General features: G+C 68.6%; 61 protein-coding genes (2 of these 61 running past the window's edge). 24 read left to right on the top strand and 37 right to left on the bottom strand.

Translation table 11 applies throughout. The features are described from left to right. On the top strand, nt 1-88 hold the 3' end of the coding sequence (locus QO010_RS08090) for a surface-adhesin E family protein (protein WP_307348058.1). The gene continues 437 nt to the left of window position 1, outside the view; the window shows 88 of its 525 coding nt (coding positions 438-525); its start codon lies beyond the left edge, outside the window; the stop codon is at nt 86-88. A gap of 11 nt (nt 89-99) precedes the next feature. On the opposite strand, the gene QO010_RS08085 is transcribed toward QO010_RS08090, so the two are convergent. After that, complete coding sequence (locus QO010_RS08085; protein ID WP_307348056.1) at nt 100-810, bottom strand: division plane positioning ATPase MipZ; 711 nt, start codon at nt 808-810, stop codon at nt 100-102. A gap of 52 nt (nt 811-862) precedes the next feature. Beyond that, nucleotides 863-1,432 (bottom strand): TetR/AcrR family transcriptional regulator, encoded by a 570-nt coding sequence (locus QO010_RS08080; protein ID WP_307348054.1) that lies wholly within the window; start codon nt 1,430-1,432, stop codon nt 863-865. 56 nt (nt 1,433-1,488) lie between these two features. On the opposite strand from QO010_RS08080, the gene QO010_RS08075 reads away from it, so the two are divergent. Further along, nucleotides 1,489-1,890, top strand: a complete 402-nt coding sequence (locus QO010_RS08075; protein WP_307348052.1) for a PaaI family thioesterase — start codon at nt 1,489-1,491, stop codon at nt 1,888-1,890. 9 nt (nt 1,891-1,899) lie between these two features. Here QO010_RS08075 and QO010_RS08070 read toward each other — a convergent pair whose 3' ends face one another. Continuing rightward, nucleotides 1,900-3,477, bottom strand: a complete 1,578-nt coding sequence (locus QO010_RS08070) for an ABC-F family ATP-binding cassette domain-containing protein (protein ID WP_307348051.1) — start codon at nt 3,475-3,477, stop codon at nt 1,900-1,902. 118 nt (nt 3,478-3,595) lie between these two features. Continuing rightward, on the bottom strand, nt 3,596-4,132 hold the full coding sequence (locus tag QO010_RS08065; protein ID WP_307348050.1) for a hypothetical protein: 537 nt from the start codon (nt 4,130-4,132) through the stop codon (nt 3,596-3,598). A gap of 110 nt (nt 4,133-4,242) precedes the next feature. On the opposite strand from QO010_RS08065, the gene QO010_RS08060 reads away from it, so the two are divergent. Further along, entirely contained in the window at nt 4,243-4,722 is a 480-nt protein-coding gene (locus QO010_RS08060; protein WP_307348048.1) for a DUF1203 domain-containing protein, read from the top strand. Here the strand turns inward: QO010_RS08060 and QO010_RS08055 are convergent. From QO010_RS08055 to QO010_RS08045, 3 genes are all read right to left on the bottom strand, one after another. Beyond that, nucleotides 4,719-4,889 (bottom strand): hypothetical protein, encoded by a 171-nt coding sequence (locus QO010_RS08055; protein ID WP_307348046.1) that lies wholly within the window; start codon nt 4,887-4,889, stop codon nt 4,719-4,721. The two genes, QO010_RS08060 and QO010_RS08055, sit on opposite strands and share 4 nt — an antisense overlap. A 115-nt stretch (nt 4,890-5,004) precedes the next feature. Continuing rightward, nucleotides 5,005-5,214, bottom strand: a complete 210-nt coding sequence (locus tag QO010_RS08050) for a DUF4287 domain-containing protein (RefSeq protein ID WP_307348044.1) — start codon at nt 5,212-5,214, stop codon at nt 5,005-5,007. 64 nt (nt 5,215-5,278) lie between these two features. Next, the gene (locus QO010_RS08045) at nt 5,279-5,716 is read right to left on the bottom strand and encodes a DoxX family protein (RefSeq protein WP_307348042.1); all 438 of its coding nucleotides are present in this window, start codon (nt 5,714-5,716) and stop codon (nt 5,279-5,281) included. Between the two features lie 103 nt (nt 5,717-5,819). On the opposite strand from QO010_RS08045, the gene QO010_RS08040 reads away from it, so the two are divergent. Further along, complete coding sequence (locus tag QO010_RS08040) at nt 5,820-6,347, top strand: hypothetical protein (RefSeq protein WP_307348040.1); 528 nt, start codon at nt 5,820-5,822, stop codon at nt 6,345-6,347. 123 nt (nt 6,348-6,470) lie between these two features. After that, nucleotides 6,471-9,350, top strand: a complete 2,880-nt coding sequence (uvrA, locus tag QO010_RS08035; protein ID WP_307348039.1) for an excinuclease ABC subunit UvrA — start codon at nt 6,471-6,473, stop codon at nt 9,348-9,350. Nucleotides 9,351-9,412: 62 nt separating this feature from the next. Here uvrA and QO010_RS08030 read toward each other — a convergent pair whose 3' ends face one another. The 3 genes from QO010_RS08030 to QO010_RS08020 form a co-directional block, all read right to left on the bottom strand. Beyond that, nucleotides 9,413-10,339 (bottom strand): hypothetical protein, encoded by a 927-nt coding sequence (locus QO010_RS08030; RefSeq protein WP_307348037.1) that lies wholly within the window; start codon nt 10,337-10,339, stop codon nt 9,413-9,415. A 150-nt stretch (nt 10,340-10,489) separates the two neighbouring features. Continuing rightward, the gene (locus QO010_RS08025; protein ID WP_307348035.1) at nt 10,490-11,170 is read right to left on the bottom strand and encodes a sulfotransferase family protein; all 681 of its coding nucleotides are present in this window, start codon (nt 11,168-11,170) and stop codon (nt 10,490-10,492) included. After that, a complete protein-coding gene (locus QO010_RS08020) occupies nt 11,118-12,005 on the bottom strand; it encodes a hypothetical protein (protein ID WP_307348033.1) in 888 nt (295 codons plus the stop codon). The genes QO010_RS08025 and QO010_RS08020 overlap by 53 nt, the downstream gene beginning before the upstream one ends. An 86-nt stretch (nt 12,006-12,091) precedes the next feature. On the opposite strand from QO010_RS08020, the gene QO010_RS08015 reads away from it, so the two are divergent. Continuing rightward, complete coding sequence (locus tag QO010_RS08015) at nt 12,092-12,703, top strand: glutathione S-transferase family protein (protein ID WP_307348031.1); 612 nt, start codon at nt 12,092-12,094, stop codon at nt 12,701-12,703. On the opposite strand, the gene QO010_RS08010 is transcribed toward QO010_RS08015, so the two are convergent. Together QO010_RS08010 and QO010_RS08005 are read right to left on the bottom strand one after the other, a co-directional pair. Further along, nucleotides 12,700-13,617 (bottom strand): hypothetical protein, encoded by a 918-nt coding sequence (locus tag QO010_RS08010; RefSeq protein WP_307348029.1) that lies wholly within the window; start codon nt 13,615-13,617, stop codon nt 12,700-12,702. The two genes, QO010_RS08015 and QO010_RS08010, sit on opposite strands and share 4 nt — an antisense overlap. An 85-nt stretch (nt 13,618-13,702) precedes the next feature. Next, nucleotides 13,703-14,626 carry a hypothetical protein gene (locus QO010_RS08005; RefSeq protein ID WP_307348027.1) on the bottom strand — a complete coding sequence of 308 codons (924 nt, stop codon included), beginning with the start codon at nt 14,624-14,626 and terminating at the stop codon, nt 13,703-13,705. A gap of 105 nt (nt 14,627-14,731) precedes the next feature. On the opposite strand from QO010_RS08005, the gene trmFO reads away from it, so the two are divergent. From trmFO to QO010_RS07985, 4 genes are all read left to right on the top strand, one after another. Then, entirely contained in the window at nt 14,732-16,138 is a 1,407-nt protein-coding gene (trmFO, locus tag QO010_RS08000) for a methylenetetrahydrofolate--tRNA-(uracil(54)-C(5))-methyltransferase (FADH(2)-oxidizing) TrmFO (RefSeq protein ID WP_307348025.1), read from the top strand. A gap of 10 nt (nt 16,139-16,148) precedes the next feature. Further along, the gene (locus QO010_RS07995; RefSeq protein ID WP_307348023.1) at nt 16,149-16,667 is read left to right on the top strand and encodes a methyltransferase family protein; all 519 of its coding nucleotides are present in this window, start codon (nt 16,149-16,151) and stop codon (nt 16,665-16,667) included. A gap of 75 nt (nt 16,668-16,742) precedes the next feature. After that, nucleotides 16,743-18,830, top strand: coding sequence for a S9 family peptidase (locus tag QO010_RS07990; RefSeq protein WP_307348021.1), 2,088 nt, complete (start codon nt 16,743-16,745; stop codon nt 18,828-18,830). 115 nt (nt 18,831-18,945) lie between these two features. Next, a complete protein-coding gene (locus QO010_RS07985) occupies nt 18,946-19,332 on the top strand; it encodes a hypothetical protein (protein ID WP_307348019.1) in 387 nt (128 codons plus the stop codon). Nucleotides 19,333-19,335: 3 nt separating this feature from the next. Here QO010_RS07985 and QO010_RS07980 read toward each other — a convergent pair whose 3' ends face one another. The 6 genes from QO010_RS07980 to yajC all read right to left on the bottom strand — a co-directional run bounded on the left by QO010_RS07980 (nt 19,336) and on the right by yajC (nt 24,048). Continuing rightward, nucleotides 19,336-20,052 carry a squalene/phytoene synthase family protein gene (locus tag QO010_RS07980; RefSeq protein WP_307348017.1) on the bottom strand — a complete coding sequence of 239 codons (717 nt, stop codon included), beginning with the start codon at nt 20,050-20,052 and terminating at the stop codon, nt 19,336-19,338. 58 nt (nt 20,053-20,110) lie between these two features. Continuing rightward, entirely contained in the window at nt 20,111-20,725 is a 615-nt protein-coding gene (locus QO010_RS07975; RefSeq protein ID WP_307348015.1) for a urate hydroxylase PuuD, read from the bottom strand. Between the two features lie 72 nt (nt 20,726-20,797). After that, nucleotides 20,798-21,163, bottom strand: coding sequence for an Mth938-like domain-containing protein (locus QO010_RS07970; RefSeq protein ID WP_307348013.1), 366 nt, complete (start codon nt 21,161-21,163; stop codon nt 20,798-20,800). After that, entirely contained in the window at nt 21,163-22,110 is a 948-nt protein-coding gene (gene secF / locus QO010_RS07965; protein ID WP_307348011.1) for a protein translocase subunit SecF, read from the bottom strand. The genes QO010_RS07970 and secF overlap by 1 nt, the downstream gene beginning before the upstream one ends. 10 nt (nt 22,111-22,120) lie before the next feature. After that, on the bottom strand, nt 22,121-23,719 hold the full coding sequence (gene secD / locus QO010_RS07960; protein ID WP_307348008.1) for a protein translocase subunit SecD: 1,599 nt from the start codon (nt 23,717-23,719) through the stop codon (nt 22,121-22,123). 26 nt (nt 23,720-23,745) lie between these two features. Further along, on the bottom strand, nt 23,746-24,048 hold the full coding sequence (gene yajC, locus QO010_RS07955; protein WP_307348007.1) for a preprotein translocase subunit YajC: 303 nt from the start codon (nt 24,046-24,048) through the stop codon (nt 23,746-23,748). Nucleotides 24,049-24,157: 109 nt separating this feature from the next. On the opposite strand from yajC, the gene QO010_RS07950 reads away from it, so the two are divergent. Next, nucleotides 24,158-24,994: an ATP-binding protein gene (locus QO010_RS07950; RefSeq protein ID WP_307348006.1), complete on the top strand. Its 837-nt coding sequence runs from the start codon at nt 24,158-24,160 to the stop codon at nt 24,992-24,994. Between the two features lie 3 nt (nt 24,995-24,997). Here QO010_RS07950 and QO010_RS07945 read toward each other — a convergent pair whose 3' ends face one another. From QO010_RS07945 to QO010_RS07890, 12 genes are all read right to left on the bottom strand, one after another. After that, on the bottom strand, nt 24,998-26,581 hold the full coding sequence (locus tag QO010_RS07945) for a peptidoglycan DD-metalloendopeptidase family protein (RefSeq protein ID WP_307348004.1): 1,584 nt from the start codon (nt 26,579-26,581) through the stop codon (nt 24,998-25,000). A 117-nt stretch (nt 26,582-26,698) separates the two neighbouring features. After that, complete coding sequence (locus QO010_RS07940) at nt 26,699-27,364, bottom strand: protein-L-isoaspartate(D-aspartate) O-methyltransferase (protein ID WP_307348002.1); 666 nt, start codon at nt 27,362-27,364, stop codon at nt 26,699-26,701. Between the two features lie 9 nt (nt 27,365-27,373). Continuing rightward, the gene (surE, locus tag QO010_RS07935) at nt 27,374-28,156 is read right to left on the bottom strand and encodes a 5'/3'-nucleotidase SurE (RefSeq protein WP_307348000.1); all 783 of its coding nucleotides are present in this window, start codon (nt 28,154-28,156) and stop codon (nt 27,374-27,376) included. After that, nucleotides 28,156-29,556 carry a serine--tRNA ligase gene (gene serS / locus QO010_RS07930; protein ID WP_307347997.1) on the bottom strand — a complete coding sequence of 467 codons (1,401 nt, stop codon included), beginning with the start codon at nt 29,554-29,556 and terminating at the stop codon, nt 28,156-28,158. The genes surE and serS overlap by 1 nt, the downstream gene beginning before the upstream one ends. Nucleotides 29,557-29,767: 211 nt before the next feature. Next, entirely contained in the window at nt 29,768-30,670 is a 903-nt protein-coding gene (gene tatC, locus QO010_RS07925) for a twin-arginine translocase subunit TatC (RefSeq protein ID WP_307347995.1), read from the bottom strand. Continuing rightward, the gene (tatB, locus tag QO010_RS07920) at nt 30,667-31,182 is read right to left on the bottom strand and encodes a Sec-independent protein translocase protein TatB (protein ID WP_307347994.1); all 516 of its coding nucleotides are present in this window, start codon (nt 31,180-31,182) and stop codon (nt 30,667-30,669) included. Before tatB ends, tatC begins: the two co-directional genes overlap by 4 nt. A gap of 75 nt (nt 31,183-31,257) precedes the next feature. Further along, nucleotides 31,258-31,470: a twin-arginine translocase TatA/TatE family subunit gene (gene tatA, locus QO010_RS07915; RefSeq protein WP_307347993.1), complete on the bottom strand. Its 213-nt coding sequence runs from the start codon at nt 31,468-31,470 to the stop codon at nt 31,258-31,260. A 119-nt stretch (nt 31,471-31,589) separates the two neighbouring features. Continuing rightward, the gene (gene scpB / locus QO010_RS07910) at nt 31,590-32,243 is read right to left on the bottom strand and encodes an SMC-Scp complex subunit ScpB (RefSeq protein ID WP_307347992.1); all 654 of its coding nucleotides are present in this window, start codon (nt 32,241-32,243) and stop codon (nt 31,590-31,592) included. Further along, nucleotides 32,240-33,061: a segregation and condensation protein A gene (locus QO010_RS07905; RefSeq protein ID WP_307347991.1), complete on the bottom strand. Its 822-nt coding sequence runs from the start codon at nt 33,059-33,061 to the stop codon at nt 32,240-32,242. Before QO010_RS07905 ends, scpB begins: the two co-directional genes overlap by 4 nt. Then, on the bottom strand, nt 33,058-34,083 hold the full coding sequence (gene nagZ, locus QO010_RS07900; protein WP_307347990.1) for a beta-N-acetylhexosaminidase: 1,026 nt from the start codon (nt 34,081-34,083) through the stop codon (nt 33,058-33,060). The genes QO010_RS07905 and nagZ overlap by 4 nt, the downstream gene beginning before the upstream one ends. Nucleotides 34,084-34,096: 13 nt before the next feature. Next, complete coding sequence (gene ftsN, locus QO010_RS07895; protein WP_307347989.1) at nt 34,097-34,879, bottom strand: cell division protein FtsN; 783 nt, start codon at nt 34,877-34,879, stop codon at nt 34,097-34,099. Nucleotides 34,880-34,986: 107 nt separating this feature from the next. Continuing rightward, a complete protein-coding gene (locus QO010_RS07890; RefSeq protein WP_307348636.1) occupies nt 34,987-36,171 on the bottom strand; it encodes a deoxyguanosinetriphosphate triphosphohydrolase in 1,185 nt (394 codons plus the stop codon). A gap of 81 nt (nt 36,172-36,252) precedes the next feature. Here QO010_RS07890 and erpA point away from each other — a divergent pair, with 81 nt between their 5' ends. Then, nucleotides 36,253-36,585 (top strand): iron-sulfur cluster insertion protein ErpA, encoded by a 333-nt coding sequence (gene erpA, locus QO010_RS07885; protein ID WP_307347988.1) that lies wholly within the window; start codon nt 36,253-36,255, stop codon nt 36,583-36,585. Here the strand turns inward: erpA and QO010_RS07880 are convergent. Both QO010_RS07880 and QO010_RS07875 read right to left on the bottom strand, forming a co-directional pair. Continuing rightward, entirely contained in the window at nt 36,582-38,021 is a 1,440-nt protein-coding gene (locus tag QO010_RS07880) for an FAD/NAD(P)-binding protein (RefSeq protein WP_307347987.1), read from the bottom strand. The genes erpA and QO010_RS07880 overlap by 4 nt on opposite strands. A 34-nt stretch (nt 38,022-38,055) precedes the next feature. After that, on the bottom strand, nt 38,056-38,409 hold the full coding sequence (locus QO010_RS07875) for a hypothetical protein (RefSeq protein WP_307347986.1): 354 nt from the start codon (nt 38,407-38,409) through the stop codon (nt 38,056-38,058). A 36-nt stretch (nt 38,410-38,445) separates the two neighbouring features. Here QO010_RS07875 and xth point away from each other — a divergent pair, with 36 nt between their 5' ends. From xth to QO010_RS07840, 7 genes are all read left to right on the top strand, one after another. After that, complete coding sequence (xth, locus tag QO010_RS07870) at nt 38,446-39,225, top strand: exodeoxyribonuclease III (protein ID WP_307347985.1); 780 nt, start codon at nt 38,446-38,448, stop codon at nt 39,223-39,225. Beyond that, nucleotides 39,222-39,749 carry a GNAT family N-acetyltransferase gene (locus QO010_RS07865; RefSeq protein WP_307347984.1) on the top strand — a complete coding sequence of 176 codons (528 nt, stop codon included), beginning with the start codon at nt 39,222-39,224 and terminating at the stop codon, nt 39,747-39,749. Before xth ends, QO010_RS07865 begins: the two co-directional genes overlap by 4 nt. Continuing rightward, entirely contained in the window at nt 39,746-40,111 is a 366-nt protein-coding gene (locus QO010_RS07860; RefSeq protein ID WP_307347983.1) for an EthD domain-containing protein, read from the top strand. Before QO010_RS07865 ends, QO010_RS07860 begins: the two co-directional genes overlap by 4 nt. Before the next feature lie 72 nt (nt 40,112-40,183). Continuing rightward, complete coding sequence (locus tag QO010_RS07855; protein WP_307347982.1) at nt 40,184-40,558, top strand: hypothetical protein; 375 nt, start codon at nt 40,184-40,186, stop codon at nt 40,556-40,558. Next, nucleotides 40,555-41,352: a DUF2145 domain-containing protein gene (locus tag QO010_RS07850; RefSeq protein ID WP_307347981.1), complete on the top strand. Its 798-nt coding sequence runs from the start codon at nt 40,555-40,557 to the stop codon at nt 41,350-41,352. The genes QO010_RS07855 and QO010_RS07850 overlap by 4 nt, the downstream gene beginning before the upstream one ends. A 32-nt stretch (nt 41,353-41,384) precedes the next feature. Further along, nucleotides 41,385-42,017, top strand: coding sequence for a hypothetical protein (locus tag QO010_RS07845; RefSeq protein WP_307347980.1), 633 nt, complete (start codon nt 41,385-41,387; stop codon nt 42,015-42,017). Between the two features lie 58 nt (nt 42,018-42,075). Then, on the top strand, nt 42,076-42,768 hold the full coding sequence (locus QO010_RS07840) for an NnrU family protein (protein ID WP_307347979.1): 693 nt from the start codon (nt 42,076-42,078) through the stop codon (nt 42,766-42,768). On the opposite strand, the gene ilvD is transcribed toward QO010_RS07840, so the two are convergent. From ilvD to QO010_RS07825, 3 genes are all read right to left on the bottom strand, one after another. Beyond that, nucleotides 42,765-44,501: a dihydroxy-acid dehydratase gene (gene ilvD / locus QO010_RS07835; protein WP_307347978.1), complete on the bottom strand. Its 1,737-nt coding sequence runs from the start codon at nt 44,499-44,501 to the stop codon at nt 42,765-42,767. The two genes, QO010_RS07840 and ilvD, sit on opposite strands and share 4 nt — an antisense overlap. A 108-nt stretch (nt 44,502-44,609) precedes the next feature. Further along, nucleotides 44,610-45,086 (bottom strand): glutathione peroxidase, encoded by a 477-nt coding sequence (locus QO010_RS07830; protein ID WP_307347977.1) that lies wholly within the window; start codon nt 45,084-45,086, stop codon nt 44,610-44,612. A gap of 11 nt (nt 45,087-45,097) precedes the next feature. Further along, on the bottom strand, nt 45,098-45,997 hold the full coding sequence (locus QO010_RS07825) for a Gfo/Idh/MocA family protein (RefSeq protein ID WP_307347976.1): 900 nt from the start codon (nt 45,995-45,997) through the stop codon (nt 45,098-45,100). Nucleotides 45,998-46,091: 94 nt separating this feature from the next. Between QO010_RS07825 and QO010_RS07820 the strand changes: the two genes are divergently transcribed. The 4 genes from QO010_RS07820 (at nt 46,092) to QO010_RS07805 (ending at nt 50,824) form a co-directional block, all read left to right on the top strand. Next, nucleotides 46,092-47,093 carry an NADP-dependent oxidoreductase gene (locus tag QO010_RS07820; protein ID WP_307347974.1) on the top strand — a complete coding sequence of 334 codons (1,002 nt, stop codon included), beginning with the start codon at nt 46,092-46,094 and terminating at the stop codon, nt 47,091-47,093. A 105-nt stretch (nt 47,094-47,198) separates the two neighbouring features. Beyond that, nucleotides 47,199-48,107 (top strand): cobalamin biosynthesis protein CbiG, encoded by a 909-nt coding sequence (locus QO010_RS07815; RefSeq protein WP_307347973.1) that lies wholly within the window; start codon nt 47,199-47,201, stop codon nt 48,105-48,107. 279 nt (nt 48,108-48,386) lie between these two features. Then, entirely contained in the window at nt 48,387-49,394 is a 1,008-nt protein-coding gene (locus tag QO010_RS07810; RefSeq protein WP_307347970.1) for a hypothetical protein, read from the top strand. A gap of 116 nt (nt 49,395-49,510) precedes the next feature. After that, on the top strand, nt 49,511-50,824 hold the full coding sequence (locus QO010_RS07805; RefSeq protein WP_307347968.1) for a DUF418 domain-containing protein: 1,314 nt from the start codon (nt 49,511-49,513) through the stop codon (nt 50,822-50,824). Here the strand turns inward: QO010_RS07805 and QO010_RS07800 are convergent. Further along, the gene (locus QO010_RS07800; protein ID WP_307347966.1) at nt 50,766-51,110 is read right to left on the bottom strand and encodes an ArsR/SmtB family transcription factor; all 345 of its coding nucleotides are present in this window, start codon (nt 51,108-51,110) and stop codon (nt 50,766-50,768) included. The genes QO010_RS07805 and QO010_RS07800 overlap by 59 nt on opposite strands. A gap of 51 nt (nt 51,111-51,161) precedes the next feature. Between QO010_RS07800 and QO010_RS07795 the strand changes: the two genes are divergently transcribed. Continuing rightward, nucleotides 51,162-51,602 (top strand): SRPBCC domain-containing protein, encoded by a 441-nt coding sequence (locus tag QO010_RS07795; protein WP_307347965.1) that lies wholly within the window; start codon nt 51,162-51,164, stop codon nt 51,600-51,602. Here QO010_RS07795 and QO010_RS07790 read toward each other — a convergent pair. Then, nucleotides 51,599-52,666: the 3' portion of a class II 3-deoxy-7-phosphoheptulonate synthase gene (locus QO010_RS07790; protein WP_307347963.1), read on the bottom strand. The gene runs 309 nt beyond the window's last position; only the last 1,068 of its 1,377 coding nucleotides appear in the window; its start codon lies beyond the right edge, outside the window; its stop codon occupies nt 51,599-51,601. The two genes, QO010_RS07795 and QO010_RS07790, sit on opposite strands and share 4 nt — an antisense overlap.

Genomic DNA, 52,666 nt, shown 5'->3' with positions numbered 1-52,666 from the left:
CGACGGCGGGACGGTCCTGGACAACGCCAAGGTTCAGGGCGTGGCCGCGGCCCAGCAGGACGCCCATCGACGCCTCCACGCACAATAGCCCGTCGCTGGCTACTCGGCCGGCGCCGCCATGGCCATGGCCTCGGCCCGCTGGAACGGCCACGCCGTCGAACGCGACTGAAGCTCGGCCGAGGACCACAACAGGCTTTCCACATGCCGCCACAGGGCGCCGATCTCGGCGCTGGCGGCGGAATCCGGATCCAGTTCCTGGGCCGCCAGCCCGCTGGCCTCGGCATGCTGGTAGGCGGCCCGTGAGCGCAGGCCGATCGGCGAGATCGGCAGGCCCAGGGGTTTGAGCGCCCGCACCGCCTCGCCCACCGAGCGCATCTCCACGCCGTTGCGGCGCGAGGGGGCCTGGTTGATGACCAGCAGGCCCGGCCGGCCCATCCGCTTGACCAGCTCGGCGCTCTCGGCGACCGCATGGATGTCGAAAAAGCAAGGCCTAACCACGATCAGGCAGAGATCGGCGCAGCGCACCGCGTGGTCGGTGGTCTCGTCGCTGGCCGGTCCGGTGTCGACGATCAGCAGGTCGGCGGCGCGGCTGGCGGCCTGTTGCAGGGTGAACAGCGCCCCGGCCTTGCACTCGGCGACCTCAGGCCCGCCCAGGGGTCGACGCCGGCGCCATTCGACCAGGCTGTGCTGCCGGTCGAGGTCGGCCATTGCCGCCGGACGCCCCGCGCGCTGGGCGGCGACCGCCAGATGCAGCGCCACGGTGGTTTTTCCGGTCCCGCCCTTGCGGGACAACACTGCAAGCGTCTTCAAAGCCAAAGTCCCCGAATGACACATATCGGGTCCCCCGCAGCAGGAGCCGTGCCTAAAGCCGGTACAGCCGCCCCAGCATCTCCGCCGCCTCGAGGATCGGCCCGGCGTCCCGTTCGACCCGGGCCCGCAGCAGCGCCCCTTCCAGGGCCGAGACGCCGAACCCCGCCAGCCGCCCTGCTGCTTCAGGTTCGTGTCCGTCGGCGACCAGCCGGCCAGCCACCACCTCCACCCAGCCGGCCATGACCGCCTGTCCCGCCGCCCGGATCGCCTCCTCCTCGCCCGCCGTCTCCAGCAGGGTCGTGGCGATGGGGCAGCCGTCGCGCCAGCCGGACTGGCCCATCCAGTGGGCCAGCCAGCCGCAATAGCTCACCATCAGAGCGCCGGCGTCCGGCGCCTCGGCGGCCAGCCGTTCCAGGGTGCGCTCGACCAGCGCCCCCGCCTGGCGCACCGCCGCCTCGCCGATCGCCGCCTTGCCGGCTGGGAAGTAGTGGTAGAGCGAACCCTTCGGCGCCCCACTGCGCGCCACGATGTCGTTGAGCCCCGTCCCCGCATAGCCCCGCCGCCGGAACAGCGTCGCCGCCGCCGTGACGATGGCCTGTCGGTGTTTGGGGGGCGTGGGCAATTGCTAGTCCTCAGAATCTATATAGACTGGTCTATATGAGTTCGGATGAAAAACCAATGGACCCGCCGGAAGGCTACCAGCCCCACTTCCGCAAGAGCCGGGTCACCGATCCCTGGGAGCCGATCTACAGCCGGCGGACCGATGACGCCGTCTGGATCGGCTTCTGGGCCGGCGAGGCCCACGCCAACAGCCGCGGCTTCGTGCATGGCGGCGTCATCGCCGCCCTGGCGGACAATGCCATGGGCCTTTCCTGCGGTCAGGGGCTGGATGCGCCGAGCGGCCTGGTCACCGTCAACCTGGCCATCGACTATCTGGGCACGGCCAGGGTCGGCCAATGGGTGGCGATCGAGGTCACGGTCGTCAAGCGCGGGCGCTCCCTGTGCTTCGCCCAGGCCCTGATCACCGCGGACGGCGTCGCCTGCGCGCGCGCCAACGCCACGTTTCAGGTGCTGAAGTAGTCCCCAGCCTCACCCCAACCTGATCTCCCGTTCCACACCGATGGCGGCCAGGAAGTCGGCGTCGTGGCTGACGGCCAGGATCGCGCCGTCATAGCCGCGCAACGCCGCCTCCACCGCCTCCAGGCTGCTGAGGTCCAGGTGGTTGGTCGGCTCGTCCAGGATCAAGAGCTGCGGCGGCTCAACGCCCGACAGCACGCAGGCCAGGGCCGCCCGCAGCCGCTCGCCGCCGCTCAAGGAGGCCACCGCCTGATGGGCGGCGCTGTTGCGGAACAGGAACCGCGCCAGGGCGGCGTGCGCGGCGTTGAGGCCGGCGCCCGGGTTCAGCCTCTGGAAGGCGTCCAGCACGCTGCCCGCCTGCCCCAGCACCGCCGTCTGCTGGTCCACCAGCACCGCCCACGCGCCCCGCCGCACCGTCCCGGCCGTCGGCGCCAGTTCGCCGGCCGCCAGCCGCAGCAGGGTGGTCTTGCCCGAGCCGTTCGGCCCGACCACCGCCACCCGCTCCGGGCCGGTGAGCTTCAGCGACACGCCCTCCAGCACCGGCGCGCCGCCGTAACCGAAGCCGACGTCCTCAAAGGCCAACACCATCTTGCCCGCCGCCAGTCCGCTGGGCGGCAGGTCGAAGGCCAGGGTGCGCACCCGCTCGACCTGGGCCTGGGCCGCCTCGATAGCTTCAGCGGCGGCGGCCCGCCTGCGTTCGGCCAGCTGCTGACCGCGCGCCCCGCTGTTCTCGGCCCGCTCGGCCATGGCCCCCAGCAGAATCTTCGGCTCGCTGCCCTTGGCGGCGAACTTGCGGCCGGCGGCGTCGCGGCGGGCCTTGCGCTCCAGCGCCTGCTGCGCCTCGCGCGCCGCCCGGTCGGCCTCGCGTTCGGCCAGGTCCAGGCCGCGCTCGGCAGCGGCCCGCTCGGCCGCCTTGCGCTCGGCATAGAGGTCGTAATGGCCGCCATAGACCCGCGCCCCCAGGCTCGACAGCTCGACGATGCGGTCCATCTCGCGCAGCAGCGCGCGGTCATGGCTGACCACCAGCGCCCCGCCCCGCCAGCCGCGCAGCAGGCTCGCGACCTGGGCCCGCGCCGCCGCGTCCAGGTTGTTGGTCGGCTCGTCCAGCAGGATCAGGTCGGGCCGGGCGATCAACAATCCGGCCAGGTCCAGCCGGGTCAGCTGCCCGCCGCTCAGGGACGCGGCCGGACGGTCGAGCGCCAGCCCCGCCAGACCCATATCGGCCAGGCCCTCGGCGACCCGCGCCTCCAGGTCCCAGTCGGCCAGGGCCAGGTCGTCGGCGTCGGCCTCGCCCGCTTCGGCCCGGGCCAGCCGCGCCAGATCCTCGGCAATGCCCAGCCGGTCGGCGACACTGGCGCCCGGCGGCGGGCTCAGGGTCTGGCGCAGGACACCGATCCGCCCGTTGCACGCGACGGTTCCGGCGGCGGGCGCCCGCTCGCCGGCCACGATGGCCAGCAGGGTCGACTTGCCCACGCCGTTGGCGCCGACCAGGCCGGTGCGCTCGGCGCCCAGCGTCAGGCTCAGGTTTTCGAAAAGGACGCGGCCGTCAGGCGTGGCGACGGCGAGATTGTCCAGGGTGACGATAGACATGGCGGCTCACGATCGGATCGAGGGGAAGGGCTCTGCGGTCTTCCGTCCTCATGATCATGGTCGCCTCCATCGGATGAGCCCGGCGATATAGGCCGCCGCCGGCGCGTGGGCAAGGCGGTCAGGGCGCCTTGCGGAAATCCAGCATGAGCAGATTTGAGGTCCCCTCGTTGTCCCCGAAAAGCAGAGTGACATGCGGCTTTCCGGCAACCGTCGAGCCTGACACAGCGCGGGTCCAGTCGCCCGCGACAGCGTAGCTGTAGGTCTGCAGGCCCCCGGGAGTCGTTCCCGGCTCGGCGCCGGTCCATTGCTGCAGATCGGTCCCCAACTCGGGGTGGCTGCCGAATTTGATGATGCCGCACCGGTAGATCAGGAGTGACGGATCCTGAAGGGTAGGCTTTTCGTCGACCCCGACGAGGATCAGATTGGCGCCCGCCCCCATCTGCAGGTTGACGACCCGGGCGCCGGTAGCGGGATCCCTATCGGTGGGCCGGCCATCGTCGTTGAAGCCCAGACTTCGGGCCACCGTTTCCGCCGCCGCCATGTCGTGGGGGTGCTCGATGCAGATCTTCTGGAAAATCTCGAATTCTGAGACACCGGCCGGCGCGGCCCCCGCGGTCGCCAGAACCGCCATCGCCGCCAGGATCGCCAAGCGCATCGCATTCCTCTCCAGTTGGCCGCCTCATTCGGAAACCGACCGCAAGGATCGGGTCGCCCACCCCTCGGCGCAAGCTCAGACTGGACTCCTCATCGCAGAGGAGCCTCGTCATGACCCCAAAGACGCCCTACGCCATCACCGGCCTCGACCCTGCCCCCTTCGCCCAACTGTTTGGCCAGCCCGAAGCCGTGCTCGCCGCCCAGGGCGTTATCCGCGTCGCGGTGGAGACCAAGCCCAGCGCGCCCTGCCGCATCACCCTGGAGGACGCCGAGCCCGGCGAGACGGTGCTGCTGCTCAATCACGAGCATCTGGCGGTCGACACCCCCTACCGCAGCCGCCACGCCATCTATGTCCGCGAGACCGCCGCGCCCGCCGCCCGCTATGTCGATGAGGTTCCCCCGGCCCTGGCCGTGCGCCTGCTGGCCCTGCGGGCCTTCGACGCCGAGGACATGATGATCGACGCCGAGGTGGTTGAGGGCGCTGAATTGCCCGCGATGATCGAGCGGTTCTTCGCCGACCCGCGCACGGCCTACCTGCACGCCCACTACGCCCGGCGCGGCTGCTTCGCGGCGCGGGTGGACCGGGCCTAGCGGTCGCCGTCGGTGATGTCGGCGATGGTGCCGCTGAACGGCTCGTCGCCGGCGCCCACGACGGTGTGGCCGGCGTCCTTGACGCCCTTGTGGGGCCGCTGCAGTTCCTCGCGCTTGCCGACTTCGGCTTCCTGATCGGGCGTGTCGTCGTTGGTGGGGTCGGCCATGGCGGAATCTCCAGGGTGGATCGATCGGACCCTGATCGTTGTCCCTTTCCGAAGCCGCCGCAAGACCTGCCGCGCAACCCGAGATCAAGCCTTGGCGATCAGGTTTGGTAAACGCCTACTGGCCCTGCTTCAGGTGGTGGGTGGTCAGGGTGCGGGCCCAGTAGCGGGGAACGCCGTGGTCGTTCTGCAGCAGATCCACGGCCGCCTTGGACGGCTTGTCCCGCGCCCCGAACGCCTCCAGCACGCCCATCCAGTGGGCCAGGGGCTGGCCGGTCTTCTCGATCACCTGGGCGTCGGTGACATCCCAATACTCGGCCTTGACCATTCGAAGCGTCTCCCGTTGCGGCGGCAAGCTGGCATAGCCAGCTCAGGCTGGTCCAGGGGGTGATTCAGCCATTTTTCGTTGGCCACCGCACCACGCCCGCCGCCACCAGGGCCAGCCAGACCAGCACCGGCTGCAGGGCGAGCCGAGGCCCGTGGTACCACCAGTTGCTCGGCAGCCCCGGCACCGTCACATGGTCGAAGGCGTGGTGAAGGTTGGCCGGGAAGACGCAGACCGCATACAGCGCCAGCCCGATCCCCGCCCAGCGCCGCAGAGCCGGAATCTGCAGGCCCAACCCGCCGGCGATCTCGGCCAGGCCGGTGAGTTGGATGACCAGCAGCGGGTACGGGACCCAGTCCGGCATGATCGGCAGAAACCTCTGGCTGGCGACCAGGTGGAAGACGCCGAAGGCGGCATAGGCCGGGCCGAGGGTCCGGCAGACCCACAGCTGGGCCTGGCCCGGGATTGGGGCGCGGCGCGCGGCGGGAAGGCTCTGAACGATCATCGACTCCAGAAATACGAAGCCGCGCCGGCCCTGGATCAGCCGCGCCGGTGGAACTGGCTCGCGCCTCGCGATATGGCTTCCGGACTGTCCACGGGGGGGACCGATGCGGCTGATCCTTATTCTGCTGGCGATGCTGGCCTGCGCGGCGCCCGCCCGGGCGCAACTTCAGACCCAGATGACCGCCCCGGCCAGCCGCCTGGAACGGGACATCCCGGTCAACGCCCGGCTGCTCTACGTCGCCGAGTCCGACAACAAGGCGGCCGGCCGGTCGATCGGCTATCACACCCTGCCCGAAGCGCCACAGGCGGATGGCCTGCTGGCGGTCTGGGTGATCGACGCCTTCGTCACGCCCTGGCCCTTCAAGGGCAAGACGGCGGCCTATGCGGGCGGCCTCTATCTGTTCGACTGCGAGGGCCGGCGCTTCAGTCTGCAGCGCGGCGCCCTGCACGCGGCGGATGGCGAGCAGCTGGACTATTACGACAGTCCCCAGCCCTGGGAGAAGGCGCAGGCCGATAGCGAGCTGGCGCTGGTCCTGCGCAATGTCTGCGACGCCGATCCCCGGTTTCCGACGATTCCCACGGTTGTCGGGCTGACCGCCATGCTGGCCGACGCCGCCAAGCGGGCCCGCTGAGATGAAGTTCTCAAAATGTTCTTGTGCAATCGGCGAGTCTGCGCACTACATATAGCCGCTTGCGTCTCGCGTACGCGCGAGCCCTGACAACCCGTTCCCAACTCCCGCGTTACCAAAGACCCCATGGCCGAACAGCTCGACTTCATCCGTGTGCGCGGCGCCCGCGAGCACAATCTCAAGGACGTCAATGTCGACATCCCGCGCGGCGAGCTGGTGGTGATCACCGGCCTGTCGGGGTCGGGCAAGTCGTCGCTCGCCTTCGACACCATCTATGCCGAGGGCCAGCGCCGTTACGTCGAGAGCCTGTCAGCCTATGCCCGGCAGTTCCTGGAGCTGATGAGCAAGCCGGACGTCGATCTGATCGAGGGCCTCTCGCCCGCCATCTCCATCGAGCAGAAGACCACCAGCCGCAATCCGCGCTCGACCGTCGGCACGGTGACCGAGATTCACGACTACATGCGCCTGCTCTGGGCGCGGGTCGGCATCCCCTATAGCCCGGCGACGGGCCTGCCCATCGAGAGCCAGACCATCAGCCAGATGGTCGACAAGCTGACCGCCCTACCCGAGGGCGAGCGCATCTACCTGCTGGCTCCCGTGGTCCGCGACCGCAAGGGCGAGTACCGCAAGGAGATCGCCGAGTGGCGCAAGGCCGGCTTCCAGCGGCTGAAGATCGACGGGACCCTCTATCCGATCGAGGACGCGCCCGAGCTCGACAAGAAGTTCAAGCACGACATCGACATCGTCGTGGACCGGCTGGTCACCAAGGAAGGCCTTGAGACCCGCTACGCCGACAGCCTCGAAACGGCGCTCCGCCTCGCGGACGGCATCGCGGTGGCTGAATGGGCGGATGACGGTTCCGGCGGCGAGCCCCGGCGGATGCTGTTCTCCGAGCGCTTCGCCTGCCCGGTCAGCGGCTTCACCATCGCCGAGATCGAGCCGCGCCTCTTCTCGTTCAACAATCCGGCCGGCGCCTGCCCGGCCTGCGATGGCCTGGGCGCCAAGCTGGCCTTCGACGCCGACCTGATCGTGCCGGACAAGGACAAGAGCCTGCACAAGGGCGCCGTCTCGCCCTGGGCCAAGGGGCCCTCCCCGCTCTACACCCAGACCCTGCAGGCGCTGGCCCGCCACTACGACTTCTCGATGGACCAGCCCTGGCACGCCTTGCCGGACAAGGCCCGCGAGGTGGTGCTCTACGGGACCGGGACCGAGAAGATCCACTTCGTCTATGACGACAACGCCCGCAAATATGAGGTCAACAAGCCCTTCGAGGGCGTGCTGCCCAACCTGGAGCGCCGCTGGCGCGAGACCGATTCCAGCTGGGTGCGCGAGGAGCTGGGCCGCTACCAGTCCGACACCCCCTGCGATGTCTGCCACGGCGCGCGCCTCAAGCCCGAGGCCCTGGCAGTCAAGATCGGCGGCCGCAATATCGCCGAGGTCTCGACCCTGTCGATCCTGCACGCCCGCGACTGGTTCGCCAGCCTCGAGACGGACCTGACCGACAAGCAGCTGGAGATCGGCCGGCGGATCCTCAAGGAGATCGGCGACCGCCTGCGCTTCCTGGTCGATGTCGGCCTCAACTATCTGAACCTGTCGCGCAATTCCGGCAGCCTGTCGGGCGGCGAGAGCCAGCGCATCCGGCTGGCCAGCCAGATCGGCTCAGGCCTGACCGGCGTGCTCTACGTGCTGGACGAACCCAGTATCGGCCTGCACCAGCGCGACAACACCCGCCTGCTGACCAGCCTCAAGGGCCTGCGGGACCTGGGCAACTCGGTCCTGGTCGTCGAGCATGACGAAGAGGCGATCATGACCGCCGACCATGTCATCGACATGGGCCCGGCCGCCGGCATCCATGGCGGCCATCTGGTCGCCGAGGGCAAGCCGGCCGACATCATGGCCAACCCCAGGAGCATCACCGGCCAGTATCTGTCGGGCGTGCGCGAAATCGCCGTGCCCGACCAGCGCCGGCCGATCTCCAAGAAGCGGGTGCTGCGCGTGGTCGGGGCGACCGGCAACAACCTCAAGAGCGTGACGGCGGAGATCCCGGTCGGCACCTTCACCTGCATTACCGGCGTCTCGGGCGGCGGCAAGTCGACCTTCACCATCGAGACCCTCTACAAGGCCGCCGCCCGCCGGCTGAACAATGCCTCCGACGCCCCGGCCCCACACGAGCGGATCGAAGGCCTGGAGAATTTCGACAAGGTCATCGACATCGATCAAAGCCCGATCGGCCGCACGCCGCGTTCCAATCCGGCCACCTATACCGGCGCCTTCCAGCCGATCCGCGACTGGTTCTGCCAACTGCCGGAGTCCAAGGCCCGCGGCTACGGCCCCGGCCGGTTCAGCTTCAACGTCAAGGGCGGCCGCTGCGAGGCCTGCCAGGGCGATGGGCTGATCAAGATCGAGATGCACTTCCTGCCCGACGTCTACGTCACCTGCGACGTCTGCAAGGGCAAGCGCTACAACCGCGAGACCCTGGAGATCCTGTTCAAGGGCAAGTCGATCGCCGACATCCTGGACATGACCGTCGAGGAGGCCGCCGACTTCTTCAAGGCCGTGCCGCCGGTGCGCGACAAGATGGAGACGCTGAAGCGGGTCGGGCTGGGCTACGTCCATGTCGGCCAGCAGGCCACCACCCTGTCGGGCGGCGAGGCGCAGCGGGTGAAGCTCTCCAAGGAGCTCAGCAAGCGGGCCACGGGGCGGACCCTCTACATCCTGGATGAGCCGACCACGGGCCTGCACTTCGAGGACGTCAAGAAGCTGCTCGAGGTGCTGCACGAGCTGGTCGACGCCGGCAACACCGTGGTGGTCATCGAGCATAACCTCGACGTGGTGAAGACCGCCGACTGGGTGGTCGACTTCGGCCCCGAGGGCGGCGACGGCGGCGGCGAGATCGTCGGGGTCGGCACGCCCGAACAGATCGCCGCCATCGAGGGCAGCTGGACCGGCCGCTACCTGGCCGAACTGCTGGCCAAGCACCGGGCGCGGACCAAGAAGCGGGCCTGAGAGCTACTCGAACAGGCCGGCGACGACGGCGCGCGCCGGCCTGGTCGCTATGACCGTTTGGGTCAGTTGAAGGTGTCGGCCTGCGTCCCGGTCTGAACGACCTGGCGATAGGCCTCGGCCGCCGGCGCCATCAGCACCATGTTCAGCAGGCCGCCGAACAAGGCCGAGACCAGGGTGTAGGTCAGGCGTACGGGCGAATAGAGGTCCATCGACCCGGTCGGCTTGCTCGGGAAGAACTCGCGCACCGCGGTCATGAACGGCACGCCGGCCACGACGCTGGCCACCGTCACTCCGACGACGAACATGATGAAGCCGATCAGCAGGGCCAGGATGAAGGCCAGGAAATAGCAGCCCAGCAGGTTCCAGAAATTTCCCCTGGTCTGCGACCAGCTGGCGAACACGCTGAGCTCACGGCGCGCAAAGGTGGCCGGCCCGGCGAACGACATCTTCACGCCCAGCCAGAGCGCAACCACCCCCATCACCACGTAGGAGAGCAGGACCATCAGGATCGCCCCGCCGACCATGCCCGACGCGCCCAGAACAGCGCCCAGGACGCTCAACACGATCGCCAGCACGATGATCAGCGCGATGCCGACAAGCGTGCCCAGCAGCACCAGGATCACGCCCAGCAGCAACAGCCGTAGCTCGTCGGCCCCAAAGGACAGGCCCAGAAAGCCATGCTCCTGCGGTCGAAGGACGCCGCGATAGATGGCGCCGGCCTGAATCGCGGTCGAAACACAGCCGATCAGCGCACAGCCGGCGAAGAAGAGGAACATCGGCCGAAGCAGGCCAAGCGCCGCGGAGGGATCGGCGCTGGGCCCGGCGGCGGCGACCTGGCTTACCGCCTGCATGTAGCCCGAGGCGCCCATGACCCAGTAGGTGGCGAAGGCCGCGGCCAGCCCGACCACGCTCAGCGCTACGACCGTCAGCGGCCGCTGCCGCGCCAGGCGGAAACCCTCGAACGCGACCTCCGATGGTGAAAATGCCATGGTCCCCTACTCCCTATCGAGCCGGCCTGGCCGGCGTTTGGGCGATGGTAGCCGTCCCACCCGCCAAGGAAACCCTCGTTCGCGCCGGTCTCACTCGAATACGGCGGCCGGACATCGCATCACGGGCCCAGGCTGCGCCACCAGGCCGCCTCAGTGGGGTCCAGCGGCGGCCTGCCGCTGGACGAACTCTTCGGTGCTGTTGACCTTTGGATAGGGCGCCTCCGGGACCGGCAGGCCCAGGAAGTCGCAGAGCGGCCCCCAGCCCTGGCCGGGGTGGTATTCCAGCAGGCGGTCCGCGGGAATGCTGGCGCGCACCTGGGCGTTATGGCGTTCATAGACGGCGATGCAGTGGTCGCGGTCGTTCAGCCGGCCGTCGAACTTCTGGCCGATCACCGCCGCGACCATCGCTGCGAAGCCCGGCGGCGCGTTCTTGAAGTCCGGATCGGCGAAGATGGTCGCCTGGGTGGACCTGAACCAGCTGTCGGCGTCGCGGGTAGTCAGGATCACCTTGGCGTCGGGATAGCGCTGGGCCAGCACGCCGTAGAACTCGGCCGAAGGCCAGTCGACCGCGCAGCTGAAGCCGTCGAACAGCACCTCCCAGTCGACCGCCTCGCCCTCTCCGGCCCGCCGCCAGAGGTCGATGTCCTCCGGCCGGCCGAACACCTCCATCATATGGTGGCAGCGACCCAGGCCCAGCTGCTCCAGGGCCAGTTTCAGCGACATTGTGCTGGTGCGGCCAAGGCCCGCGCCAATGACTTTCAGCACCACAGTCGGGCCCTCAGCTAAACGCTTCGGCCTGCTGGGCCGAACTGGAGCCAGCGACGTCCGCATAGGCGCGGGCGGCCGGACTGACGAACAGAACCTGCACCACCGCGGCCAGCAGCGGCCCCACGATCAGGATCGAGACGATGGTGATCGGCGAGGTGAACATGCCCAGAATGGCCTGTTCGGTCTGGGCCGGATCGCCGCTGGAAAGCGCCGCCATGCTGCCGCCCATGAGGACGAGGACCAGCAGGACCAGCACGATGTAGAGGACGATCAGCATCAGGCAGAGCAGGGCGTTCATGCCCATCAGCCGCCAGTAGTTGCTCGCCGCGGCGCTGACGGCCGGGAAGATGCTGATCCGGCCCTTGTCCAGCGTCATAGGCCCCACGAAGGCGAAAAGCGATAGGAAGGACAGGGCTGAGAATACCCCGGCGATGAAGCCCAGCAGGTTGCCAAGGCCGCCCATGCGGAACAGCATGAACAGCACGATCACCGTCAGGATGTACCAGACGATATAGATCAGGGTGACCAGGAACAGGGTTAGGGCCATGCGAAACTCGTTCGCGCCCAGCCGCATCCGGGCCCAGGCCCGGCTGCCGGTCGGGTCCAGCACCGCCCGGTAGATCGCCGAGCCGACGATCCCGAAGAAGATATAACCCACCGCCATGATCATCAGGAACATGAGGAGAAGGCCGCCGACCGCGCCGCTGTTGAACTGGCCCGTCCGGAGCTGGGACATCTGGGCCATCATGCCCACGCCCAGCCCGCCGGAGATCAGTCCGACGACAAACTGGACGATATAGTAGCCGACCAGGGCAAGCGCCCATCCGACCAGGCTGAGCGGCTCGCGCCCGATAACCCGGAATCCTTCGACGACAGCGCCGCCAACATTGACCTTCATCGCAGCCCCCTGCGGTTCACCTATCAGGCGAGACTAGACACACCCCGCCCCGTCGGCAACAAGCGCTCTTCCAACGGAGCCGACCCATGATCTTCTACGGCGAGCGAAACCCCGCCCCCAATCCGCGCCGGGTGCGCATCTTCATCGCCGAGAAGGGGATCGACCTGCCCGAGACCCGGGTCAACCTGCGCGAGCGCGAGCACAAGAGCGCCGAGCACAAGGCCCGCAACAGCCTGGGCCAGGTGCCGGTGCTGGAACTGGACGACGGCACGATGATCTCGGAAAGCGTCTCGATCTGCCGCTATCTGGATGCCACCTGCGAGGGGCCCAAGCTGTTTGGCGAAACGCCCCTGGAGGCGGCGCTGATCGACATGTGGATCCGCCGCATCGAGTTTCAGCTGATGACGCCGGTCGGCATGTTCTGGCGCCACGCCCACCCGCTCACCGCCGCCCTGCTGACCCAGAACCGCGAGTTCGGCGAGTCCAACCGCGAGATCTTCGCCCGCGTCTGCCTGTGGCTAGACCGGGAACTGGCCGACGGCCGACCCTATCTGGCGGGCCGCTACAGCATGGCCGACATCGTCGCCCAGACCACCCTGGACTTCGCCGGCTTCACCGGGCTGGAGCCGCCGGCGGAAGCGACGCACCTGGCGGCCTGGCGGGAAGGCCTGGCGGCGCGGCCCAGCGCCAACGCTTAGGCCGTTGCCGGCGCAGCGTCGGCGGACGCTAAAGGCGGCGCGGCGCCGGCGGCCTTGATGCGCTCATAGGCTCGGGCAGTCGGGGCGATGGTGATGGTCAGCTGCAGGATCAGCGCCAGGATGTTGACCGCCGCCGCCAGCAGGATCTTGCCCAGCGCCGCCAGGGCCCCGGCCACGTCCAGATGCCCTTCGACGGCGCCCTTGGCGCTGAGGCCGACCGCCCGGATGACGCCCAGGGTGACCGCCAGCCCGAACAGGGCCAGCAGCACGCCCATCACGCCGGCGGCCAGGAACATGCCCAGCAACGGCCAGAACCGGCCCCGGGTCAGAGCCCAGGATCCGAAGACGCTCACCTGGGCCTCGGCATAGGAGGCTACCTTGTTGAGGGCCAGCCGAACGCCCCACCACACCCAGCCCGCCATCAGCACAAAGCCCAGCAGCAGCCGGATCGGGAACCGCAGCGGCCAGGCCAGCGGCTGGGTGACCAGCACCACCAGGGCGAAACCGATGGCCCAGTAGGCGGCCAGGATCAGCAGCGAGGCCAGCTCGACCCCGAAGACCCTCAGCTCGTCCTTGCCCAGATTGAGGTGCGACAGGCCCCGCCAGTCGGGATGCAGCACCGCCCGGTAGATGGCCGACTTGATGATGCAGTAGATGGCGAACGACAGGATGAAGCCCACCGTGGCGGCCGGGCCGAACCGGGCGGCCAGTTCTTCCCAGTCGCGGCCGCCGCCCGTGGGCCGCAGCTCGCGGCTGATCTCGGTCAGGTGGGTCAGCAGACCCGTGGACAGCACCCCGACCAGCAGCAGGAACCAGAGGAAGCCGAAGGCCGTCCAGCCCAGCGTCGCGCCGGGTTTGTCCCGGATGATCCTGAAGCCCTCGAAGGCGGCGTCGGTTGGCGAAAAGTCGGACATGCGCAACGGTCTGAGACTGAATTGAACGGACGAATCGCCCGGACTTTCAGTCTAGACCGCCGGGCCTCTCAAACCCCTTAACGAATTAACCCTCCACCGGCTCCGTCAGCGCCTTGTAGACATGGGCCCAGGGCGCCATCGCCACGGTGATCATCACCGAGGCGACCATCGCCACGATCAGCCCCAACCCCAGGAACCAGGGCAGGAGTTGCTGGGTGACCACGCCGGGCGGCTGGCTGAAGAAGGCCTCGATGTTGGCCTCGGTGAGACTGCCCATGGCGTTGGTGCTGATCAGCGCCACCCCGCCCACCCCAAACAGCAGGGCGCTGAGCAGGGACTGAACCAGGAAGACAACGACCAGGTTGAGCAGGCCAACCAGGAACAGCGAACCGGCGTGACCCTTGGTCAGCCGCCAGGACTCGAACAGGCGGAATTCCTTCTCGATGACGCTGGCGGGGGCGATCAGCGAGAAGCGCAGCAGCACCCAGATCAGGCCAACGATGTAGCCAATGGCGGCGATGATGCACCAAGCGATCATGACGCCCTGCGAAATCTTGTAGGCCAGGAAGCCCAGCGCCACGGCCACGCCCGCATAGACCATGATGGCCAGGGTCAGCAGGACGGCGGCGACGATGATGACCAGGGCCAGCATCAGCTCGCCCCGACCCAGCCGCAGATAGAAGAAGCGGTCGTCCTTGGGCGTCACGACGGCCCGGCAGATCGCCGCCGCCAGCAGGACCCGCACCAGCAGGCTGCCGATCGTCGCCAGCGGATTCTGGAAGAAGAGCTGGCTCTCCGCCCTCAGGATATCATGTGGACTGGGCTCGACGCCGCTGCGGGCGATCTCGCTCATCTGATGGACGAAATTGAACAGCGCGCCGATGATGCCGATGGCCGGCACGATGGCCAGCACATAGATCACCAGCCCCCAGACCAGCACCGCCAGCGGCTTGCGCCGGATCACACCGAACCCCGCCAATGCGGCGTCGGCCACGTCGAATTTAGCCATGAGCCCCTCCCGAAGAACTCCGTTTTGCCGACAGCATCACAAAACGGGCGCGGGCGCCATCGCAACCGGCTTGGCCCTGGCGCCCACCACGCCTATTGAGACGCCATGACCCAAAAACCCATCCACGTCATCGGCGGCGGCCTGGCCGGCTCGGAGGCCGCCTGGCAGGCGGCCCAGGCCGGGGCGCCCGTGATCCTGCACGAGATGCGGCCCATTCGCGGCACCGACGCCCACCAGACCGACGGCCTGGCCGAGATGGTCTGCTCCAACTCGTTCCGCTCCGACGACTGGGAGCACAATGCCGTGGGCCTGCTGCACGCCGAGATGCGGCGGCTGGACTCGGTGATCATGGCCGCCGCCGACCTCAGCCAGGTGCCGGCCGGCGGGGCGCTGGCGGTCGACCGCGACGGCTTCTCGGCCGAGGTCACCCGGCGCATCGAGGCCCATCCGCTGATCACCATCGCCCGCGAGGAGATCGCCGGCCTGCCGCCCGCCGACTGGGACAGCGTCATCGTCGCCACCGGCCCCCTCACCTCTCCGGCCTTGGCGCAGGCCATCCTGGACCTGACCGGCGAGGGCCAGCTGGCCTTCTTCGACGCCATCGCACCGATCATCCATCTCGACAGCATCGACATGAGCGTGGCCTGGCGCCAGTCACGCTACGACAAGGAAGGCCCGGGGGGCGACGCAGCCGCCTACATCAACTGTCCGATGGACAAGGCCCAGTACGAGGCCTTCATCGACGCCCTGATGGCCGGGCCCAAGTCCGAGTTCAAGGAGTGGGAGAACGTCCCCTATTTCGACGGCTGCCTGCCCATCGAGGTGATGGCCGAGCGCGGCCGCGAGACCCTGCGCCACGGCCCGATGAAGCCGGTGGGCCTGACCAACGCCCATAATCCTACCGAGAAGGCCTACGCCATCGTCCAGCTGCGACAGGACAACGCCCTGGGCACGCTGTGGAACATGGTGGGCTTCCAGACCAAGCTGAAGCACGGCGCCCAGACCGAGGTCTTCCGCACCATCCCGGGCCTGCAGGACGCCCAGTTCGCCCGGCTGGGCGGGCTGCATCGCAACACCTTCCTCAACAGCCCCCGCCTGCTGGACCGCCAGCTGCGGCTGAAGGTCCAACCCCGCCTGCGCTTCGCCGGCCAGGTCACCGGGGTCGAGGGCTATGTCGAAAGCGCCGGCATCGGGCTGCTGGCCGGCCGCCTGGCCGCCGCCGAGCGCCTGGGCCAGGCCCTGGAAGCCCCGCCGGCCACCACGGCGCTGGGCGCCCTGGTCAACCACATCACCGGCGGCCACCTCGAAGGCCAGCCCGCCAGCTTCCAGCCGATGAACATCAACTACGGCCTGTTGCCGCCCATCGAGGACGCCACGCCGAAGAAGGCCGACGATGGCCGCCGCCTGAAGCCGGCCGAGCGAGGCCGGGCCCGCAAGCGGCTTGCCTCCCTGCGCGCCCTGGACGACCTTGACGCCTGGCGCGGCGCAGTCGCCTCGGCCGCCGCGGAGTAAGAGAGCCTTCATGACCCGAAACCGCGCCATCCTGGGCTCGATCGCCTTCTTCCTGCTGGCCCCGGGGATTGTCGGGTTCGCCATTCCGGCCTGGATCAGCGGCTGGCGCCCGGGCCCGCTGACCGACGACCACCCGCTGATGATCCCGCTGGGCCTGACCCTGGTCACCCTGGGCCTGCTGGCCCTGATCGGCTGTTTCGTCCGTTTCGCCCTGCAGGGCGAGGGCACGCCGGCCCCGATGGCGCCGACCCAGAAACTGGTGGTCGAAGGCCTCTACCGCCATGTCCGCAACCCGATGTACCTGGCGGTGCTGGCTATCCTGCTGGGCCAGGCCCTGGCTCTGGCCAACCTCTGGCTGCTCGTCTACGCCGCCGTCATCGCCGTGGCCTTCGCGGTCTTCGTCAAGGTCTATGAGGAGCCGACCCTGCGCGGCGCCTATCCCGAGGACTGGCCGAAATACGCCGCCGCCGTGCCCGCCTGGCTGCCGCGCCGCAAGGCCTGGACTCCCGACGACAAAGACCGACCCTGAGCCCTGGCATCGGGCGCAAGCGATCATTAGGGTGCGCCCCACAAACCGCACGATATTCACGGGGAACCGCCCAGAATGAAAATTTCCATCCGCCTGCTGGCCGCGGCGTCGCTCACCTTGGCCTGTGGGGCTCTCGCGTTTGGGGGAATGGCCGACGCCCGGCCCTTCACCGCCCGGGACATGGCGACCCTGGACCGGGTCAGCGATCCGCAGGTCTCGCCCAACGGCCGCTGGGCCGTCTACGATCTGCGGGTGGTCGATTACGAGGCCAACAAGTCGAGCCACCAGCTGTGGGTCGTCGACCTGAAGGACAAGACCCCGACCCCGCGCCTGCTGCCGGCTTCCGAAGGCGGCGCCACCGGCGCGCGCTGGGGCCGCGACAGCAAGACCCTCTACTTCCTCTCCAGCCGGTCGGGCAGCAACCAGGTCTGGCGCACCGAGATCGGCGAGACCGGCGCCAGCCAGGTCACCAAACTTCCCTTTGACGTGGGCGCCTTCCGCGTCTCGCCCAATGGCCGGACGCTGGTGGTCGACCAGCCGGTCTTCCCCGACTGTCCGGACCTGGCCTGCACCCAGGCCCGCCTGGAGGCCAAGAAGGGCGTCAAGACCAGCGGCGTCCTCTATGACCGCCTGTTCGTGCGCCACTGGGATACCTGGGCGGACGGCACCCGCAACCACCTCTTCGCCCTGACCTTCGACGAGAAGGGCATCACCGCCGACGGCCCCGTCGACATCACCAGGGGCTTCGACGGCGACATTCCCAGCAAGCCGTTCGGCGACGACGCCGACTTCGTCTTCACCCCCGACTCGCGCGGCGTGGTGTTCTCGGCCCGCCTGGCCGGCAAGACCGAGGCCTGGAGCACCAATTTCGATCTCTGGCAGGTCGACCTGACGGGCGGTGCGCCGGTCAACCTGACCGCCTCCAACGAAGCCATGGACACCGGCCCGGTGTTCTCGCGGGACGGCAGGTTCCTGGCCTATCGGGCCATGAAACGCCCGACCTTCGAGGCCGACCGGCTGGGAATCTGGGTACGCGACGTGGCGACCGGCGAGAGCCGCGAGGTGGCCCCCGGCTGGGACCGCTCGGCCGACAGCATCGCCTGGTCCGAGGACGGCAAGACCCTCTATGTCACCGCCGAGGACATCGGCCAGACCAAGGTGTTCGCGATCAATGTCGCCAGCGGCGATGTGAAGGCCCTGACGGGCGATGGCCGTGTCAGCGCACTGCAGGTCGGCGACAAGGCCCTGGTCATCAGCCGGGACATGCTGGACAGCCCCGCCCAGCTCTACAAACTGGAGCTGAACGGCCAGAACCCGGTGCAGCTGACCCAGGCCAATGTCGCCATCACCAAGCAGATCGACTGGGGCCAGTACGAGCAGTTCAGCTTCACCGGCTGGAACGGCGACAAGGTCTACGGCTACCTGGTCAAACCGGCCAACTTCGATCCGGCCAAGAAGTATCCCGTCGCCTTCCTGATCCATGGCGGGCCGCAGGGCAGCTTCGGCAACCTCTTCCACTATCGCTGGAACGCCCAGACCTATGCCGGGGCCGGCTATGCGGTGGTGATGATCGATTTCCACGGCTCGACCGGCTACGGCCAGGGCTTCACCGACGCCATCAGCCAGCACTGGGGCGACCGTCCGCTCGAGGACCTGCAGAAGGGCTGGGCCGCGGCCCTGGCCCGCTACAGCTTCCTGGACGGCGACCGCGCCTGCGCGCTGGGCGGCTCCTACGGCGGCTACATGGTCAACTGGATCGCCGGGACCTGGAACCAGCCCTGGAAGTGCTTCGTCAATCACGACGGGCTGTTCGACACCAAGTTCATGGGCTCCTCGACCGAGGAACTGTGGTTCAGCGAGTGGGAGAACGGCGGGCCGGTCTGGAGCAACCCGGACGGCTACGACAAGTTCAATCCGGTCAACAAGATCGCCAACTGGACCAAGCCGATGCTGGTGGTCGAGGGCGGCCGCGACTATCGGGTGCCGCTGGAAGAAGCCCTGGCCACCTTCGGGACCCTGCAGCGCAAGGGGATCGAGAGCCAGTTCCTCTACTTCCCCGACGAGAACCACTGGGTCCTCAAGCCCCAGAACAGCGTGCAATGGCATGACACGGTGCTCGACTGGCTGGCCCGCTGGACCGGCCCTGACGCGCCGAAGTCCTGATCTTGCGTAAAATCCGTCGCGGCGTGACTCCGGTCACGGTCGCGGCGGCGGCGGCGGCGGCCGACCTAGTTTCCCGGCGGGCTTCAACAGAGAAGCTTGTCCGGGGAACACCAAGATGAAATCGCTTTTCCGCATGCCGGCGCTCGCCATGGCGTTGGCCATGGCCGGTTCGGCCGCCTTCGCCCAGATCACGCCGCCTGGCCTGGAGGGCAAGGACTGGGCCCAGACTTCATTCAGCATCGAGGGCGATGTGATGGTGAAGATCACCGCCAGCAACCTCACCGTCGACACCATCAACGGCAACACCACGCGGATCGTGCTGAACGTCAACGGCCGGGACGTGGTGGACACGACCGCCGCCAAGGCCGAAACCCAGGTCTCCTATATCGTGTCGGGCCGGGGCCGCTATCAGGCGATCGCCATCTGCTACAACCACAATGCGACGGCCTACAAGTGCTCGGTGGTGGCCGAGAAGGTCTCGCCCGATCCGGTCTTCAAGTAGCGGCTACCCCAACCGTCCGGTCGCCACGGCCAGGGTCAGGCGCAGCCGCTTGACCAGGGCCCCTGGCTCGCCGGCCATGGACGCCCGGGCGAGGGCGGCGGGGGCCACCGCGGGGAAAGCCGCGACTGGCAAAGGGCCGACTTCCGCGCGGGCCGCGGCCAGGGCTCCGTCGACCTCCAGGCGGATGTCCTGGCCGCTCCAGGCCTGTGGCAGGCGGCAGCGATGGCCGGTCTGCTTGAGCCGCCACAGGGCGGCCAGGCCATAGGCCCGCGCGGCGGAGACGACGTGGGCGGCATCGCTCGCTGGATCCAGCCGCCTGGCCGCCAGCGCGGTCACCGCCCCGACCGTGGCGTCCAGATAGGCCAGCACGGCCTCGCGATCCGCGAACGGCTCTGTTTCCAGGTCGGCGTCGCGGGCCTCGGTCAGGTCGGCCAGGGCCTGGGGCGGGAGGCTGGAGGCGGCGACGGCCAGCACCACCGGATGGCGGCGCGGCGGGCGGCCGAGGGCAATCTCGTCCATCGCCTCGCGCCACCAGGTCAGGCGGATCTCGCCCATCAGCGGATCGCTGACCGCGAAGGGGATGCGGGCCAGTTCCTGGTTGAAGGCGTAGAGGGCGAGCACATCGGCCCGCGCCGCCGGATCGGCGACGAAACGGCTGGCCAGCCAGCGGTCCGGGTCGGCCCGCCTGACGATGGCGTCGATGTCTTCGAGGTCATCCATGCTCAAAACGAAAAGGGCCCGTCGCGATGACGGGCCCCCTCCTTGCCTTGTGTCCAGATCAGCCGAAGACGGTCTGGTTCATCGCCATCGCGGTGAGCATCGGCAGCGACAGCAGGACGTTGATGCGCGAGAACATCATCGCCTTCTTGGCGGCGGCGGCCTTGGCGTCGGCGTCGGCCTCCTTGATGCCCAGCGCGATCTTCTGCGCCGGCCAGATGAAGCCCCAGACGTTGATGAACATGATCGTGCCCAGCCACACACCCACCCCAAGGAAGGTGTAGTTGATCTGGCCGGCGTCGTAGCCGCCGGCGAAGCCCAGGGTCAGGACTTCCATCAGATAGCCGCGGCTGATCGCCAGGATCACGCCCATGACCCAGGTCGCCAGGGCGGCCCAGCGGAACCAGAACAGCGCTTCGGGCGCGATGTATTTCGACACCGCCGGCTTCAGCTCGGCCGGCACGTTGGGCATCACCCGGATCTGCACGAAGTTGAAGTAGTAGAGCAGCCCGATCCACAGGATGCCGAAGAACACGTGCAGCCAGCGGAACACGGCCTGCCAGAAGATGGCGCCGCCGTGATCGGGCCCGTGCAGATAGTAGCCAACGATCATGATGAGCGCCAAAATGACGCTGACGATCATGGTGTTGCGGAAGTTCGACAGAAATCCAGCCATAGCTTTCGTCCCCAGGGATTCCCTACCAGAGGTCCAGCTATAGGCCCGTTCCCGGGCGGCTGCCAAGCAGCCTCAGACGGCGATCAGGGCCGCCGCCAGCCGCCGGCCGTCGGAGGCCAGGACGTTATACTGCTGGGCGGCCGCCTGGGTGGACATGAACTCCAGGCCGAGGCCCGCGTTCTTCACCGCCTCGCGCAGGTCGCGGCTGGGCAGCATCTGGGTGAGGCCCGTGCCGAACAGCACAAACTCGACGGCGGCGGGGCCGGCCGCGAGGATTTCGGCCAGATCGGCGGCGCCCACCTGATCGAAGCTCACCGGACGCCAGGCCAGCGGCTCGTCGTTCAGGATGAGCAGCGAGCCGGGCCGCCACTGCCCCGACACCCGAAATCCGCCGCCGCCCCAGGCGTCGATGGACGGCGGCTGTCGCAGGTCAGCCACTAGTAGCGGGCCGGGCCGAGCTTGATCGGGGTGGCGTCCTCGTCGCCGCGCTTGACGCCCCACAGCAGGATCAGCGGCAGGGCCACATAGACCGACGAATAGGTGCCGATGAAGATGCCGAACACCATGGTGAAGACCAGCGGGAACAGGGCCGGACCGCCCAGGAACAGCATGCCGCCCAGCGCCAGCAGCGCCGTCGAGCCGGTGATGATGGTCCGCGACAACCGCTCGTTTTCCGACAGGTTGATCAGGTCGCCCAGGGGCGTGACCTTGTATTTCCGCAGGTTTTCCCGAAGCCGGTCGAAGGTGATGACCTTCTCGTTCATCGAATAGCCGATGACGGTCAACAGGCCCGCCACGGTGGTCAGCGAGAACTCGATCTGCAGGAAGGACAGCATGCCGATGGTCAGCACGATGTCGTGCAGCACGGCCAGCACGGCGCCGAAGCCGAACTGCAGCTGGAAGCGGAACCAGATGTAGAGAAGCATCAGGCCCAGGGCCAGGCCCATAGCCTCCAGGCCCGACCACAACAGCTCCTTGGAAACCTGCGAGCCGATGACGTCCTGGCGCTTGATGGTCAGGCCCGGGACCTCGGCCTTCAGCCTGGCGGCGACCTGCTGGCCGACCGTGTTGAGGTCCTGGCCCTCGGCGGCGCGGAAGCGGAGCATCGCCGAGTTGGGATCGCCGACGATGGACACCACCGACGGATCGTGGGCCCCAAAGCGCAGCAGGTCTTCCTGCAGCTGGGTCTTGGGAATGGCCGTGGGCGTGTGGACTTCCATGGCGACACCGCCGGCGAAGTCGATGCCCAGGTTCATGCCCTTGGTGAAGTAGGACACCCCCGATCCCAGCACGAGCAGGATGGAGACGACGGCGAGGTACGGCGCCAGCTGGACGAACCGGAAGTTCGTCACCGGCGGCAGGTTCTTGATCAATGGCCAATGCATCTGGGCGACCTCAGATCGGAAGCTTCTTGGGCCGCGTCATGCGCAGCCACAGGCCCAACAGGACCTGGGTGACCAGGATGGCCGAGAACACCGAGGTGAACACCCCGAACGACAGGGTGACGGCAAAGCCCCGCACCGGACCCGCCCCCACCGAGAACAGGATCAGGGCGGCGATCAGCGAGGTGATGTTGGCGTCGAAGATCGAGACCAGGGCGCGGCTGAAGCCGGTGTCCATGGCCGCGATCGGCGTTCGTCCCGCCCGCTCCTCATCGCGGATCCGCTCATAGATCAGCACGCTGGCGTCGACGGCCACAGCGAGGGTCAGCACCAGACCGGCGATGCCGGGCAGGGTCAGGGTCGACTGGGTCATCGACAGCACGCCGAACATCATCAGGAGGTTCAGGATCAGCGAGGCGATGGCCACGCCGCCGAACAGGGCCCCATAGGCCAGGAAGATGAAGGCCACGATGGCCACCAGCCCCAGGGCCACCGAGATCTTGCCGGCCCGGATCGCCTCGTCGCCCATTTCCGGCCCGACCGACTGTTCGGACATCAGCTTCAATGGCGCCGGCAGGGCGCCGCCGTTCAGCAGGGTGGCCAGTTCATCGGCGCTCTGCACGGTGAAATTGCCGCTGATCTGACCGTTGCCGCCCAGGATGGGCTCGTTGATGCTGGGCGCCGAGATGACGTTGCCGTCCAGGATGATGGCGAAGCGCTTGCCGACATTGGCGATCGTGGCCTGGCCGAACTTCTGCGCGCCGACGGCCTTGAACGAGAAGGCGACGACCGCCTGTCCGGTCTGGGTGTCGATGGTGCCGGTGGCCTTCTTGAGCATCGCCCCGGTGACCAGGGCCCGCTTCTTGACCACCACGAAGGGACCGGTGGACTTGTCGGTGCTGGGCAGCACCTCGCTCCCCGGCGGCAGGGTGCCGGCCAGGGCCTCTTCGACCGAGGCGTTCTCGTCGACCAGCTGGAAGGTCATCTTGGCGGTCGTGCCGATCAGCTTCTTCAGCTGGTCGGGGTTCTTTTCGCCGGGCGCCTGCACGACGATCCGGCTGCTGCCCTGCTGGGTGATCGCCGGCTCCTTGGTGCCGAGCAGGTCGATCCGCCGCCGGATGGTGTTGATGGTCTGGCCGACCGCGTCATCGGCCTGCTTGCGCAGGGCGCTGTCGGAGAAGGAGAGCTTCAGCCTCTGGTCGGCGGCTCGGTCGAGACTGACCTCCTGCACGCCGGCCGAATCCGGCAGGGCCAGCTTCTGCAGCGCCTTGTAGGCCTCGTCCATCTGGGCCGGGTCGCTGATCCGCACCGTCACCGCGCCGTCGGACGTTACGCCCAGGCCCGTGCTGGCGATGCTGGCGTCCGACAGGTTGGAGCGCACGTCCTCGACCAGGTTGGTGGTCTTTTCCTTGCGCAGGGCGGCCGTGTCGACCTCATAGAGCAGGTAGACCCCGCCCTGCAGGTCCAGACCCAGATTCAGGGTCTGCTTGGGCACGAAGCCCGGCAGGCTGGCGCGGACGCTGGCCGGCAGCAGGTTGGGGAGCGAGAAGACGATCCCGAACACCAGCGCGAGCCCAACGGCCCAAAGTTTCCAACGCGATAGCGTCATCATGGCCGGAGGCCCTCCCGGCTGGTCAGCTAGTTCTTGGCGTCGTTGGCGGCGGCGGGTTCGCCCCGCGTGCGCACTTCGGCCACCATCGCCTTGATCACCTTGACGGTGACGCCCTGGGCGATCTCGACCCCGACTTCCTTGTCCTCGACCCGGACCACCTTGCCCAGCATGCCGTTGGACAGCACCACGTTGTCACCGCGCTTGATGGCGTTGATGGTCGCCTGGTGATCCTTGGCGCGCTTCTGCTGAGGCCGGATGATCAGGAAGTAGAACAGCGGGATCATCAGCAGGATGGGGAGCATCTGGCTGAGCGAACCAAGGTTGGGCATTTTGACTCCGATAGGACGGCGGCGCGGAACCGGGCCGCGTTCAGGTCGGCGGAAACTATGTGTTCGACCTTCGATTTGCAATGAGCGCCACGGAAGGTATGAGCCGCGGGTGGACACTGACCTGAATACGTTGCTCGCCCGCATCGCCGAGGCGCTCGAACGGCTGGCCCCGCCGCCCGCCCCGGCCGCCGCATTCGAGGGCGCACGGATGTTCCGTCACGACCCGAACGGCGCCTTCCTGGCCGCGCCGGACTATGGCCTGGCGCTCGACCTGCTGGTCGGGATCGAGGCGCAGAAGGCCCGGTTCGTGGAGAATCTCAGCCGTTTCGCCTCGGGGCTCCCCGCCAATCACGCCCTGCTGTGGGGCGTGCGTGGGACCGGGAAGAGCTCGCTGGCCAAGGCCGCCTTCATGCATCTGGCGTCCGGCCAGCCCTCACTGCGGCTGGTCGAAGTCGACCGCGACGAGGTCACCGCCCTGCCCGCCCTGTTCGACGCCCTGCGCGAGCGCCCCGAGCATTTCGTGGTGCTGTGCGACGATCTGTCCTTCGAGGATGGCGCAGCGGCGGCCAAGGCGCTGAAGTCGGCCCTGGAGGGCGGCGTGGCCGGTCCCCCGGCCAACGTGCTGTTCGTGGCCACCTCCAACCGCCGCCACCTGATGCCCCGCGACCATGCCGAGGGCCGGGGCCTGATCGCCGCCGCCGAGGACGCCGAGGAGGAGGTAAGCGTCTCGGACCGCTTCGGCCTGTGGATCGGCTTCCCGCCCATGGACCAGACCGCCTATCTGGCGGCGGTGCGCAGTTACGCCACCCGGTTCGGCCTGAAGCACAAGGACCTGGATCGCCGCGCCCTGCAATGGGCGCAGCTGCGCGGCGCCCGCTCCGGCCGGGTAGCCTGGCAGTTCATTCGCGACCTGGCCGGCGAGCTGGGTGTTCCCCTGCCCGCCTAGGCCCTACCGGGGCATCACCAGCATCGGATCGCGCGGCTTGGCTTTGTCGCGGCCGAACACGGGAGTGTAGAGCACCACGAAATGCACCTGGGTCTGGGTCGTGCCGGCCGGCGCGCCGACCACGCCGATCGGCTGGCCCTGGGCGACGCGGTCGCCGGTCTGCACCGACTTGCGGCTCAGATAGCTGTAGCTGGTCAGCCAGGAGCCGTCGTCATGGTGGATCAGCACCGTGATGCCCAGCACCTTGTAGTCGCTGCCGGCGTAGACGACCGTCCCGGCGGCGGCGGCGCGCACCATCGTGCCTTCCGGCGCGGCGATGTTCAGGCCATCGCTGATCTTGCCATCCGGCCCGGGGCCGAAGCCCTGGATGACATTGCCCTGCAGCGGCCAGGTGAAGAGGCCGCGGCCCAGCCGGGCGATATCGGCGTCCGAAACGTCGGTCGGCTTGGTGGTCAGGATCGGCGGGGCCGTGCTCGGCGGCGGCGAAGGCGGCCGGTAGGGCGGCGGCGATGTCGTCACAGGCGGCCGCAGCGGCAGGGGCGGCGGCGGAGGCGGTGACGGCGGACGATACGTCGACGGCGGGGGCGGCGGGGGCGAATAGACCGGCGGTGGCGAATAGGCCGGCGGCGGCGGCGGGGGCGACGGCGGGTTGATGGTGATCGTCTTCTTGACCGGGCCGGTATCCTTGTAGCCCGACGGCAGGCGCAGCTTCTGGCCGCCCTTGATCGCCGCCTTGACCGACAGGCCGTTCTCGGCGGCCAGGGCCTTGGGCGTGACGCTGAAGCGCTTGGCCACCGCCGAGAGGGTGTCGCCGGACTGCACGACATAGGCCTTGGCCTTGGTGACCGGGCCTTTCAGCTTCTGGCCGGGCTTGAGCCGGTAGGGCTCCTTCAGCTTGTTGTCGTCGGCCAGCTGCTTGCGGGTGGTGTCCAGGGCGCGGGCCACGGCGTCGAGGCCCTGGCCTTCCTTGACCGTGTAGATGACCGGCTTGCCTTCGACCGTGACGACGGCGCCGCCGACGCTGACCACGGTCTTGGTCTGCGGCTTGGGCGGCGGGGCGCTGCGGGTCGGGGGCGGCGGCGGCGAATAGGCCGGCTCGAAGGACGAGGGCGGCGGCGAAGCCGGCGGCGGCGGAGGCGGCGAATAGGGACGGGCCGGGGCGATCACCGGCGCGCCGGGGCGTGAAATGGGGGCGCTGACCTCGACGCCGTCATTGTCGGGGATCGGCTGGCTGTCGACCTGGCCCGGCGCGTCGGTGGTCTGGGGCGTGTCGTCCTGGGTCAGGTAGGCGACCTGCACCCGCCCGACCGGAGCGGCGCGCGGCGGGGCGTAGTCGTCGACGGTGCGGTCCAGATAGCCGCCCGCCAGCCCGGCCCCGGCGGCGCGTTCGTTGCGCACGGCGTCGGGGTTGTAAGCGGCCTGAGGGGCCGAGCCCGTGGGATACTTTGGCAGCGGCATCTGCGGCATCTGCGGGCCGCTGCCCGCCGTCTCGCCCTCGTTGACGGGATAGCGGGGGGTGGAGGCGCAGGCCGTCAGCAGGCTCGTCGCGGCGCCCAGCAGCAGCACACGGGTCAGGACATGAGTCATCGCCACTCCGATCGATAGGTTCGAAGGATGTGGGCCCAGCGCGTTAAACTGGCGTTAAGCACGCCCGCGAAACCCAACCCCGATTGTCGATCCCCGGGGTCGGCAAGACCCCCCGGTTCACAGTTCGCGCGCCACGCCGTCCAGCAGGGGCACGAAACGGACATCGCCCAGAAGCTCGACCTTGAAGCCGCCCTTCCCGTCGCCCGCGTACCGGCGCAGAGACTGCACCGGCCCCTTGCCGATCGGCGCCACCAGAACCCCGCCCGGTTTCAGCTGCGCCAGAAGAGCCTTGGGTTCTTCCGGCGCCGCCGCCGTGACCAAAATGCGGTCAAAAGGCGCCTGTTCCGGCCAGCCCTCGCCGCCGTCGCCAAACCGGGTGATCACATTCGTCAGGCCCAGGATTTTGAAGCGGGATTCCGCCTCGCGCATCAGGGTTCGATAGCGCTCGACGGTGTAGACCAGCCGGGCCAGCGGCGAGAGCACCGCGGTCTGGTAGCCAGACCCCGTGCCGATCTCCAGCACCCGGGCCCGGGGCTCCAGGGTCAGGGCCTGGGTCATCAAGCCGACGATGAAGGGCTGGCTGATGGTCTGGCCGCAGGCGATGGGCAGGGCCGAATCCTCCCAGGCCCGCTCCTTGAACAGGTCCGGCGTGAACAGCTCGCGCGGGGTGCGCTCGATGGCGTTCAGCACGCCGGGGTCGGTGACCCCCTGCGAGCGCAGAGCCAGGATCAGCCGCGCGGTGCGGGTCTCTGGGGAATCGTCCTCGCCATGCGGGTCTGCCATCGGCGATCTCTACGCCTTCGGAGGCACGCCGCCCAGCAGGCCCTTGAGGCGATGCAGAGCTTCGTTGTGCGTCAGGTCGATATGCAGCGGCGTCACCGAGATCCTGCCCGAATAGATGGCCTTCAGGTCGGTGCCCTCGGCGGGGTCGGAAAGCTCGCCCGTAAAGCCCATCCAATAGTAGTCGCGGCCACGCAGGTCGGTGCGCTTTTCGGCGGTGCGGACATGGCTGTCGCGGAAGCCCTGGCGGGTGACCTCGATCGTATCGACCCGCTCCGGCGGCCGGGCCGGGAAGTTGACGTTCATCACCGCGTCCTTGGGCCAGCCGATCTCGATCAGCCGTTTGACGACGCCGGGGCCGAAGTGCTCGGCGGTCTCCCAGTGGATGACCGCCTCGTCATGGAAGATCCGCACGGCCTGCGACAGGGCGATGGACGGGATGCCCAACGCCATGCCCTCGATGGCCCCGGCCACGGTGCCCGACAGGGTGACGTCCTCGGCGATGTTCTGGCCGCGATTGACGCCCGACAGCACCAGGTCCGGCGCGGCGCCATCGATCAACTCACGGACCGCCATCATCACGCAGTCGGTCGGCGTGCCCTCGACCGACCAGCGCTGCGGGCCGGCCTTGCGCACCCGCAGGGGATCCGAGAGGGTCAGGGCGCGGCTGGCCCCGGACTGCTCGTATTCCGGGGCCACGATCCAGACGTCGTCGCTCAGCGCCCGGGCGATCTTCTCGAGCGAAACCAGGCCCTCGGCATGGATGCCATCGTCATTGGTCAGCAGGATACGCATCAGCCGATATGGTCCAGTCCGCCCATATAGGGCTTCAGCGCATCCGGAATGGCGATCCGCCCGCCCTCGTCCTGATAGTTCTCCATCACCGCCACCAAGGTCCGGCCCACCGCCAGCCCCGAGCCGTTGAGGGTGTGGACGAAGCGGGTCCCCTTCTCCCCGGCCACCTTGCAGCGGGCGTCCATGCGCCGGGCCTGGAAGTCGCCGCAGTTCGAGCAGCTGGAGATTTCCCGGTAGCCGTTCTGGCTGGGCAGCCAGACTTCCAGATCATAGGTCCGCCGGGCCGAGAACCCCATGTCGCCGGTGCAGAGCAGCATGGTGCGGAACGGCAGGTCCAGCGCCTTCAGCACGCTCTCGGCGGCATTGGTCATCCGCTCGTGCTCGGCGTCCGACTGCTCGGGCGTCGTGATCGAGACCAGCTCGACCTTGTAGAACTGGTGCTGGCGGATCATGCCGCGGGTGTCGCGACCCGAGGCGCCGGCTTCGGCGCGGAAGCTGGCGGTCAGGGCCGTCAGGCGCAGGGGCAGTTCCGCCTCGTCGGTGATCTGCTCGCGGACCAGGTTGGTCAGGGAAACCTCGGCCGTTGGAATGAGCCAGAGGTCTTCCTCGGTCGGGGCGCGGTCGATCAGGTTGAACACCGCCTCCAGCGGGTCGGTCGCCGCGGGGAGCGACTTCAGTTCGTCCTTCAGGCCGTAGAGCGCCTTGCGCAGCAGCCGCTCCCGCTCGCTCATCCGCGCGGCGCTGAACTGGTCGTCATAGAACTTGGGCAGCTGGCCGGTGCCGAACATGGCCTCGTCCTTGACCAGCAGCGGCGGCGAGATCTCGGTATAGCCGTTCACCGTGGTCTGGTGGTCGATCATGAACTGGCCGATGGCCCGTTCCAGCCGGGCGATCCCGCCCTTGAGCACCACGAAGCGCGAACCCGACATGCGGGCGGCCGCCTCGAAGTCCATGCCGCCCAGCGCCGCGCCCAGGTCGACATGGTCGCGGGGATTGTTGGTCTTGCGCGGCTCGCCATGGCGGCGCTGCTCGACATTGTCGTGCTCATCCGCCCCAGCCGGCACGACCGGATCGGGCAGGTTGGGCAGGCTGGCCAGCAGACCGCGCAGGGTCGCGCCCACCGAGGTTTCGATCTCGGCCTGGGTCGCCATCTCGGCCTTGAGGGCTTCGACCTCGGCCATCAGGGCCTGGGCGGCGGCTTCGTCCTTTTTGGCCTTGGCGGCGCCGATCTGTTTGGAGGCCTCGTTGCGGCGCGACTGGGCGGCCTGCAGCGCGGTCTGGGCGGCGCGAAGGATCGCATCCAGTTCGAGAATGGCCGGCGTCTGCGACGACAGCCCACGCGAGCTCCAACCGGCGTCATAGACGGTGGGATTGTCGCGGATGGCTCTGATGTCGTGCATGGGATCGCGCCCGGTTGGAGTGAGGGGGCTTTCTCTAAGGCGCGTTGGGAAGGTGGGCAATCCGCAGATCAGACTCCCTCCCCTTTATGGGGAGGGACGGTCGCGCAAGCGACCCGGGTGGGGCTCCCACGCCCGGTGGTTTGCCTGACAGGCGGGTTCCCCACCCTGGCGACTTCGTCGCCGTCCCTCCCCATAAAGGGGAGGGAGTTGCTTATCCGCCCCTCACCACCACGTCCGTGCCGGCCTCGGCCTCGTCCTCGCGCTTGCGGCGGCGCTCGATCAGCCAGACGCACCAGATCGAGACCTCGTAGAGCAGGCAGATCGGCACCGACAGCATGACCTGGCTGATCGGGTCGGGCGGAGTGATGACGGCGGCGACGGCGACCACGGCCAGGATGGCGTAGCGGCGGCCGGCGCGCAGGGCCTTGGAGGTGATCAGGCCGGCCATGCCGATCAGGGTCAGCACCACCGGCAGCTGGAAGCAGAGGCCGAAGGCCATCAAGAGGGTGGTGACCAGCGAGAGGTATTCGGAAACCTTGGGCTTCAGCTCGACGGTGATCGGCCCGGTGGTGATGGCCTGGGACAGCGAGAACCACAGCACCAGCGGCAGCATGATGTAGTAGACCATGGCCGCCCCGACCGCGAACAGCACGGGAGAGGCGATCAGGAACGGCAGGAAGGCCCCGCGCTCGCGCTTGTAGAGGCCCGGGGCCACGAAGCGGTAGAGTTGCCAGGCCAGCACCGGGAAGCTAAGGATCAGGCCGCCGAACAGGGCGATCTTCAGCCGGGTGAAGAAGATCTCCAGCACCGCGGTGTAGATCAGCTCGAACTTGGCGTCCTGCTTGACCGTGTGCGGCTGGAACAGCGCGAACACCATGTCGAGCGGGTTGTGGTTGCCGCTGGCCTTCTGGGTTTCGAGGATCTGCTGGGCGACGATGAACGGCCGCACCAGGAATTTCAGGATGTCCTCGGAATAGACGAAGCTGACCACCGAACCCAGGGCCAGCGCCACGGCGGCGATGATCAGCCGGCGGCGCAGTTCGACCAGATGATCCAGCAGCGGCGCGCGCGAGGCCTCGATCTCGGCCTCGTCCGGGGGCGGCAGGTCGTTCAAGAGACGATCTCCGGCGGCTTGCGGGGCGCGCGCTTGCGGGCCGGTTTAGCGGCCGGCTCGACCACGGCGGCGGTCTTGGTCTTGCGCGCGGCGGGCTTGGGGATGGTTTGAGTTTCAGGCTCAGCCTTGGACTTTCGGGCCCGCTTGGGCTTGGCCTCGGGTTCGTCCGCCGGCGGCTCGTACTGGGCCATGGCCGGGCTGAAGCTGACATCGCCGCCGCGCAGGGTCGCATCGATGTCGTTGAACATCTCGGTGGCGTCCGAACCCATGACGCTCGATGCGCCATACTGGCCCGAGCGCATGGCCGCCACTTCCTTGCGCAACTCATCGAGCTCCGACTGGCGGGCCATCTCGTCGAAGCTGGAGCGGAACTCGGCGGCCATGCCGCGCATGCGGGCGACGAACTGCCCGACCTTGCGGAGCAGAACGGGCAAATCCTTCGGGCCGACGACGATCAGGGCGACGGCGGCGACGATGAGGATGTGCGAAAAACTGAGGTCAGGTCCGAGCATGGACGCGCCTTATGGCCCCCTTTGCAGCTCGGGCAAAGCCGCCTTTGCCCCATAAGCCGCGTTTGAACGTCCCGCCTAGTTGCGGGCTTCGTCCTTGGCGGGCTCGGTGCGCGGCAGCGGCGTGGCGACCACGTCCTCCGGCTTTTCCTCGTTCTTCAGGCCTTCACGGAAGGCTTTGATGCCCTTGGCCGCATCGCCCATGATTCCCGACAGCTTGCCGCGGCCGCCGAACAGCAGCAGGGCGACCAGGGCCACGAAAATCCAGTGAATGGGTTGCAAGCCGCCCATGGGTAACTCTCCTAAAGCGATCCCCGGCCGGCGCCGGGGCGCCGCGGGACGTCAAGTCTTTCGCCGACAATATAGGCGTTAGCAAGGCCCTGGGCCACAAGGCGTTTTGGCGCGCCGTGTCAGGGTGTCTCATCCCCAACGAAATCCTGGTGGAATTCCGGCGCGTCCTCCAGGTCCAGGGCGTCCTCGGCCTCTTCCTCGCTGCGCGGCATGGTCGGATCGGGCACGTTGAATCCGGGCGGCAGGTTCATGTCCAGCAGGCCGGCGGCCTTCATCTCGGCCATGCCCGGCAGGTCGGCCAGCGCCGCCAGGCCGTAATGCTCCAGGAAGGCGTCGGTTGTGCCGTAGGTGACGGGGCGTCCCGGCGTGCGGCGGCGGCCGCGCATGCGCACCAGGCCCAGCTCCAGCAGGACATCGAGGGTTCCACGACTGGCCTGCACCCCCCGCACCGATTCGATTTCGGCCCGGGTGACTGGCTGGTGGTAGGCGATGATGGCCAGGGTCTCCTGGGCGGCCTTGGAGAGCCGGCGGGGTTCTTCCCGCTCCTCGGTCATCAGGAAGGCCAGGTCGGCGGCGGTCTGGAACCGCCAGCGGCCGGCGACGCAGGCCAGCTCCACGCCCCTGCCCGCGCTGGTCTCGGCCAGATGCGCCAGAGCGGCCGACACCTCGGCGCCTTCGGGCAGGCGGCGGGCCAGGTCGGCTTCCGACAGCGGCTCGGCGGCGGCGAACAGCAGCGCCTCGATGCGCCGCGCGGTTTCGGGGATATCACTCATGCCGTGGCTTCTTTAGCCGCCTTAGCCTTGCGAGTCCGCAGATAGACATCGGCGAAGGCCTCGAGCTGCCGGGCCTCCAGCACGCCTTCCTTGACCAGCTCCAACCCGGCCGAGAGGGTCGAGGCCAGGTAGCTGGCCCGGCTGGGGCCGCCCTCGGCATGGGCCATCGGGGCGACGCCATTGAGCGAGGTCCAGTGGGCCAGTTCCGGCAGCAGTTCGCGCAGCCGCGAGCGGGCGTCGTCCAGGGCGTAGGCGGTGGGGGCGGCGGGCCGATAGTGGCGCTCGCCCTCGCGTTTGCGCTGGCCGATATAGGCGCTCATCAGCTGATAGAGGTCGCCCTCGATGCGGCCCGACGAGACGATCTTCACCGCTTCGGGGTCGCCCCGCATGAAGACGTCGCGCTTCAGCTGCGGCAGCACCCGCAAATTCTCCACCGCCCGGCGCATGGCGTCGAGCTTGGCCAGCCGGAAGGCCAGCATGGCGGCGATTTCCTCGGGCTGGGCCTCGTCGGCCTTGGGGCGCTCGGCCCTGGGCAGCAGCAGGCGCGACTTGAGGTAGGCCAGCCAGGCGGCCATCACCAGATAGTCGGCGGCCAGCGAGAAGCGCAGCGTCCGCGCCTGGCGAACGAAGGCCAGGTACTGGTCGGCCAACTTTGTAATCGATAATTGCAGCAGGTCGACCTTCTGGGTGCGGGCCAGGGCCAACAGCACGTGCAGCGGGCCTTCGTAGCCCTCCAGGTCGATGACCAGCGCCTCGCCATCCTCGGCGGCGGCCCCGGCGGCGGCGAAGTCCAGGTCGGGCTGGAACGCATCGCTCATGCCGCCAGCCTGCCCTCGAAAGCGGCCTCGAAGCGGGCGCGGCCGGCCTCGGCGTCAAAGGGCTCGACCACCTTGGCGAGGCGCGCCAGGGCGGCGTCGGCCCGGCGGCGGGCCTTGCCGGCCAAGGGTTTGACGCCCTTCAGCACGGCGGTCATCTCGTCCATCTCGCCATTGCAGTGCAGGACCATGTCACAGCCGGCGGCGAGCGCGGTGCGGGCGCGGGCGGTGAAATCGCCGCTCAGGGCCTTCATGGAGAGATCGTCGGTCATCAGCAGTCCATTGAAGCCGATATCGCCGCGAATGATCTCGGAAATCACCCGGCGCGAGGCCGTGGCCGGCCGTTTCGGATCCAACGCGGTGTAGACGACATGGGCGCTCATCGCCATCGGCATGTCCGACAGCACCCGGAACGGCGCGAAATCCACCGCCGCCAGCGCCGAGCGCGGCGCGTCGACCACCGGCAGGTGCTCATGGCTGTCGGCCATCGAGCGGCCATGGCCCGGGATGTGCTTGATCACCGGCAGCACCCCGCCGGCGATCAGCCCCTCGGCGGCGGCCCGGCCCAACAGGGCGATCTCCTCAGCCGTCGTCGCATAGGCGCGGTCGCCGATGATGTCGTGGGCGCCCGGCTGAGGAACGTCGAGCACCGGCACGCAGTCGACATTTATCCCCAGACCCGCGAGGTCATGAGCCATCAGACGGGCGCCCAGCCGGGTGATCTCGCGGCGCAGCAGCGGATCGTTGGCCGCAAGCTCGCCATAGGCCCGGCCCGGCGGGTATTTGCGCCAGTGCGGCGGCTGCAGCCGGGCGACCCGGCCGCCCTCCTGGTCGATGAGGATCGGCGCATCGGGCCGGCCCACGCTCTCGCGCAGGGCGGCGGTCAGGTCGCGGACCTGGCTGGGGTTGTCGATATTGCGCCGGAACAGGATGAAGCCCCAGGGCCTGGCGTCCCGATACAGCGCAACCTCGTCCGGCGTCAGCTCATGGCCCTTGCAGCCCAGGATGCAGGCGCTGGCGCTCACTTCACCAAGCCAATCACTTCACGAAGCAGTTCTTGGATGCGGCCTTGAGGCGATCGCAAAAGGCGGACGCCTCAGCGCGGCTCGGGAAGCCGGTGACCAGGGTGCGGTAGAGGGTGACGCCGTCCTTGACGATGGTCTCGACCTTCTTGCCCTTGCCGGCGGCGGCGCCCGGGGCGATGGCGGCGGCGTCGTTCCAGCCCTTGTCGGCCAGGGCCGGCGAGGTGAAGGCGCCGATCTGCACCATGGCCATCGCCCCCCCGCTCTGGCGAGGTTCGGGGGTCGGGGCGGCGACGGGCGGCTTGACCGGGGTCGGCTTGGTGACCTGCTGGGCCATCTGCTCGACCGGCGAGGCCGGCTGGGCGGCCACGGGGCCGGCGGCGGGCTTGGGCGCCGGGGGCTTCAGCTGGGCGGTCTGGACGGGTTCGGTCGGCCGGGGCGTGGGGCGGCTCATCGGCTCTTCCGGCGGGGCGGCCAGGGTCGGGGCGCCCGAGACGGTCTGGCCGGTCTCCTGGTTGTAGATCTGCAGGCCGGTGCTGGGGTCTTCCGGCGTGTCGTCGCCCTTGGGCGCGGTCCGGGCGTCGGCCACCACCGTGCCCACCGGCTTGGGCGCATCGTTCGCCCCGCGCAGGCCGTCGCGGTAGATGAAGAAAAATCCGCCGGCCAGGACCAGCAGGATCACCGCGCTCACCACCAGGGTGACCGGCATCGGTCCACCCCCGCGCACGGGCCGGCGGGCGTCGAACGCCAGGGGCGCTTCGTTGCGGGGCGTATAGGCGCCGCGTTCTTGATCGGACATCGGACGGAAAGCTCCGGGCGGAATGTGGGAAACGTGGCTAACGAATCACACACCCAATCTTAACAATGTATCGAGGCCCGGCCCCTCACCGCCATAAAACCGGTGGATCAGTTCCAGGCGTCGAGCTGGAACAGGCGGCGGTGTTCCTCGATGGCGAACCGGTCGGTCATTCCGGCGATGTAGTCGCACACCACCCGGGCCCGTCCGGCGTCGTCGCGGTTCTGCGAGCGGGCGAACCATTCGGTGGGCAGCACCTCGGGTTCGCTCATATACAACCCGAACATCTCGGCCAGAATTCGGCGGGCCTGGCTGCGGGTGCGGTTGACGCGCCAGTGGCGGTACATCCTGTCGAACAGGAACTGGCGCAACCGGGCCAGGTCCTCGCCCATGTCGGGCGAGAAGGCGACCAGGGCATGCCCCAGCGTGCGGACCGCCTCGGGACCGTCCAGCCGGGCGACCTGGGCGCGGCGCAGGGTCTCGCCCATGACGTCGTCGATCATGGCCCCGATCATCCGGCGCACCGCCTCCATGCGCACCAGTCGCTCGTCCAGGTCCGGCCGCTCGCTTTGCACGCCATGCAGGATCGGGCCGATCAGCGGCACGTCGAGCAGTTCGTCCAGCTTCAGCAGGCCCGCCTGCACGCCGTCATCGACGTCATGGTTGTTGTAGGCGATATCGTCGGCGATGGCGGCGACCTGGGCCTCGGCCGAGGGCCAGCCGTCCAGGCGCAGGTCGAAGCTGTTGTTGAACCGCGCCACCGCCGTCCAGCTGGGCCGGTCCAGCCGGTCGGTGACCGGGCCGTTGTGCTTGATGACCCCCTCAAGCGTCTCCCAGGTCAGGTTGAGGCCCAGGAAGTCCGGATAGCGATGCTCCAGCTCGGTCACCACCCGGAAGGTCTGCACATTGTGATCGAAGCCGCCGAACGGCTGCATGTCCTCGTCCAGCTGATCCTCGCCGGCATGGCCGAACGGCGGGTGGCCCAGGTCGTGGGCCAATGCGATGGCCTCGGCGAGATCGGCGTCCAGCCCCAGGGCCACGGCCAGCGAGCGGGCGATCTGGGCGACCTCCAGGCTGTGGGTCAGGCGAGTGCGGTAGTGGTCGCCTTCGTGGGCGACGAAGACCTGGGTCTTCTCCTTCAGCCGGCGGAAGGCGGTGGAATGGATGATGCGGTCGCGGTCGCGGGCGAAGGGCGAGCGGGTGCGGCTGGGGGCTTCCGGGTGCTGGCGGCCGAGGGATTTCGAAAAATCTTCGGCATAGGCCGCCCGAGGCGGATACTGGAAGCTGGAGCTCATCGGCGGCCCTGACATCGACGGCGCCCCTTTCCAGGCGGCGCGGGGTTGCACATATAGGAGTTCCAGGAGTTTTCCACAGGCATGCGCGACCAACCCCTCACCCTTTCCGCCAGCGCCGCCCAGCGGCTGCACGCCATTTCGGCCAAGGAAGGCCATCCGGTGATGCTGCGGGTGGCGGTCGACGGCGGCGGCTGCTCAGGCTTCCAGTACCGCTTCGACCTGGTCGAGACGGGTGAGCCGGGCGACCTGCGCATCGAGCGCGACGGGGCCGCGGCGTTGGTGGATGACATCTCGCTGGCCCTGCTGAAGGGCTCGGAGATCGATTTCGTCGACGAACTGGCCGGAGCGGAATTCAAGGTCCGCAACCCCAATGCCAAGAGCAGCTGCGGCTGCGGCGTAAGTTTCTCGATCTAGATCCCTGCGCCCAGGTCGATGAAGGCGTCGCTGAGCGGCGTCGCCACCGCCTCTTCCGGATGGGTCAGGACCTTGACCAGCCGGTCGGCCTGCACGGCGATCTCGGGGACGGCGGTGACCTCCCACCAGGCCGGCCTTGTCAGCGGACCCAAAGCATAGAGCCAGGCCGAGGGCGTGCCCCCCTGCCCCACCATGGCGCAGTCGTCGGTGTCCAGGCCCAGGCCCAGCGGATCGGGGCGCAGCAGCCCTCTGCGGCGCAAATCCGCGACCAGGGGGATTTCGATGCGACCGAAGTCGCTGCGGGGGCCGGTGCAGTTGATGATGCGGGCGGCGCGGACGGACTGGGCCGCGCCGTGTGGGGCGACCAGTTCGGCGGCGATCCCCGCCGCGTCCGCCTCGAAGCGGCGCAGGCGGCCGGGCGCGACTCGCAGTTGGCCGCTGTCCAGCAGGGCCTGCAGGGCCGCGCCGATGCGGGGGGCCATGCGGTGGCGGTGGACGTCCCAGCGGGTGCGCAGGTGGCGCAGGAACTGGCGGCGCTGCTTGAGGCTCCAGCCGGACCAGACGCTGGCCACCACCGGCCGGGCGGCGTCGAACACCCGCTGCCAGGGGACGTCGGCGGCGGTGGCCTCGTCGATCTGCGCGCGCAGGGCCCCCATCAGCGCCCGGGGGCTGAGGCCCGTGTGCAGCGGCTGGGCCGTCCAGGCGCCGCCATGGCGGTGCGAGCGGGGGGCCAGGCCCCGGCGGGAGGTGGCCAGCATCAGGCCGCGATGGCCCTCGGCGGCCAGTTTCAGGGCGATGTCGACCATGGTCAGCCCGGCCCCGACCAGCAGCACCGGCGCGTCCGGGTCCAGCCCATCGAAGGCGTCGGCCGCCCAGGGGTCAGGCACGTAGAAGCGGCTGTCGACCACCGCCTCCTCGGCCCGGAACGGCGAGGCCGGCGGCAGGTTGCCGGTGGCCAGCACCACCCGGTCGGCCGCCAGCCGCCGGCCGTCGGCCAGGACGATCGTGGCCCGGGCGCCGGGCTCGACCGCCACGGCCTCGCCCTTGACGGCGCGGATCGTTCCCGCCGCTACGGCGGCTTCGATGCGGGCCTGCAGATAGTCGCCGAACAGCGCCCTGGGCACGAAGGCGGCGGTCAGGTCGCCGCCGGCTTCGGCGATGGCGTCGGCCAGGGCCTCGCGGTGATCGTCCAGAAACGCCGCGAAGCTGGGCGTCAGGCCCAACTCCATGCGGCTGACCGGCACGTTGAGCAGGTGTTCGGGTCCGCAGGCCCCGTAGGCCAGGCCCCGGCCCAGCCGCCGGTCGCGCTCGATCAGCAGGATGTCGAGGGACGGGTCCGCGCCCGAGAGCTTCAGCGCCAGTACGGTTCCGCTGAACCCGCCGCCCACGATGGCGATGGTCTGAGGCGGGGGCGACTCGCGGCGCGGCATGTCCATGGCCGTTTCAACTAGCCGCGTACCGTTAGGGCAGCTAGCCCGGAATGAACTGCAGGATGGTCACCGTCGCCAGGATCCACACCGCCGGCGCGGCGATGGCGGTCCAGGCGCCGCGCGCCTGCTTGCGGGTCCACAACACCCAGGCGATGAACGGGGCGATGATGCAGACGATCCAGAAACTGACCATCAGCAGGAAGCCCAGCCAGGCCAGCGGGTTGAGCAGGTTGCCGCGCTCGTCGAACACCAGCGGCGAGAACAGCGCCCCCACCGCCCCGATCGGCGCCAGGATGGCGCACAGGCCGGTGGCGATGACCAGCAGCACCATCTGCCCGCCGCGCTCAGGGCTGCCCCTGGCGCGTTCACCTCTGGTCTTGAGCGCCCCTGCCATGCGACCTAGCCTTCCTCACCTCGCGCGGAGCCGTCAATGCGTATCGCCACTTGGAACGTAAACTCGGTCAATGCTCGCCTGGAAACTGTATTGGCCTGGTTCGAGGAGGCCTCGCCCGACGTCGCCTGCCTGCAGGAGATCAAGTGCATCGACGAGAAGTTCCCGGCCGAGGCGTTCGAGCGGCTGGGCTACAACGTCGCCGTCCATGGCCAGAAGACCTACAACGGTGTCGCCATGCTGTCGAAGACGCCGCTGGAGGATGTCCGCAAGGGGCTGCCGGGCGATGATGGCGACGAGCACGCCCGCTACATCGAGGCGGTGGTGTCGGGTCCCAGCCCGGTGCGGGTCTGCGGCATCTACCTGCCCAACGGCAATCCGATCGGGACGGAGAAGTTCACCTACAAGCTGGGCTGGATGAAGCGGCTGAACACCCACGCCCGCGGCCTGCTGGCGCTGGAGGAGCCGCTGGTCATCTGCGGCGACTACAATGTCATCCCCGAGCCGGAGGACGCCGACAAGCCGGAGGGCTGGCTGGGCGACGCCCTCTTCCAGCCCGAGAGCCGGGGCGCCTTCCGGGCCCTCAAGAACCTGGGCCTCACCGACGCCTACATGCAGCTGGACGGCACGCCCGGCGGCTACACCTTCTGGGATTATCAGGCCGGCGCCTGGCCCAGGAATCACGGCATCCGCATCGACCACCACCTGCTCTCGCCCCAGGCCGCCGACAGGCTGCGGGCGGTCGACATCCACCGCGACGTGCGGGGGGGCGAAAAGCCGTCCGACCATGTGCCGGTGGTCATCGAGCTGGCGTTGTGACGAGCCCGCCGGTCATCGGCTTCACTGAGCTGACCGGCGCCGACTTCCCGCTGCTGCATGACTGGCTGAACCGGCGCCACCTGCGCCGCTTCTTCCAGAAGACCCCGATCTCGCTGGACGAGATCGCCGAGAAATACGACCCGCGCCTTTCCGGAGACACGGCCACCCACTGTCACCTGGCCTGGCTGGACGCGCCCTTCGGCTATCTGCAGTGCTACCGGCTCAGCGACTTCCCTGACTGGGCCGCGATGATCGGCCAGGAAGAAGGAATCGGTGTCGACCTCTATATCGGCGAGCCCGACCTGATCGGCATCGGCCTGGGCGCGGCCATGCTGCGCGCCTACCTGGCCCAGGTCGCCTTTCCGCTGTTCCCGGAGGCCCGCACCGCCTGGATCGCCCACGAGGCCGACAACGACGCCGCCCAGGGCTGCTCGCGGTCCGTCGGCTTCCAGCGCCAGGGCGTCTTCCTGGAGAGTGGCCTCAAGACCATCCTCTACGGCCTCGAACGCGAGACATTGTCATGATCAAGCTGACCTTCTGCCTGACCCGCCTGCCCACCCTCAGCAGAGAGGCCTTCCAGGACTACTGGTGGAACACCCACGCCCCGCTGGTGGCCAGCGTCCGAGAGCCGCTGCGTATCCGCCGCTATGTGCAGATGCACAGCCTGCCGGCTGAGATCTCCGCCGACCTGCGGACCGCCCGGGCCGGCCCCGAGGGCTATGACGGCGTCGCTCAGCTGTGGTGGGACAGTTTCGAGGACATGGCTCTCAGCGCCACCGATCCCAAAGCCGCCGAGGCCGGCCGGCTGCTGCTGGAGGACGAGCGGAAATTCATCGACCTGCCCCGCTCACCGCTGTGGTGGGGCGAGGAGAAGGTGGTCTTCTAGCCGGCCGCCTTGCCACAATTCGGCCGCAATCCAATTTGATTGTGAGCGCTCACTCACGACGAGGAAGCGTTCATGCGTCTCGCCATTCTGCCCATCACAGCCCTCATCTTCGCGGCTCCGGCCCTCGCCCAGGCCGACAGCGTCACCAACTATTCCACCGCCTCCGACCAGTCGGCCCAGGCCGTCTCCGCCTTCGCCGAGGCGGGGGTCAAGACCGTGGCCGGCGTCGTCGCCCTGCCCCTGATGGTGGCGGCTGGGGGCTCGGCGGCGGTGGGCAGCACCGCCCAGGGGGTGGGCGACAGCAGCATGGCCCTGGCCGACGGGACCAGCCAGGCCGGCTCGGACGCCGCCGACTTCTCCGGCCAGCCCTTGACGGTGACTGACCGGGTGGTGCTGGCGCCCCAGCCGGCCCCGGTCGTCCCCTACGAAGTCCAGAAACCGAAGTGAACCGGCGATCCTTGCTGCTGGCCCTGGCCGCCCTGCCGGCGGCCGAGCCGGCGCTCGCCCAGGACAGTTCGGCGGCTGGATCCGCCAAACATCTGACGCCGCCGCAGGCCGCAGCCTTCGGCAAGGCGCTGGAGAAGGACCTGGCCACCCGAGGGGGGCGCGTGGCCATGGTCTTTCGCTCGGGGAGGGCGCGGCGTTCGATGCCCGAGGGACTTAGCTACACCCACGGCGCCTTCTGGGTGTATCGCGACATCAAGACCGACGGCGGCCAGCTCAAGGGCTATGCGGTCTACAATCTCTACCAGGGCGACGGCAAAGCCCTGCCCAAGGACCGCTCGTCCCTGGTCCAGGACTGGCCAACCAACTTCATGCAGGGCTCGGTCGAGGACGATGTGGCGGTGATCCTGCCCACGCCCGAGATGCAGCGGCGGCTGCTGGCGGTGATCGACTCGCCGACCTATGCGGCGATGCACATCCCCTCCTACGGACTGGTCGCCAACCCGTTCGAGAGCCGCCACCAGAACTGCAACACCTTCGTGCTGGATATCGTCGCCTGCGCCGCCTGGCAGACCAACGATCCCGACCAGGTCCGGGTGAACCTTCGGAAATGGTTCAAGCCCTCGGTCATCAAGGTCGACCCGCTGACCCGGCTGATCGGACCGATGCTGGATGGCCGCCTGGCCGTCGACGACCAGGACGGGCCCATCGTCACCGCCGCCTATGAGTCGATCGCCCCCTTCATGGCCGACAACGCTCTGTCGGCGACCAGCTATTCGTTTCAACGCCCTGGCTGACGCGGCCCCGGACTCCGGTTAAGCGGGAGACCATGGGCGATCTGGCGCGGATGCTGCTGCTGCTGGGACTGGCCGGGACGGTGGTCACCTTCCTGGGCAGCGCGGCGATCTGGATGATGGACGAGGACCGCCGTATCCGCCGGGCCCTGCGCCGGGTGCTGAAGGCCGAGCCCGACAGCCTGGTGATCGCCAGGGGCCGCGGTCGGGGCGCCGGCTTCGCCTTCGAGAGCGGCCTGGCGGCGGTGGCCTGGGACCGCGGCGCCTGGTGCCTGGTCTATCGCATCGACGAGCTGATGGGAGCCGAGCTGCTGATCGACGGCCGGGTGGTGGCCCGGGCCTTCCGCAACGAACCGCGCCGGGCCCTGGACCAGGTGGTCTCCACGGCCAGCCAGGTCACCCTGCGGCTGATCTTCGACGACCCGCGCCATCCCGATTTCGAGCTGGACCTGTGGCTGATCGGCGACGAGGCCCGCCGCGAAGCCACCTCCCCCGCCGCCGCCATCCAGGAGGCCAACCGCTGGCTGGCCCGCAGCGAGGCGGTTCTGCGCCGCCCACCCGCCGCCCCTCAGCCCGCCCCGGTCGTCGCCCGTCCCGAACCCGCGCGCGCTCCTCCTCCCGCCGCGACGGACAACGATCCCGAACTGCCCTGGGACGAAGACGAATAGGCTATAATTGACAGTGTAAATTTATAGGCCCATCCTCCCGCCAATCGGAGAGACCGCCATGACCCTGCTGATCGCCGCCGCGCTGTTCTTCCTGGCTATCCACCTGCTGATTTCCGGCACCGCCATCCGGGGCGGGCTGGTCAGGGTCATCGGCGAAGGCCCTTATATGGGCCTCTTCACCCTGGCCTCGTTCGCCGGCCTGGGGGCGCTGATCTGGGGCTATATCCAGGCGCGCGGCCTGGGCGAGGTCTACTGGCAGGCGCCCGACTGGGGCCGTCACCTGCAGATGGCCGTCACCCTGCTGGCCTTCCTGTTGATCGTGCCGGGCCTGACCACCCCCAACCCCACCAGCGTCAAGCAGGAGGGCGTGCTGGACAAGCCCGACGCGGTGAAGGGCATGGTGCGCATCACCCGCCACCCCTTCCTGTGGGGCGTGGCGCTCTGGGCGGCCGGCCACCTGTTCCTGAACGGCGACACGCCCAGCGTCATCCTGTTCGGGACCATGCTGCTGCTGGCCATCTTCGGAACGGTCAGCATCGACGCCAAGCGCCGCAAGGCGCTGGGCGAAAGCTACGCCGCCTTTACCGCCAAGACCTCGAACGTCCCGTTCGCCGCCATCCTGACCGGCAAACAGCCGCTGAAGATTGGCGAGATCGGCTGGTGGCGGATCGCCCTGGCGTTGGTCCTGTGGGGTCTGACAGCCTGGTTCCACGGCGCGATGTTCGGCGTGGCGGCGATCCAGCGCGGTTAGATATCCGCGTAGACGTGCCGCTCGCCCGCGAACCCGGGATGCGTCACCGCCCCCAGGTGCGCTGGCCCGACGGTCTGGGCGAACTTCCACAGCGCCCCTGAGCCATAGGCCGTGACCTTGGGTTTCCACTCGGCCCGGCGGCGTTCCAGCTCGGCCTCATCGACCTCCAGATCCAGCGTCCCGGCGTCGGCGTCGATGGCGATGATGTCGCCGTCGCGGACCAGGCCGATGGGGCCGCCCTCCTGGGCTTCGGGGCCCACATGGCCGATGCACAGGCCCCGCGTGGCGCCGGAGAACCGGCCGTCGGTGATCAGGGCCACCTTCTCGCCCCGGCCCTGGCCGGAGATGGCGGCGGTGGTCGACAGCATCTCGCGCATGCCGGGACCGCCCTTGGCGCCCTCGTAGCGGATGACCAGGACATCGCCGTCCTGGTAGTCGCCGGCCTCGACCGCGTCGAAACAGGCCTGCTCGCCGTCGAACACCCGGGCCGGGCCGCGGTGCTTGCGGTGGGAGGTGTTGCCGGCGACCTTGACGATGGCCCCGTCGGGGGCGAGCGAGCCCCACAGGCCCACCACCCCGCCGGTCGGCGACAGCGGCTCGGAGACCGGGCGGATGACCACCTGGTCGTCGCGCCACTTCACGCCCTTCAGGGTCTCGGCGATGGTCTGGCCGGTCACGGTCATGCAATCGCCGTGCAGGAAGCCGCCCTCCAGCAGGGTCTTGAGCAGCATCGGCACCCCGCCCGCCTCACCCATATGCTTGGCCACGAACCGGCCGCCGGGCATCAGGTCGGCGAGGTAGGGCGTGGCCTTCATGATCTCGCAGACGTCGCGCAGGGTGAAGTCGATGCCGCACTCATGGGCCATGGCCGGCAGGTGCAGCCCGCCGTTGGTCGAGCCGCCGGTCGCCGCCACGACGCGGGCGGCGTTCTCGAAGGCCTTGCGGGTGCAGATGTCGCGCGGGCGGATGTTCCGTTCGATCAGCTTCATCACGGCCTCGCCCGAGGCCTCGGCATAGCGGTCGCGGTCGAGATAGGGGGCCGGCAGGGCCGAGGACAGCGGCAGGGCCAGGCCGATGGCTTCCGACACGCAGGCCATGGTGTTGGCCGTGTACTGGCCACCACAGGCGCCGTCACCGGGGCAGGCGTGCTGCTCGAGCTCGCACAGGTCTTCCAGGCTCATCTTGCCGGCCGAGTGCTGGCCGACGCCTTCGAAGACGTCCTGCACGGTGACTTCCCGCTCCTTGTAGAGGCCGGGCAGAATCGAGCCGCCATAGAGGAAGACGCTGGGCACGTTGAGCCGCAGCATGGCCATCATCATGCCCGGCAGGCTCTTGTCGCAGCCGGCCACCCCGACCAGGGCGTCGTAGCTGTGGCCGCGCATGGTCAGTTCGACCGAGTCGGCGATGACCTCGCGGCTGACCAGCGAACTGCGCATGCCCTCATGGCCCATGGCGATGCCGTCGGTGACGGTGATGGTGCAGAACTCGCGCGGCGTCCCCCCGGCCCGCTTGACCCCGACCGAGACGGCGTGGGCCTGGCGCATCAGGGCGGTATTGCAGGGCGCCGCCTCGTTCCAGCACGAGGCCACGCCGACGAAGGGCTGGGCGATCTCGCGGCTGCCAAGGCCCATGGCGTAATAGTAGGAGCGGTGCGGTGCGCGCGACGGTCCCTCCGTCACATGGCGGCTCGGCAGGCCCGACTTGTCCCAGCTTCCGTCCGGCTTCCTGGCCATGGTCATCACTCCCGATCTGGCGACTGCCATAGCGGGCGCCGCGTCGCAGCAAAAGGGAGAAATCTTGCGCCAGGGCGCCGCAAACGCCCCGGCGCCGGCAAGACGCTGCTACAGCGCCGCCTTGATGGCCCCGACCAGTTCCGGATCGTCCGGGGTGGTGCGGGGGCCGAAGACGTTGATCAGGCTGCCGTCCTTGCCGACCAGCAGCTTGTGGAAGTTCCAGACCGGCTCGGCCGGCTCGCCCACTTCCGAGACCGCCCATTTGTAGAAGGGGTGGGCGTCGGGGCCTTTCACATCGACCTTCTCGGTCATCGGGAAGTCGATGCCGTAGGTGGTGCGGCAGAACTCCTGGATCTCTTCGGCGCTGCCCGGCTCCTGGCCGGCGAACTGGTTGCTGGGCACGCCCAGCACGACGAAGCCCTCGTCCTTCAGCTCGCTATAGAGCTTTTCCAGCCCGTCATACTGCGGGGTCAGGCCGCACTTGGACGCGACGTTGACCACCAGCACCACCTTGTCCTTGAAGGTCGTTAGCGGCAGGTCGGAACCGTCGAGCGCTTTGAAATCGAAGTCGTAGGCGTTGGACATGGTTTTCCCTCTCAGAATCCGGCGGCGGTTTCGACGGCCAGGCCCAGGTCCAGAGCCCGGGCGGCCTCCTCGGCGGTCACGACTGGACGCGGCGCCTCGCCCCGCACGGCGGCGACAAAGCCGCCGACGCTGGCCCCCAACGGATCGCGGCCGGCCGGGGTGTCGGCGAAGGCCTCGTTGAGCTTGAACGGGGTCGAGTTGACGAAGGTGCGGGCCACGAAGTCGATCTCCAGCCGGCCCGACGGATAGATCAGGGTCATGGTCCGCTCGCGGGAGTCGTGGACGCGGCTGGCCTCGAACACAGCGGTGAAGCCGTCGGCGAAGGTGGCCTCGGCCCAGATGTTGTCCGGCGTGCCCTCGGCCTCGACCGCCAGCGGCTCGGCGTCGGTCAGGGCGAGCGCCAGGTCCAGGTCATGGATCATCAGGTCCAGCACCACCGAGACGTCCTGGCTGCGCGGCGAGGGCGTGCCGCGCCGCACCGCTTCCAGCCGCAGCGGCTTTTCGGGGACGTCGAACAGTCCCATGGCCCGGAACACCACACGCTCCTGGTGGCCGCAGGCCAGCACCAGCCCGGCCTTGGCGGCGGCCGCCAGCAGCTTGTCGGCGTCGTCCAGGTTCGCGGCCAGCGGCTTTTCGACATAGACCGACTTGCCGGCCTTCAGCGCCGCCAGGGCGCTGGCGGCGTGGGTGGTGGCGGGCGAGGCCACCGTGATGATGTCGCAGGCGGCGAACAGGTCGGCCAGGTCGCCATAGGCTTCGACGTTCAGCTGCTCGGCCATCATGAAGCAGCGCTCCGGATGGGTGTCGTAGACCCCCATCAGCTGGATGCCGTCCATCTCGGCGTATTTCTTGGCGTGGTAGCCGCCGAAGACGCCCGTGCCGATCACGCCGGCCTTCAATATTGCGCTCATGCTCGCCCTGTAGCGCAATTCGGAGGCTTTCGCGAACCCCCGCCAGGGTCTAAACGATTGTTTGAATTTACATCATAAACCCTGGGAGAGAGCCATGACGACCTCGAAGGAAATCCGCCTGAAGTCCCGCCCGGTCGGCCTGCCCACGGCTGACAATTTCGAACTGGCCAGCGTCGACCTGCCCGCCCCCGGCCCCGGCGAGGTCCAGGTCCGCAACCTCTTCATGTCGGTCGATCCCTATATGCGCGGCCGCATGTATGACCGCCCCAGCTATGTGCCGCCCTTCCAGATCGGCCAGGCCCTGCAGGGCGGCGCCATCGGCACGGTGGTGGCTTCGAACGACCCGTCGCTGAAGGAAGGCGACCTGGTGCAGTCGATGTTCGGCTGGCGCGAAGCCTTCAACGCCCCGGCCAGCGCGTTGCAGAAGTCCGACGCCCACGGCCTGCCGCCCCAGGCCTTGCTGGGCGTGGCCGGCATGCCCGGCATGACCGCCTATGCCGGCCTCTTGCGGATCGCGGCGTTGAAGGAGGGCGATGTGGTCTTCGTCTCGGCCGCCGCCGGGGCGGTGGGTTCGGTCGTCTGCCAGATCGCCAAGCTCAAGGGCCACACGGTCATCGGCTCGGCCGGCGGCGCGGAGAAGTGCGCCTTCCTCAAGGAGATCGGCGTCGACCACGTCATCGACTACAAGGCCACCAAGGACCTGACCGCCGCCCTCATGGAAGCGGCGCCCAAGGGCATCGACGTCTATTTCGAGAATGTCGGCGGCGAGCACCTGGAGGCGGCCATCAACGCCGCCCGCCCCTTCGCCCGCTTCGCCCTCTGCGGGATGATCAGCCAGTATAACGAGACCGGCGAGCCCAAGGGCCCGTCCAACATCATCCAGGCGGTGGGCAAGAGTCTGCGCCTGGAAGGCTTCATCGTCTCCAACCACTACGACATGCTGCCCGACTTCCTGCGCGACATGTCGGCTTGGATCGCGTCCGGCCAGATGAAGTGGAAGGACACGGTCGACGAGGGCATCGCGGCCGCGCCCGGGGCCTTCATCAAGCTCTTCAAGGGCGAGAACCTGGGCAAGATGCTGGTCAGGCTCTCCTGATCACGACAGGGGGTGAAGGCGAGATGCCGCTTTCACCCCGCTCGCCTGGGGGTTACAAGCCCAGCGGTTAGCGGCGATGCGCCGCCTCCACCAGGAGCCTGCGCAGTGTCCCGCCTGTTCAACGCCTACATCATGGTCGACTGGAGCGCCGCCGCCGCCCCGCGCGAAGGCAAGGACTCCATCTGGATCGGCGTGACCAAGCGCGACATCCGCTTCCGCCCGACCTTCGAGGCCTTCAACCCGCCGACCCGCGAGGCGGCGATGGCCCAGCTGCGCGACATCCTGGCCGACCTGCGCCGGCGCAGCGAGCGGGCGCTGATCGGCTTTGATTTCAGCCTGGGCTATCCGCGCGGCACGGCCGAGGCGCTGAAGCTGAAGACCAATGACTGGGCGGCCATGTGGGCCTTCCTGGGCGCCAACGTCGCCGACAAGCCCAACAATGTGAACAACCGCTTCGCCGTCGCCGCCAAGATGAACCGGCTGATGACCGACCAGGCCTGGCCGTTCTGGGGCTGCCCGCCCAAGGACGCCCAGCGCTGGCTGTCCTCGACCAAGCCGACCTACGACGCCGCCGGCCTGCCGCCGCAATTTCGCCTGGCCGAGGAAGCCACCGCCGGCAAGGGCAAGGCCGGCGCCAAGAGCACCTGGCAGGTGTTCGGCAACGGCACCGTCGGCAGCCAGGCCATCACCGGCATTCCGCGGGTGCGGACCCTGGCGGCCGAACTGGGCGACAAGGCCAGGGTCTGGCCGTTCCAGACCGGCTGGAAGACGCTGACCGAGGCCGATCTCGACGGCGTGGCGGTGGTGTTCGCCGAGGTCTATCCGGCCCTGGTCGAGGTCAAGCCCGAGCCCGGCGAGGTCGTCGACCGCGCTCATGTCCGGGCCCTGTGCGAGCACTTCACCCGCCTGGACGAGGCGGGCAAGCTGGGCGCCGCCTTCGCCCCGGCCAAGCCGCCGTCGGACGAAGAGCGCGAGATCGTCGAGCGGGAAGAAGGCTGGATTCTGGGGGTCTAGAGGCGCTGTGGCTTCGACGCCACGCCCCTGCCCTTCCTGTTTCCGTCCCGCCATGAGCCCGCTTGCCGAGCGGCGTTATCCATGACAAACGCCCGCTCCCAACTTTGGAACGAGGCCCACCCCGCATGATCATGCGCGCCAAAACATATTGCCAGCGGCCGGAAGGCCTGCGGCTGCGCGCGCCTGGGTGGAACCTCTCCGGCGCGCGCCTGAACTCGAACACCTGATCCAGCGCGGCACCCGGAGGCGTCGCGCGACGACGCCAACCGGAAGACCGCCATGTACGTCTGGACCCAATTCAGGGGCCAATCCTGCACCCCCACGCCGCTGCTGCGGCATCTGGCCGGCGACTTCGCCGTCCGGGTCGGGGAACTGTGGCCAGCGCCCCATACCCCGTTCCTGACCTCCAGCACCGGTCAGCGGCACCTGATCTTCATCGCGCTGACGGTCGAGACCCCGTACGCGGCGATCCGGGCCAACCTGGAGCGGCCGGTAAAGCGGGCGGTGCGCGCCCTGCTGCCCGACGCGCCGGACGGCCTGGTCCGGGCGCTGGACCGGCTGGGGGAGACCGCCTGGTCAGAAGCCGACTACCGCCGGCTGCTGGTCCTGCTGGATCGGCCGGATGCCGCCAAGGTGCTGAACCACGCCGCCGCCATCGACCCCGATCTGGTCGGCGGGCTGACGGCCTTTCCGGCCCCGCTGCTCGAAGCGGGGCTGGCGCGGCTGAAGCTGTCACCGGACCAAGCCGCCATCGCCAGCGAGATCTGGCAGGCGATCGTGACCCGCGACGGCCCGCAAGCCGGCCGGCGTCTCGCCGAGCGGATGGCGCGGCTGAACGGCCCGACCCAGCTCTTCGAGCATCTGCGCGAGGAAATGGTCGGCGAGGTCGCGCCGCCGCCCTTCCCGGGCACGGCGCGGCTGCGGCCGCTGGCGACCAAGGCGGCGATGCGGGAAGCGGCCGGGCGGTTCAACAACTGCCTGCGCGATCACATCGGCGCGGCGGCCGACGGCAGCCGAGCCTACTACGAGTGGCTGGGTCCGCCGGGCGCCGTGGTGGAGATCATGCAGGATCCGGTGTGGGGCTGGCGGCTGGATGAGGCCCGCCTGCGCGACAACAACGTGATGACGCCCGCCGACCGCGAGCCTCTGATCGCTGAGCTGCGCGGGATGGGCGTCCATGTCGGCCGGTCGTACTGGCAGCTGCAACGCGACACCTGGGGCGCTCTGCAACCGGGTTACCGGCTGGAGCCGCCGGACGCCGCGATCGGCGCCTACTTCGGGGAATGACCAGCCAGGCTTCCGCCGCTTCGGCGGCGGAAGCCTGTGTTGCGTCGCCTCAAGTTGCGTTGGGCGCTGGCCCGGTCCACCTTCCCCTCAACCGAGACCTCGGGGGAGGACCGCCCATGACCGCCACAGCGCCGACAGGCGACCGCTATCTCAGCATCGATGCGGTGCGCGGTTTCGCTGTGCTGGGCATCCTGCTGATGAACATCACCGGCATGGCCGGCCCGACCTTCGGCTATATCGACCCCACCTATGCCGGCGGCACCACGCCCGCCGACCTGTGGACCTGGGCCGTCAATCACGTGCTGACCGACGGCAAGATGCGCGGCCTCTTCACCATGCTGTTCGGGGCTTCGACGGTGCTGATCGCCGACCGGGCCGAGCAGGGCCGAATCCAGCAAGGTGGGGGCCTCGGGCCGGTCGCCACCCACTATCGGCGGATGTTCTGGCTGCTGGTGATCGGCATGCTGCACGCCTACTTCCTGTGGTGGGGCGACATCCTGGTCTGCTACGCGGTGGCGGGCCTGCTGGTCTTCCCGTTCCGCAAGCTCGATCCGAAACTGCTGGTGGCGCTGGGCGCCCTGATCCTGGTCCTCGTCGTCGCCCACAATGTCTACGGCGCAAACCAGATGCGGGCCCTCTCCGACGCCATCGCCAGCGGGACGGCGACCCCCGCCATGACCGCCGAGTGGAACCAGGCCCAGCTGCTGATCAGCCCGCCCGCCAGCATGGGCGATGGCGAGATCCGCCTGTTCCGCGGCGGCTTCATGGAGGCGCTGCAGGCCAGGGCCTATGTCGCCGTGCTGATGCAGCTCTTCGTCGAGCCGCCGGACGGCTTCCCCGAGGCCATCGGCCAGATGCTGATCGGCATGGCCCTGTTCAAGAGCGGCTTCTTCACCTTGAAATGGTCGACCAAAGCCTATGCCACAGCCATGGCCGTCGGCTATCTGATCGCCGTCCCGGTCACGGCCTGGATCACCTGGGAAATCTGGGACAACGGCTTTGATCCCCTGCTGCGGATGAACCTGGACGCCTGGGGCGCCATTCCCCGGCCCTTCATCGCCATCGCCCACGGCTCGGCGCTGTTGTTGCTGGTCCGCTCCGGCGCGCTTTCCTGGCTGATCGACCGCTTCGCGGCCGCCGGGCGCATGGCGTTTTCCAACTATCTGATGACCTCGATCATCACGACCTTCCTGTTCTGCGGTTTCGGGCTGGGCCTCTACGGCCACCTGTCGCGCTTCGAGCAGCTCTATGTGGTCGGCGGAATCTGGGTCTTCATCCTGGTCTGGAGCAAGCCCTGGCTGGAGCGCTTCCAGTACGGGCCGTTCGAATGGGTCTGGCGCAGCCTGGTGCAGTGGAAGCCCCAGCCCTTCGTCAGGCGCCCTCCCCCTCCTGGCTCTCAAGGTCCCGCTTCAGCCGAGCCAGCAGGCTGACCGCCTCGGCCGCGTAGGGCGAGATCCAGCGGTCGGAGATGTCCTTGAAGGGGCCGGCGTTGAGGTAGTTCCAGCGCTGGCGCCCCTCGCGCCGGGCGATGATCAGCCCGGCTTTTTCCAGCACGCCGATGTGCTGCATGACCGTGCAGCGGTCGAGGCTGTCCCCGAACCGCGCGCAGAGATCGCCGGTGGTGCGCGGCTCGGCTTTCAACAGATCGAGGATCTGCCGCCGCCGCCGGTCCGCCAGGGCCTTGAACACCAGGTCGTCTTCGTCGTCGCTTGACATGTTATATTCTTATAACATATTGAGCCGCAGATCGCAACGAAAGGCGCTTCCATGGAACCGAAGTTCCAAGTCCAACTGAAAATCAGAAAGCCGGTCGCCGAGGTGTTCGACGCGGTGGTCAATCCCGCCAAGCTGACCGGCTATTTCCTGCAGACCTCCAGCGGCCCGCTCGTGGAGGGCGCGACGGTGAAGTGGAAATTCCAGGAGGTCGAAGAGCCCTTCGACGTCGTCGTCGGCAAGGTGGTCGCCAACGAGCGCATCGAGTTCGACTGGCCGTCCGGCAAGGACAGTCCCGACACCCATGTCGAAATGGTCTTCAAGCCGTTGGATGGGGGAAGCACCATGGTCCAGATCAGCGAGTCCGGCTGGCCCGCCACCGAGGCCGGCTTCAAGTCCTCGCACGGCAACGCCGGCGGCTGGATGCACATGCTGGCCTGCCTGAAGGCCTACATCGAATACGGGATCAACCTGCGGGCCGGCGGGGCCTTCTAGCTGGCCTTGCGCAGATCCTCGTCGCGCAGGTCCTTCAGCTTCTCGGCCACCAGGAAGGCCAGCTCCAGCGCCTGCTCGCCGTTCAGCCGCGGGTCGCAGTGGGTGTGGTAGCGGTCGCCCAGGTCGCCCTCGAGCAGTTCCCGCGCCCCGCCGATGCATTCGGTGACGTCCTGGCCGGTCATTTCCAGGTGGACGCCGCCGGGGTGTACGCCCTCGGCCCGGGCCACGTCGATGAAACCCGAGACCTCGGCCAGGATCTGCTTGAACGGGCGGGTCTTGTAGCCGCTGTTGGCCTTGCGGGTGTTGCCGTGCATCGGGTCGATGGCCCAGACGACATTGCGGCCGGCCGCCTTGGTGGCCTGCATCAGGCGCGGCAGGCGTTCGGCCACCTTGTCGGCCCCGAACCGGCCGATCAGGGTCAGGCGGCCGGCCTTGTTCTCGGGGTCCAGCCTCTCGACCAGCCGCAGCAGGTCGTCAGGGTCGAGGGTCGGGCCGACCTTCATGCCGATGGGGTTCTTCACCCCGCGCAGGAATTCGACATGGGCGCCGTCCAGCTGGCGGGTGCGCTCGCCGATCCACAGCATGTGGGCCGAGGTGTCGTACCAGTCGCCCGAGGTGGAATCGACCCGGGTCATCGCCTCTTCCAGGCCCAGCAGCAGCGCCTCGTGGCTGGTGAAGAACTCGACCTGGTGCATCGAGGGGTGCGACTGCGGCGTCACCCCGATGGCGGCCATGAAGTCCAGCGACTCGCTGATCTTGTCCGACAGTTCGCGGTAGCGGGCGCCCTGCGGGCTCTTGTTGACGAAGTCGAGCGACCAGCGGTGGATGTTGTGCAGGTCGGCGTAGCCGCCGCCGGCGAAGGCCCGCAGCAGGTTCAGGGTCGCCGCCGACTGGGTGTAGGCCTTCAGCAGGCGCTGGGGATCGGGGACCCGTTCGCTCTCGGTAAAATCCATGCCGTTGATGATGTCGCCGCGGTAGGACGGCAGGGTGACACCGCCGATAGTCTCGATCGGCTCGGAGCGCGGCTTGGCGAACTGGCCGGCGATGCGGCCAACCTTCACGAT

Origin of the sequence: Caulobacter ginsengisoli, from assembly GCF_030814835.1 — a bacterium.
GTDB classification, from domain to species: Bacteria; Pseudomonadota; Alphaproteobacteria; order Caulobacterales; family Caulobacteraceae; genus Caulobacter; species Caulobacter ginsengisoli.
Note: the sequence above shows the minus strand (reverse complement) of the source record. Positions and strands in the feature narration are given on the sequence as shown.

Excerpts from the sequence above, each read along its gene's own strand:
- QO010_RS07820 (WP_307347974.1), top strand. The coding sequence starts at position 46,092 with ATGACGACCTCGAAGGAAATCCGCCTGAAGTCCCGCCCGGTCGGCCTG.
- trmFO (WP_307348025.1), top strand. The coding sequence starts at position 14,732 with ATGACCCAAAAACCCATCCACGTCATCGGCGGCGGCCTGGCCGGCTCG.
- QO010_RS07830 (WP_307347977.1), bottom strand. The coding sequence starts at position 45,086 with ATGTCCAACGCCTACGACTTCGATTTCAAAGCGCTCGACGGTTCCGAC.
- scpB (WP_307347992.1), bottom strand. The coding sequence starts at position 32,243 with ATGAGTGATATCCCCGAAACCGCGCGGCGCATCGAGGCGCTGCTGTTC.
- QO010_RS08015 (WP_307348031.1), top strand. The coding sequence starts at position 12,092 with ATGATCTTCTACGGCGAGCGAAACCCCGCCCCCAATCCGCGCCGGGTG.
- QO010_RS07805 (WP_307347968.1), top strand. The coding sequence starts at position 49,511 with ATGACCGCCACAGCGCCGACAGGCGACCGCTATCTCAGCATCGATGCG.
- QO010_RS08055 (WP_307348046.1), bottom strand. The coding sequence starts at position 4,889 with ATGGCCGACCCCACCAACGACGACACGCCCGATCAGGAAGCCGAAGTC.
- QO010_RS08040 (WP_307348040.1), top strand. The coding sequence starts at position 5,820 with ATGCGGCTGATCCTTATTCTGCTGGCGATGCTGGCCTGCGCGGCGCCC.
- QO010_RS08020 (WP_307348033.1), bottom strand. The coding sequence starts at position 12,005 with ATGAAGGTCAATGTTGGCGGCGCTGTCGTCGAAGGATTCCGGGTTATC.
- ilvD (WP_307347978.1), bottom strand. The coding sequence starts at position 44,501 with ATGGCCAGGAAGCCGGACGGAAGCTGGGACAAGTCGGGCCTGCCGAGC.
- QO010_RS08065 (WP_307348050.1), bottom strand. The coding sequence starts at position 4,132 with ATGCGCTTGGCGATCCTGGCGGCGATGGCGGTTCTGGCGACCGCGGGG.
- erpA (WP_307347988.1), top strand. The coding sequence starts at position 36,253 with ATGCGCGACCAACCCCTCACCCTTTCCGCCAGCGCCGCCCAGCGGCTG.
- QO010_RS07990 (WP_307348021.1), top strand. The coding sequence starts at position 16,743 with ATGAAAATTTCCATCCGCCTGCTGGCCGCGGCGTCGCTCACCTTGGCC.
- QO010_RS07905 (WP_307347991.1), bottom strand. The coding sequence starts at position 33,061 with ATGAGCGATGCGTTCCAGCCCGACCTGGACTTCGCCGCCGCCGGGGCC.
- serS (WP_307347997.1), bottom strand. The coding sequence starts at position 29,556 with ATGCACGACATCAGAGCCATCCGCGACAATCCCACCGTCTATGACGCC.
- uvrA (WP_307348039.1), top strand. The coding sequence starts at position 6,471 with ATGGCCGAACAGCTCGACTTCATCCGTGTGCGCGGCGCCCGCGAGCAC.
- QO010_RS08005 (WP_307348027.1), bottom strand. The coding sequence starts at position 14,626 with ATGGCTAAATTCGACGTGGCCGACGCCGCATTGGCGGGGTTCGGTGTG.
- QO010_RS07810 (WP_307347970.1), top strand. The coding sequence starts at position 48,387 with ATGTACGTCTGGACCCAATTCAGGGGCCAATCCTGCACCCCCACGCCG.
- QO010_RS07825 (WP_307347976.1), bottom strand. The coding sequence starts at position 45,997 with ATGAGCGCAATATTGAAGGCCGGCGTGATCGGCACGGGCGTCTTCGGC.
- QO010_RS07940 (WP_307348002.1), bottom strand. The coding sequence starts at position 27,364 with ATGGCAGACCCGCATGGCGAGGACGATTCCCCAGAGACCCGCACCGCG.
- QO010_RS07945 (WP_307348004.1), bottom strand. The coding sequence starts at position 26,581 with ATGACTCATGTCCTGACCCGTGTGCTGCTGCTGGGCGCCGCGACGAGC.
- QO010_RS08075 (WP_307348052.1), top strand. The coding sequence starts at position 1,489 with ATGGACCCGCCGGAAGGCTACCAGCCCCACTTCCGCAAGAGCCGGGTC.
- QO010_RS07875 (WP_307347986.1), bottom strand. The coding sequence starts at position 38,409 with ATGGCAGGGGCGCTCAAGACCAGAGGTGAACGCGCCAGGGGCAGCCCT.
- tatA (WP_307347993.1), bottom strand. The coding sequence starts at position 31,470 with ATGGGCGGCTTGCAACCCATTCACTGGATTTTCGTGGCCCTGGTCGCC.
- yajC (WP_307348007.1), bottom strand. The coding sequence starts at position 24,048 with ATGCCCAACCTTGGTTCGCTCAGCCAGATGCTCCCCATCCTGCTGATG.
- QO010_RS07860 (WP_307347983.1), top strand. The coding sequence starts at position 39,746 with ATGATCAAGCTGACCTTCTGCCTGACCCGCCTGCCCACCCTCAGCAGA.
- QO010_RS08010 (WP_307348029.1), bottom strand. The coding sequence starts at position 13,617 with ATGTCCGACTTTTCGCCAACCGACGCCGCCTTCGAGGGCTTCAGGATC.
- secD (WP_307348008.1), bottom strand. The coding sequence starts at position 23,719 with ATGATGACGCTATCGCGTTGGAAACTTTGGGCCGTTGGGCTCGCGCTG.
- QO010_RS08025 (WP_307348035.1), bottom strand. The coding sequence starts at position 11,170 with ATGCGGACGTCGCTGGCTCCAGTTCGGCCCAGCAGGCCGAAGCGTTTA.
- QO010_RS08030 (WP_307348037.1), bottom strand. The coding sequence starts at position 10,339 with ATGGCATTTTCACCATCGGAGGTCGCGTTCGAGGGTTTCCGCCTGGCG.
- QO010_RS07995 (WP_307348023.1), top strand. The coding sequence starts at position 16,149 with ATGACCCGAAACCGCGCCATCCTGGGCTCGATCGCCTTCTTCCTGCTG.
- QO010_RS07890 (WP_307348636.1), bottom strand. The coding sequence starts at position 36,171 with ATGAGCTCCAGCTTCCAGTATCCGCCTCGGGCGGCCTATGCCGAAGAT.
- QO010_RS07795 (WP_307347965.1), top strand. The coding sequence starts at position 51,162 with ATGGAACCGAAGTTCCAAGTCCAACTGAAAATCAGAAAGCCGGTCGCC.
- QO010_RS07880 (WP_307347987.1), bottom strand. The coding sequence starts at position 38,021 with ATGGACATGCCGCGCCGCGAGTCGCCCCCGCCTCAGACCATCGCCATC.
- surE (WP_307348000.1), bottom strand. The coding sequence starts at position 28,156 with ATGCGTATCCTGCTGACCAATGACGATGGCATCCATGCCGAGGGCCTG.
- ftsN (WP_307347989.1), bottom strand. The coding sequence starts at position 34,879 with ATGTCCGATCAAGAACGCGGCGCCTATACGCCCCGCAACGAAGCGCCC.
- QO010_RS08060 (WP_307348048.1), top strand. The coding sequence starts at position 4,243 with ATGACCCCAAAGACGCCCTACGCCATCACCGGCCTCGACCCTGCCCCC.
- secF (WP_307348011.1), bottom strand. The coding sequence starts at position 22,110 with ATGCATTGGCCATTGATCAAGAACCTGCCGCCGGTGACGAACTTCCGG.
- QO010_RS07800 (WP_307347966.1), bottom strand. The coding sequence starts at position 51,110 with ATGTCAAGCGACGACGAAGACGACCTGGTGTTCAAGGCCCTGGCGGAC.
- QO010_RS07845 (WP_307347980.1), top strand. The coding sequence starts at position 41,385 with ATGGGCGATCTGGCGCGGATGCTGCTGCTGCTGGGACTGGCCGGGACG.
- QO010_RS07975 (WP_307348015.1), bottom strand. The coding sequence starts at position 20,725 with ATGGCTGGATTTCTGTCGAACTTCCGCAACACCATGATCGTCAGCGTC.
- QO010_RS07980 (WP_307348017.1), bottom strand. The coding sequence starts at position 20,052 with ATGGATGACCTCGAAGACATCGACGCCATCGTCAGGCGGGCCGACCCG.
- xth (WP_307347985.1), top strand. The coding sequence starts at position 38,446 with ATGCGTATCGCCACTTGGAACGTAAACTCGGTCAATGCTCGCCTGGAA.
- tatB (WP_307347994.1), bottom strand. The coding sequence starts at position 31,182 with ATGCTCGGACCTGACCTCAGTTTTTCGCACATCCTCATCGTCGCCGCC.
- QO010_RS08045 (WP_307348042.1), bottom strand. The coding sequence starts at position 5,716 with ATGATCGTTCAGAGCCTTCCCGCCGCGCGCCGCGCCCCAATCCCGGGC.
- QO010_RS07840 (WP_307347979.1), top strand. The coding sequence starts at position 42,076 with ATGACCCTGCTGATCGCCGCCGCGCTGTTCTTCCTGGCTATCCACCTG.
- QO010_RS08070 (WP_307348051.1), bottom strand. The coding sequence starts at position 3,477 with ATGTCTATCGTCACCCTGGACAATCTCGCCGTCGCCACGCCTGACGGC.
- QO010_RS07985 (WP_307348019.1), top strand. The coding sequence starts at position 18,946 with ATGAAATCGCTTTTCCGCATGCCGGCGCTCGCCATGGCGTTGGCCATG.
- QO010_RS08050 (WP_307348044.1), bottom strand. The coding sequence starts at position 5,214 with ATGGTCAAGGCCGAGTATTGGGATGTCACCGACGCCCAGGTGATCGAG.
- QO010_RS07855 (WP_307347982.1), top strand. The coding sequence starts at position 40,184 with ATGCGTCTCGCCATTCTGCCCATCACAGCCCTCATCTTCGCGGCTCCG.